Annotated in this window: 46 protein-coding genes and 1 pseudogene (2 of these 47 only partly in view); 21 read left to right on the top strand and 26 right to left on the bottom strand. The window is 73.7% G+C overall.

The annotated features are described in order from the left end of the window. On the top strand, positions 1-1,227 hold the 3' portion of the coding sequence (locus EV190_RS08030; RefSeq protein WP_243742430.1) for a sensor histidine kinase. It extends 417 nt beyond the left edge of the window; 1,227 of the gene's 1,644 nt are visible here — the last part of the coding sequence; its start codon lies beyond the left edge, outside the window; the stop codon is at positions 1,225-1,227. Then, positions 1,224-1,946 (top strand): response regulator, encoded by a 723-nt coding sequence (locus EV190_RS08025; protein WP_133740846.1) that lies wholly within the window; start codon positions 1,224-1,226, stop codon positions 1,944-1,946. The genes EV190_RS08030 and EV190_RS08025 overlap by 4 nt, the downstream gene beginning before the upstream one ends. Positions 1,947-2,083: 137 nt before the next feature. On the opposite strand, the gene yczR is transcribed toward EV190_RS08025, so the two are convergent. After that, the gene (gene yczR / locus EV190_RS08020; RefSeq protein ID WP_133740845.1) at positions 2,084-3,511 is read right to left on the bottom strand and encodes a MocR-like transcription factor YczR; all 1,428 of its coding nucleotides are present in this window, start codon (positions 3,509-3,511) and stop codon (positions 2,084-2,086) included. Between the two features lie 132 nt (positions 3,512-3,643). Here yczR and yczE point away from each other — a divergent pair, with 132 nt between their 5' ends. The 3 genes from yczE (at position 3,644) to EV190_RS08005 (ending at position 7,225) form a co-directional block, all read left to right on the top strand. Further along, the gene (gene yczE, locus EV190_RS08015) at positions 3,644-4,258 is read left to right on the top strand and encodes a membrane protein YczE (RefSeq protein WP_133740991.1); all 615 of its coding nucleotides are present in this window, start codon (positions 3,644-3,646) and stop codon (positions 4,256-4,258) included. 371 nt (positions 4,259-4,629) lie between these two features. Continuing rightward, on the top strand, positions 4,630-6,441 hold the full coding sequence (locus tag EV190_RS08010; protein WP_243742451.1) for a glycoside hydrolase family 15 protein: 1,812 nt from the start codon (positions 4,630-4,632) through the stop codon (positions 6,439-6,441). Between the two features lie 34 nt (positions 6,442-6,475). Next, complete coding sequence (locus EV190_RS08005; protein WP_133740844.1) at positions 6,476-7,225, top strand: MgtC/SapB family protein; 750 nt, start codon at positions 6,476-6,478, stop codon at positions 7,223-7,225. Positions 7,226-7,236: 11 nt separating this feature from the next. On the opposite strand, the gene EV190_RS08000 is transcribed toward EV190_RS08005, so the two are convergent. Both EV190_RS08000 and EV190_RS07995 read right to left on the bottom strand, forming a co-directional pair. Continuing rightward, positions 7,237-8,310 (bottom strand): MFS transporter, encoded by a 1,074-nt coding sequence (locus EV190_RS08000; protein ID WP_133740843.1) that lies wholly within the window; start codon positions 8,308-8,310, stop codon positions 7,237-7,239. Between the two features lie 261 nt (positions 8,311-8,571). Continuing rightward, complete coding sequence (locus EV190_RS07995) at positions 8,572-10,620, bottom strand: protein kinase domain-containing protein (RefSeq protein ID WP_133740842.1); 2,049 nt, start codon at positions 10,618-10,620, stop codon at positions 8,572-8,574. A 319-nt stretch (positions 10,621-10,939) separates the two neighbouring features. Here EV190_RS07995 and EV190_RS07990 point away from each other — a divergent pair, with 319 nt between their 5' ends. Next, the gene (locus tag EV190_RS07990) at positions 10,940-12,547 is read left to right on the top strand and encodes a serine/threonine-protein kinase (protein ID WP_133740841.1); all 1,608 of its coding nucleotides are present in this window, start codon (positions 10,940-10,942) and stop codon (positions 12,545-12,547) included. Between the two features lie 201 nt (positions 12,548-12,748). After that, on the top strand, positions 12,749-13,420 hold the full coding sequence (locus EV190_RS07985; protein WP_133740840.1) for a uracil-DNA glycosylase: 672 nt from the start codon (positions 12,749-12,751) through the stop codon (positions 13,418-13,420). A 43-nt stretch (positions 13,421-13,463) separates the two neighbouring features. On the opposite strand, the gene EV190_RS07980 is transcribed toward EV190_RS07985, so the two are convergent. Next, positions 13,464-13,847, bottom strand: a complete 384-nt coding sequence (locus EV190_RS07980) for a VOC family protein (RefSeq protein ID WP_133740839.1) — start codon at positions 13,845-13,847, stop codon at positions 13,464-13,466. A 136-nt stretch (positions 13,848-13,983) separates the two neighbouring features. Here EV190_RS07980 and EV190_RS07975 point away from each other — a divergent pair, with 136 nt between their 5' ends. Then, on the top strand, positions 13,984-17,328 hold the full coding sequence (locus EV190_RS07975) for an NACHT domain-containing protein (RefSeq protein ID WP_208113098.1): 3,345 nt from the start codon (positions 13,984-13,986) through the stop codon (positions 17,326-17,328). Between the two features lie 127 nt (positions 17,329-17,455). After that, complete coding sequence (locus EV190_RS07970; protein WP_133740838.1) at positions 17,456-20,389, top strand: ATP-binding protein; 2,934 nt, start codon at positions 17,456-17,458, stop codon at positions 20,387-20,389. Between the two features lie 57 nt (positions 20,390-20,446). Here EV190_RS07970 and EV190_RS07965 read toward each other — a convergent pair whose 3' ends face one another. Then, positions 20,447-21,217: an SIR2 family NAD-dependent protein deacylase gene (locus tag EV190_RS07965; RefSeq protein WP_133740837.1), complete on the bottom strand. Its 771-nt coding sequence runs from the start codon at positions 21,215-21,217 to the stop codon at positions 20,447-20,449. 197 nt (positions 21,218-21,414) lie between these two features. On the opposite strand from EV190_RS07965, the gene EV190_RS07960 reads away from it, so the two are divergent. Both EV190_RS07960 and EV190_RS23335 read left to right on the top strand, forming a co-directional pair. Further along, a complete protein-coding gene (locus tag EV190_RS07960) occupies positions 21,415-22,293 on the top strand; it encodes a sulfotransferase (RefSeq protein ID WP_133740836.1) in 879 nt (292 codons plus the stop codon). A gap of 127 nt (positions 22,294-22,420) precedes the next feature. Continuing rightward, positions 22,421-22,579 (top strand): hypothetical protein, encoded by a 159-nt coding sequence (locus EV190_RS23335; RefSeq protein ID WP_166655410.1) that lies wholly within the window; start codon positions 22,421-22,423, stop codon positions 22,577-22,579. A gap of 202 nt (positions 22,580-22,781) precedes the next feature. On the opposite strand, the gene EV190_RS07955 is transcribed toward EV190_RS23335, so the two are convergent. The 9 genes from EV190_RS07955 to EV190_RS07915 form a co-directional block, all read right to left on the bottom strand. Next, the gene (locus tag EV190_RS07955; protein WP_133740835.1) at positions 22,782-23,606 is read right to left on the bottom strand and encodes an aldo/keto reductase; all 825 of its coding nucleotides are present in this window, start codon (positions 23,604-23,606) and stop codon (positions 22,782-22,784) included. A gap of 112 nt (positions 23,607-23,718) precedes the next feature. After that, positions 23,719-24,552: an RNA polymerase sigma factor SigF gene (locus EV190_RS07950; protein WP_166655409.1), complete on the bottom strand. Its 834-nt coding sequence runs from the start codon at positions 24,550-24,552 to the stop codon at positions 23,719-23,721. A gap of 258 nt (positions 24,553-24,810) precedes the next feature. After that, entirely contained in the window at positions 24,811-25,566 is a 756-nt protein-coding gene (locus EV190_RS07945) for a polyphosphate polymerase domain-containing protein (protein ID WP_133740834.1), read from the bottom strand. Further along, positions 25,563-26,141, bottom strand: coding sequence for a DUF4956 domain-containing protein (locus EV190_RS07940; protein ID WP_133740833.1), 579 nt, complete (start codon positions 26,139-26,141; stop codon positions 25,563-25,565). Before EV190_RS07940 ends, EV190_RS07945 begins: the two co-directional genes overlap by 4 nt. A 140-nt stretch (positions 26,142-26,281) precedes the next feature. Beyond that, the gene (locus EV190_RS07935; protein WP_133740832.1) at positions 26,282-26,941 is read right to left on the bottom strand and encodes a response regulator transcription factor; all 660 of its coding nucleotides are present in this window, start codon (positions 26,939-26,941) and stop codon (positions 26,282-26,284) included. Beyond that, the gene (locus tag EV190_RS07930; RefSeq protein ID WP_243742429.1) at positions 26,938-28,449 is read right to left on the bottom strand and encodes a sensor histidine kinase; all 1,512 of its coding nucleotides are present in this window, start codon (positions 28,447-28,449) and stop codon (positions 26,938-26,940) included. Before EV190_RS07930 ends, EV190_RS07935 begins: the two co-directional genes overlap by 4 nt. Further along, positions 28,439-28,810 (bottom strand): hypothetical protein, encoded by a 372-nt coding sequence (locus tag EV190_RS07925; protein ID WP_133740831.1) that lies wholly within the window; start codon positions 28,808-28,810, stop codon positions 28,439-28,441. Before EV190_RS07925 ends, EV190_RS07930 begins: the two co-directional genes overlap by 11 nt. Before the next feature lie 257 nt (positions 28,811-29,067). Beyond that, on the bottom strand, positions 29,068-30,525 hold the full coding sequence (gndA, locus tag EV190_RS07920; RefSeq protein WP_133740830.1) for an NADP-dependent phosphogluconate dehydrogenase: 1,458 nt from the start codon (positions 30,523-30,525) through the stop codon (positions 29,068-29,070). A gap of 220 nt (positions 30,526-30,745) precedes the next feature. Continuing rightward, positions 30,746-31,357: a DUF5753 domain-containing protein gene (locus EV190_RS07915; protein ID WP_133740829.1), complete on the bottom strand. Its 612-nt coding sequence runs from the start codon at positions 31,355-31,357 to the stop codon at positions 30,746-30,748. A gap of 414 nt (positions 31,358-31,771) precedes the next feature. Between EV190_RS07915 and EV190_RS07910 the strand changes: the two genes are divergently transcribed. Both EV190_RS07910 and EV190_RS07905 read left to right on the top strand, forming a co-directional pair. Continuing rightward, complete coding sequence (locus EV190_RS07910; protein ID WP_133740828.1) at positions 31,772-31,993, top strand: hypothetical protein; 222 nt, start codon at positions 31,772-31,774, stop codon at positions 31,991-31,993. A 49-nt stretch (positions 31,994-32,042) separates the two neighbouring features. Beyond that, positions 32,043-32,585, top strand: a complete 543-nt coding sequence (locus EV190_RS07905) for a class IV adenylate cyclase (protein WP_133740827.1) — start codon at positions 32,043-32,045, stop codon at positions 32,583-32,585. A gap of 272 nt (positions 32,586-32,857) precedes the next feature. On the opposite strand, the gene uxaC is transcribed toward EV190_RS07905, so the two are convergent. Next, positions 32,858-34,279, bottom strand: a complete 1,422-nt coding sequence (gene uxaC / locus EV190_RS07900; protein ID WP_133740826.1) for a glucuronate isomerase — start codon at positions 34,277-34,279, stop codon at positions 32,858-32,860. Positions 34,280-34,453: 174 nt separating this feature from the next. On the opposite strand from uxaC, the gene EV190_RS07895 reads away from it, so the two are divergent. Beyond that, a complete protein-coding gene (locus EV190_RS07895) occupies positions 34,454-38,605 on the top strand; it encodes a DUF4132 domain-containing protein (RefSeq protein ID WP_133740825.1) in 4,152 nt (1,383 codons plus the stop codon). A 118-nt stretch (positions 38,606-38,723) separates the two neighbouring features. Here EV190_RS07895 and EV190_RS07890 read toward each other — a convergent pair whose 3' ends face one another. Together EV190_RS07890 and EV190_RS07885 are read right to left on the bottom strand one after the other, a co-directional pair. Continuing rightward, positions 38,724-39,746, bottom strand: a complete 1,023-nt coding sequence (locus EV190_RS07890; RefSeq protein ID WP_133740824.1) for a fatty acid desaturase family protein — start codon at positions 39,744-39,746, stop codon at positions 38,724-38,726. Between the two features lie 255 nt (positions 39,747-40,001). Then, positions 40,002-41,027 carry a VIT1/CCC1 transporter family protein gene (locus EV190_RS07885; RefSeq protein ID WP_133740823.1) on the bottom strand — a complete coding sequence of 342 codons (1,026 nt, stop codon included), beginning with the start codon at positions 41,025-41,027 and terminating at the stop codon, positions 40,002-40,004. 197 nt (positions 41,028-41,224) lie between these two features. Here EV190_RS07885 and EV190_RS07880 point away from each other — a divergent pair, with 197 nt between their 5' ends. Then, entirely contained in the window at positions 41,225-41,500 is a 276-nt protein-coding gene (locus EV190_RS07880) for a hypothetical protein (RefSeq protein ID WP_133740822.1), read from the top strand. Beyond that, positions 41,475-42,344: a hypothetical protein gene (locus EV190_RS07875; protein WP_133740821.1), complete on the top strand. Its 870-nt coding sequence runs from the start codon at positions 41,475-41,477 to the stop codon at positions 42,342-42,344. Before EV190_RS07880 ends, EV190_RS07875 begins: the two co-directional genes overlap by 26 nt. 181 nt (positions 42,345-42,525) lie before the next feature. Here EV190_RS07875 and EV190_RS07870 read toward each other — a convergent pair whose 3' ends face one another. From EV190_RS07870 to EV190_RS07855, 5 genes are all read right to left on the bottom strand, one after another. Then, positions 42,526-43,749 carry an MFS transporter gene (locus EV190_RS07870; RefSeq protein WP_133740820.1) on the bottom strand — a complete coding sequence of 408 codons (1,224 nt, stop codon included), beginning with the start codon at positions 43,747-43,749 and terminating at the stop codon, positions 42,526-42,528. Between the two features lie 68 nt (positions 43,750-43,817). Beyond that, positions 43,818-44,942 carry an acyl-CoA dehydrogenase family protein gene (locus EV190_RS07865; RefSeq protein WP_133740819.1) on the bottom strand — a complete coding sequence of 375 codons (1,125 nt, stop codon included), beginning with the start codon at positions 44,940-44,942 and terminating at the stop codon, positions 43,818-43,820. Beyond that, on the bottom strand, positions 44,927-45,958 hold the full coding sequence (locus EV190_RS23675; protein ID WP_208113096.1) for a hypothetical protein: 1,032 nt from the start codon (positions 45,956-45,958) through the stop codon (positions 44,927-44,929). Before EV190_RS23675 ends, EV190_RS07865 begins: the two co-directional genes overlap by 16 nt. Next, the gene (locus tag EV190_RS23670) at positions 45,955-47,517 is read right to left on the bottom strand and encodes a class I adenylate-forming enzyme family protein (RefSeq protein ID WP_208113095.1); all 1,563 of its coding nucleotides are present in this window, start codon (positions 47,515-47,517) and stop codon (positions 45,955-45,957) included. The genes EV190_RS23675 and EV190_RS23670 overlap by 4 nt, the downstream gene beginning before the upstream one ends. Positions 47,518-47,535: 18 nt before the next feature. After that, positions 47,536-47,922, bottom strand: a complete 387-nt coding sequence (locus tag EV190_RS07855; RefSeq protein WP_133740818.1) for an ectoine synthase — start codon at positions 47,920-47,922, stop codon at positions 47,536-47,538. A gap of 474 nt (positions 47,923-48,396) precedes the next feature. Between EV190_RS07855 and EV190_RS23665 the strand changes: the two genes are divergently transcribed. After that, complete coding sequence (locus EV190_RS23665; RefSeq protein WP_208113094.1) at positions 48,397-48,600, top strand: hypothetical protein; 204 nt, start codon at positions 48,397-48,399, stop codon at positions 48,598-48,600. A gap of 95 nt (positions 48,601-48,695) precedes the next feature. Beyond that, positions 48,696-50,675: an amino acid transporter gene (locus tag EV190_RS07845; RefSeq protein WP_133740817.1), complete on the top strand. Its 1,980-nt coding sequence runs from the start codon at positions 48,696-48,698 to the stop codon at positions 50,673-50,675. 32 nt (positions 50,676-50,707) lie between these two features. On the opposite strand, the gene EV190_RS07840 is transcribed toward EV190_RS07845, so the two are convergent. Continuing rightward, on the bottom strand, positions 50,708-51,649 hold the full coding sequence (locus EV190_RS07840; protein ID WP_133740816.1) for a hypothetical protein: 942 nt from the start codon (positions 51,647-51,649) through the stop codon (positions 50,708-50,710). Positions 51,650-52,390: 741 nt separating this feature from the next. Further along, positions 52,391-52,953, bottom strand: a pseudogene (locus EV190_RS24020) (aldo/keto reductase). A gap of 434 nt (positions 52,954-53,387) precedes the next feature. Between EV190_RS24020 and EV190_RS07830 the strand changes: the two are divergent. Next, positions 53,388-54,128, top strand: coding sequence for an SDR family oxidoreductase (locus EV190_RS07830; RefSeq protein WP_133740815.1), 741 nt, complete (start codon positions 53,388-53,390; stop codon positions 54,126-54,128). Between the two features lie 59 nt (positions 54,129-54,187). Here the strand turns inward: EV190_RS07830 and EV190_RS07825 are convergent, their stop codons facing one another. Next, positions 54,188-55,069 carry an RNA polymerase sigma-70 factor gene (locus tag EV190_RS07825; protein WP_133740814.1) on the bottom strand — a complete coding sequence of 294 codons (882 nt, stop codon included), beginning with the start codon at positions 55,067-55,069 and terminating at the stop codon, positions 54,188-54,190. A 126-nt stretch (positions 55,070-55,195) separates the two neighbouring features. On the opposite strand from EV190_RS07825, the gene EV190_RS07820 reads away from it, so the two are divergent. Next, a complete protein-coding gene (locus EV190_RS07820; protein ID WP_133740813.1) occupies positions 55,196-55,921 on the top strand; it encodes a Mut7-C RNAse domain-containing protein in 726 nt (241 codons plus the stop codon). Between the two features lie 190 nt (positions 55,922-56,111). Here the strand turns inward: EV190_RS07820 and EV190_RS07815 are convergent, their stop codons facing one another. Next, positions 56,112-56,879 (bottom strand): class I SAM-dependent methyltransferase, encoded by a 768-nt coding sequence (locus EV190_RS07815; RefSeq protein WP_166655407.1) that lies wholly within the window; start codon positions 56,877-56,879, stop codon positions 56,112-56,114. A gap of 227 nt (positions 56,880-57,106) precedes the next feature. On the opposite strand from EV190_RS07815, the gene EV190_RS07810 reads away from it, so the two are divergent. Further along, a protein-coding gene (locus EV190_RS07810) for a histidine phosphatase family protein (RefSeq protein ID WP_133740811.1) crosses the window boundary here: on the top strand, positions 57,107-57,671 show its 5' portion. 23 nt of this gene lie beyond the right edge of the window; only the first 565 of its 588 coding nucleotides appear in the window; the start codon lies at positions 57,107-57,109; its stop codon lies beyond the right edge, outside the window.

The raw sequence follows: 57,671 nt of genomic DNA, 5'->3' as shown, positions 1-57,671 counted from the left end.
TCGCCCGCGCTGGCCGCGCACGTGCCGGTGTTCAGCGACCAGGGCGAGCTGATCGGCGTGGTCTCGGCCGCGCGCGACTTCCCGCCGTGGTGGCGGCACTTCGACCTGGCCACCCCGTACCTCGTGATCTACCTGGGCGCGGCGGGCGGGCTCGGCGCCCTGGGCTCGCTGCTGCTGGCCGCCCGGATCAAACGCCAGACCCTGGGCATGGAGCCGCGCCAGATCGCGGCGACCGTCGAGCAGCGCGAGGCGATGCTGCACGGGGTCAAGGAGGGCGTGCTGGGCCTGGACCTGGCGGACAGGATCACCCTGGCCAACGCCCAGGCCGTGGACCTGCTGGGCCTGCCGCCGGACTGCCTGGGCCGCCCGCTGGCCGAGGTGGTCACCGAGCCCTACCTGTACGGGGTGCTCTCGGGCGGCGGCGAGGGGTCCGAGCAGGTGGTCCTGCTCACCGACCGGGTGATCACGCTGAACCGGATGCCGATGACCTCGCGCGGGGAGCGGATCGGCTCGGTCACGACGCTGCGCGACCGCACCGAACTGCTGGAGCTGCGCCGCGAGCTCGACGTCACCCGGCACACCACCGAGGCGCTGCGCGCCCAGGCGCACGAGTTCTCCAACCGGATGCACACCGTGGGCGGGCTGATCGCGCTGGAGGAGTACGACGAGGCGGTCCGGTTCATCACGCGCGCCTCGCGCGCCCAGGAGCACACCGCCCAGGCGGTCACCGCCCGGGTGCGGGACATGTCGCTGGCCGCGCTGCTCATCGCCAAGTCCGCGATGGCCGCCGAGCGCGGCACGGACTTCACCGTCGACGGGCGGGGCCTGGGCGAGCTGGACGCCGACCTGTCCGGCGACCTGGTGACGGTGGTCGGGAACCTGGTCGACAACGCCCTCGACGCGATGCGCGGCCAGGGCGGCGGCGCGGTGCGCGTGACGGTGGACTCCGACGGCGGCGACGCGGTGGTCACAGTGGCCGACACCGGGCCGGGCGTGGCCGCGCACCTGTCCGAGGCGATCTTCGCGCAGGGCTTCAGCACCAAGCGGTCCGGCACGGACGACCCGCGCGGCCTCGGCCTGGCCATCATCCGGCTGATCTGCCGGCGGCGCGGCGGCTCGGTCCGGGTCCGCAACGACGGCGGCGCGGTGTTCACCGCCCGCCTGCCGCTGGACGAGCGGCCCGACCGCTCCCGACAAGACGAGACGACGGGGATGACGCTGACATGAACGACGTGGCGGTACTCGTCGTGGACGACGACTTCATGGTGGCGCGGGTGAACCGGGGCCTGGTCGAACGGGTGGCCGGGTTCACCGTGGTCGGCGAGGCGCACACCGGCGCGAACGCGCTGGCGGCGGCGGACCGGCTGCGCCCGGACCTGGTGCTGCTGGACGTCTACCTGCCGGACATGTCGGGCCTGGAGGTGCTGCGGCGGCTGCGCGAGCGCCCCGGCCCGGCCGTGGACGTGCTGGCGGTGACGGCGGCGCGGGACGTGGGCACGATCCGCGCGGCGATGCGCGGCGGCGTCGTGCACTACCTCATCAAGCCGTTCTCCCCGGAGGCGCTGTGGGAGCGGCTGGACCGCTACCGCCAGCTCGACCAGCGCCTGTCCACCTCCCCCGAGATCGGCCAGGCCGAGGTGGACCGCATGTTCGGCGGCGGCCGCGGCGGGCCGCTGCCCAAGGGCCTGACCGAGCAGACCCGGGACCTGGTGGCGAAGGCGCTCGGCGACTGCGGCGGCGACCTGTCCGCGACCGAGTGCGGCGAACTGGTGGGGCTGTCCCGGGTGAGCGCCCGGCGCTACCTGGAGCACCTGGTGGACTCGGGCAGCGCCCTGGTCCGCCTGCGCTACGGCGCGACCGGCCGTCCCGAGCGCCGCTACCGCCCGGCCGCCCCCCAGGCGTCGCCGACAGCCCGTCAGCCCCGGGCGGAGAAGCCGACCGGGTGATCCTCCCGGATCGCGCGGACCACAGGACCCCTGTCCGGTGATCTTGACCTTTTCGGGGTCTCAGAGACGGTTGAGACCCCGAAAAGGTCAAGATCACCGGGAGGCGGAGTCCGAAACACCCCCGCGCCGGGGACTCCCTAGACGTACAGGTCCCTGGGCTGCGGGGCGGGGCGGGTGACGGTGTCGGTGTAGGCGTCGGCGAGGCGGCGCACCGCGTCGCGCAGGATCTCGGGGGGCTGGGTGAAGGACAGGCGCACGTAGTGCTCCAGAGTGCCCTCGGTGCCGAAGACCGGCCCGGGGGCCGGGCGCACGCCGTAGCGCTCGGCGGCCGCGGCCAGGGCGGTGGCGACCGGGTGCGGCATCCTGGCCCACAGCACCAGGCCGCCGCCGGGGGTGGTGAAGCGCCAGTCGGGCAGGTGCTCGCGCAGGGCCGCGGTGAGGGTGTCGCGGTTGCGGCGCAGCTGGCGGCTGCGTTCGGCGCGCACCCGGGTGACGTCGGCGAGCAGGCGCGTGACGATGAGCTGCTCCACGACGGGGGAGGCCAGGTCGAGGCGCTGGCGCAGCAGGCGCAGCCGGGACACCATCGCGGGGGTGCTGCGGATCCAGCCGATCCGCAGGCCGCCCCACAGGAGTTTGGTGGCCGCGCCCACGGTGAAGACGCGGCCGTCGGTGTCGTGGACGGCCATGGGCGCGGGCTGGTCGCCCGCGTCGATGGCGAGTTCGGCGACGCTCTCGTCCACGACCAGACTGGTGCCGGTCCGGCGTGCCTCGGCCACCACGGCGGCGCGCTCGGCGTCGTCCATGAGCGCGCCGGTGGGGTTGTGGAAGTCCGGGATCAGGTAGGCCGCGCGAGGCCGCCACTGCCGGAAGGCGTCCAGCGCGTACTCCATCTCCCACCCGCCGGGCGCCACCCCGACGGTGCGCAGCCGCGCGCCCAGGCTCCGCGCCGTGGCCAGCGGGTGCGGGTAGGTGGGCGACTCCACCAGGACCGGGTCGCCGGGGTCGACCAGCATCTCCATGAGCATGGCCACGGCCTGCTGGGCGCCGTTGGTGACGAAGATCTGGTCGGGGCTGGTGGGCAGGCCCCGCTCGACGTAGCGGCGGGCCATGGCGTGCCGCAGTTCGGGCAGCCCCAGCGCGGCGTAGCCCTGGCCGCCCACGTGCGCGGAGAGCTGGCTCACGGCCAGGCGCGCGGCCTCGGCGAGGCCTTCGACGGCGGGCGGCGCGGCCAGGGCGAGGTCGATGTGCTCGGACTCGGGGGCGAACAGCGGGCTGCCCCCGCCGCTGTCGGGCAGCACCGTCCAGCTGCCCGCCCCCTGGCGGCTGTCGAGGTAGCCGTTCTCGCGCAGCCAGGTGTAGGCGGCGGTGACGGTGTTGCGGCTGACGCGCAGCGCCAGGGCGAGGTCCCGCTCGGCGGGCAGCCTCGTGTGGGTGGGCACGCGCCCGTCCAGGACCAGCCCGCTGACGGCCCGGCCGATTCCCAGGTAGTAGGGCCGTTCCCGCGCCCTCGCCCCGATCAGCTTGGCCAGCAGGTGCCCGTTGATCCGTCGCTCGCCGACCGCCATGGCGCCACTTTCCTCGATTGGCCCTGTCAAACCCCGTTCTATCACGCCAATATTGCCTCCATGGCCCAGTTCGATCCTCCCGAAAACACCGTTTCGCGCCAATCGTCCGATCCTGTCGGCCTGCTCTCGCGGATGTTCGTCTCCCCGCTCCTGCCCTCCCCCCGGCCGCGCCGGCTCATCCAGCTCCTCCTCGGGCTCCACCTGTTCGGTCTCGGCTCGGCCATGCAGGTGGCCGCGCACCTGGGGGCCAACCCGTGGGACGTGCTGCACCAGGGCCTGCACCTGCGGACGGGCTGGTCGATCGGCACCTGGAACATCGTCCTGGGCGCCGCGGTGGTCCTGCTGTGGATCCCGCTGCGCCAGCGGGTGGGACTGGGAACCGTCAGCAACGTGGTGGTCATCGGCCTGACCCTGGACGCCTCGCTGCTGTGGCTGCCCGAGCCCGGCTCCCTGCCGGCGCGGGCGCTCATGCTCGTCCTGGGCATCGTCGCCGTGGCCGTGGGCAGCGGCCTGTACATCGGCGCGCGCCTGGGCCCCGGGCCCCGCGACGGCCTCATGACGGGCCTGGCCGAGCGCGGCATGTCGATCCGGCTGGGCCGGACCCTCGTCGAGGCGACCGTCCTGGCCGCGGGCTTCCTGCTGGGTGGGACGGTGGGTGTGGGGACGCTGCTGTTCATGGTGGCGATCGGACCGCTGGCCCAGGTGTTCATCCCGATGTTCGACGTCGACCGGGCGGAACAGGGCTGAACAGGCTCTGCGGCCGTTCTCCAGAAAGCGGTTTCCCACCGCTCGGGCGCATTCGGATCACAGGGGGATGTTCTTGCTCCCAGCGCATATGCTTACCCAAAAGTACCGTTTGAGCAGCACCTTCGCGAAAACGACAACTGGCACGAAGGGGGCGTTGGGAATTTTTCTTATCTTTCCCCCCTGCGAAACCAGGACTTCACGGGCGTTGTGTTGGGAACGTGACCTACGCGGCGGCCCAGGTTGCAACAGACGGTCCCGGGCATGACTAACGTTGCCTGGAGCAGAGCCAACGGGGGCTCGGGTGTGGCCGTCACACCATCGCGCCCTCCGTATCCGGCTGCCTGTTCGCGTGCATACGATTCGGGATCTTGATGGGGGTGATCGGCGTGTCCGGATTGATCGAGGACTACGCGATGATCGGCGACATGCAGACCGCTGCCCTGGTCGGGCGGGACGGCTCCGTCGACTGGATGTGCATGCCGCACTTCGACTCCCCCGCCTGCTTCACCGCGCTGCTGGGCGACGAGCAGAACGGCAACTGGTGGATCCGCCCCGCCGAGGGCGAGCGCGACGCCACCCGCCGCCGGTACCGCCACGAGACCCTCATCCTCGAGACCGAGTGGGACACCCCCGACGGCACCGTGCGGATCATCGACTTCATGCCCCCGCGCGGCGGCCACCCGCACCTGGTGCGCATCGTCGAGGGCGTGAGCGGGACCGTGCGGATGAGCACCGAGGTCCGGCTGCGCTTCGACTACGGCAACGTCGTGCCGTGGATCCACCGGGTGGACAACGCGGTGGTGGCCGTGGCCGGGCCCGACTCCGCCTGGCTGACCACCCCGGTCCCCCTCGAAGGCCACAACTTCATGCACGACGCGGACTTCACCGTGACCGCGGGCCAGCGCGTGCCGTTCGTGCTGTCCTGGCAGCCCTCCCACGTGGAGGAGAGCGACCACCTGGACGCGGAGAAGGCCCTGTCCCAGACCGAGCGGTTCTGGCGCCAGTGGGTCGACAAGTGCACCTACGAGGGCCAGTACCGCGACGCCGTCGTGCGCTCGCTGATCACCCTCAAAGCGCTCACCTACCGGCCGACCGGCGGCATCGTGGCCGCGCCCACCACCTCGCTGCCCGAGGACCTCGGCGGCGTGCGCAACTGGGACTACCGCTACTGCTGGCTGCGCGACGCCACCATCACCCTGGAGGCGCTGATCCGCAGCGGCTACACCGACGAGGCGCACGCCTGGCGGAGCTGGCTGCTGCGCGCGGTCGCGGGGGAGCCCCAGCACATCCAGATCATGTACGGGGTGCGCGGCGAGCGGCGGCTCTCCGAGTGGGAGGCCGAGTGGCTGCCCGGCTACGAGGGCTCCCGCCCGGTCCGCATCGGCAACGCCGCGGTGGGCCAGTACCAGCTCGACGTGTACGGCGAGGTCATGGACGTGCTGCATCTCGCGACGCGGTCCGGGATGAGCGCCGACGAGCACGTGTGGGGCCTGCAGCGCTCCCTCGTCAACTACCTGGAGTGGTGCTGGGACGAGCCCGACGAGGGCCTGTGGGAGGTCCGCGGACCCCGCCAGCACTTCGTGCACTCCAAGGTCATGGCCTGGGTCGCCGCCGACCGCGCGGTGCGGATGATCGAGGAGCACGGCAAGGAGGGGCCGCTGGAGCGCTGGCGGGCCCTGCGTGACACCATCCACGCCGAGGTGTGCGAGTACGGCTACGACTCCGAGCGCAACACCTTCACCCAGTACTACGGCAGCCACGAACTGGACGCCTCGCTGCTGCTCATCCCCGAGGTGGGCTTCCTGCCCTACGACGACCCGCGCGTGATCGGCACCGTCGAGGCGATCCGCGAGGACCTGATGGTGGACGGCTTCGTGCTGCGCTACCGCACCGACCGCGAGGGCACGGCCGACAAGCTCCCCGGCGACGAGGGCGCGTTCCTGGCGTGCAGCTTCTGGATGGCCAACGCGCTGCTGTCGATCGGCCGGGAGAAGGAGGCCCGCGAGCTGTTCGACCGGCTGCTCGCCCTGCGCAACGACGTCGGGCTGCTGGCCGAGGAGTACGACCCCCGCATCAAGCGCCAGGTCGGCAACTTCCCCCAGGCGTTCAGCCACTTCCCCCTGGTGACCACCGCCCTGAACCTGTCCCACCACGACGGCCACCGGCGCGGCGAAACCGACTGATTCCACGCGGCCGCGCGCGGGTAGCCGGAGAGCCATGCGCGTGACAACGGATATACCGGTCGTCTTCTCCACCAACCTCACAGACCTCGCGGTCCAGGGCTGGCCGCAGGCGCTGGCCCTGTTCAGCGCACTGGTCCTGTGCTCGCTGATCGGGTTGGAGCGGGAGTACCGCAACAAGAGCGCGGGGCTGCGCACGCACACCCTGGTCGGGTTGGGCGCCGCCCTGTTCATGGTGGTCGGCAAGTACGGTTTCGGCGACGTCCTCGACGAGGGGGCCGTGATGCTGGACCCCTCCCGGGTCGCCGGGCAGATCGTCTCGGGGATCGGCTTCATCGGGGCCGGGCTGATCTTCGTGCGCCGCGACATGGTGCGCGGTCTCACCACCGCCGCGGTCGTGTGGATATCGGCCGCCGTCGGCACCGCGTGCGGCGCGGGCCTCTGGCTGGTCGGGGCGTACGTGACGGCCGCTCACTTCCTCGTCGTGTTCGGCTACCCGCCGCTGCTGCGGCTGCTCACCCGCGCCGCGCCCGGGCCCTCGCTCCTCCAGGTCAACTACGAGGACGGCCGGGGGGCGCTGCGGTCCATCCTGTCGACGGCCACCGACCAGGGGTTCGTGGTGTACGAGGTGAACACCCAGCGCCGGGACGAGCGCGAGCGCCTGGCGACCATCGACCTGGCCCTGCGGGTGCGCGGCAAACCCGACGTCAACCGGCTCGCCGCGTCACTCTCCGAGACCGAGGGGGTGCGCCGGGTGCGCGTGGCCGAACCCGACGGGGGCGAGTAGGCGGCCGGGGGTCAGGACCGTCCGGGCCGCCTTCCCCGCAGGAGCAGCGCCATGACCAGGTACGGCACCGCGGCCACCGCGAAGAGCGGCCCCGGGGACGTCCAGACCGACCCCAGCGCGTAGGCGGCGTAGGTCAGCACGGCCACCACCTCCGAGCCGAAGCCCGCCATCGAGGTGACCGTCGCCCGCGCCCGGTCCGCCACGCGCGCCTGCAGGCGCGCGTCGGCGGCCGCGCCCGACCACTCGAAGACCCCGAAGGCCACGGCCACGAGCACCATGCCCGCCGGGTGGCCGGACCCCGCTCCGACCGCCAGGCAGAGCGCCGCCGCGGCCAGCGCGGGGGCTGTCCAGCGCGTGCCGCGTCCGGCGAGCCAGCCGCCCGCCACGTTCCCCACCGCCACCAGCAGGACCAGCAGCGGCACGGTCGCGGCGCCCACCCCGGTGGCCCGCGCGAGCAGGGGGAGGTACTCGTCCAGCGCGCCCCACACCCCCGTGAGCACCGCCACGAGGACCAGCGCGCCGCGCACCCCGGGGCTTTCCCGCACCTCGGCCAGGCCGTCGCGGAACACCTCCGAGTAGCTCCCGGCCCGCTCGGAACCGCCCCGCGACTCGGGCAGCGCCCATCCCGCCAGCGCCCCGGCCAGGGTCGCCGCGATGCTCGCGATCCCCACCGCCGGGTAGCCGCCCGCGGCCAGGACGGGGGCGGCCAGGGCTGTCGCCAGCAGGACCGCCGTCGTGCCGACCGCCTGGGAGCGGCCGATGAGACGCGCGTACCCGTCGGACGCGCCCGCCCGGGCCAGCTCCTCGTAGACGAGCGCCTGCAGCGTGCCCGAGCGCAGCGCGCCGCCCGCGCCCCACAGCACGAAGCCCAGCGCGAAGGCGGGGTAGGAGGGGAGGAAGGTCCACAGCGCGTATCCCGCCCCGGTCAGAAGGGGCGCGACCGTCAGCAGACGCCTGCGCGAGAAGGTGTCGGCCCACAGGCCCGACGGCACCTCGAGCACGAACGAGGTGACCGACCAGACGACGAACAGCGAGGAGATCTGCGCGGCGGAGAGCCCGGTGTCGGCGAACAGCAGCGCGTACACCGGGTAGAGGAGGACGAGGTCCTCGAGGAACGCGTAGGCGTAGAGCCCGCGCGCGAGTCCGGACTCGGGGGAGGGTCAATGTCGCCAGGTCATACCCGGCATCCTAAGGCCCCGGGCTGCGGGAAGGCGTCCGTTTCCTGGCGCTCTCTCCGGTGATCTTGACCTTTCCGGGGTCTCAGAAACGGTTGAGACCCCGGAAAGGTCAAGATCACCGGGAGGAACGGACACCGTGGCGGGGCCAACCCCAGCGCCGGAGCTTCCCTACTTGGTGAGCCTGGGGTCGCCCCACACCGCGGTCATGTCGGCGTCCTCGCAGTCGGCGCCCGGCTCGACCTGGAGGCGCATCCGCAGCCCCCCGGTGACGTCGACGTCCACCTCCAGCTCGGTGCCGAGCTTGGCGGTCTCGCTGTACAGCTCCTCGCCGTCCACGATCACGCTGAAGGTGATCGAGGCGTCGGCGTCGGAGGTGTCGCTCAACCCGACGACCGAGTCGAAGCCCGTCCAGGAGCGGTCCAGGTTGTACTCGCTCCACTGCTGGTCGGAGTAGCAGTCCAGGTCGTCGACCAGCGCCCGCGTGTACGTCTCGGTGTTGACGTTCACGTTGCCCCTCTCCAGCTCGCCCCCGTAGGAGGAGTCGACGCCGTCCATCGTGGCCAGGTACCGCTCGTCGCTCTCGGGCCGCACCGGCGCCTCGGAGGCCGGGGCTCCCGGGGACGGGTCGGAGGTCCCGGGCTGCGAGGCCGCGGACTGCTCCTCCCCCGCCTGCTCCGCCCCCGGGCTCGATTCCGGTACGACGGCGGCCGCGTTGGTCCGCTCCCACCAGTCCATGACGTAGACGGTCCCGACCGAGGCCCCGGCCATCGCCAGCACGACGACGACCGCCGTTCCGATGATCAGCGGCTTCCTGGACTTCTTCCGGACCGGACGCCCCCCGCCGCCGATCTCGTGCGTGGACGCCCACGCCTGCTGCGGGCCGCTGGGCGGACCGGGCACCGGGGGCACCGGGGGCATCGGGGCCGTGGGCATCGAACCGGAGTGCTGCTGCTGGGGCTGCGGCGGAGGAGGCGGCGCCGGGACGCCGCGCAGCCCGCCGACCGGACGCTGCGGTCCCGGGCCGCCAAACTGCGTGTTCTGCGGCGGCACGCCCGACGGCGGCCCCGCGGGGGCTCCCTGGCCGGGACCGCTCGGCAGCCCGCCGGACGCGCTCTGGGCCGGCTGGGCGGGCCTGCTCTGCGGCGGCGGCCCGCTCACCCGGGGCCCCGCGGGGGGCTGGACGGGCGCCTCGGCGGACCGCGCCTCCTGGTCAAGGACGCCTCCGGGCGCCTCGGCGGGTCGCCCCCCGGTCGGTTCCGCGGGGCCGCTCCACGGGGCCGACCCCGCCGCGGTCGACGCCGTCCCCGGGTCGGACACCGGCCCGCTCCACGGGGCGGAGGTGCTGACCGAGCGGACCGCCTTGATCCAGTCCAGCGCGGCGGGGCGCGCGGCGGCCTCGGCGGAGAACATGGCCATGACGCGCTCGCGCTGGTCGGGACCTGCCGTGGCCATGACCGGCAACTCTCCGAAGGCCGCGCGCAGCTGCTCGGGCGAGGGCGGCGGCTCGATCCCGGACAGCGCGAAGTAGACGATCGCGCCGAAGGCGTACCGGTCGCCGGCCGGGGAGTACTCCCCGTTGAAGATCTCGGGAGCCGCGTAGCCGGGGGTGAACCACGGCCGCGCGGTGAGGTGCCGGGCGGCGATCCTGCTGAGGCCGAAGTCCACCAGGATGGCCTGGCCGTCCTCGTTGATCATGACGTTGCCGGGCGAGAGGTCCCCGTGCACGACCGGGCGCTTGGACGGGGTGGCCCTGCCCGAGTGCAGCACGTCCAGGACCTCGGCGACCTGCTCCAGGTAGCCCAGCGCCACGCGCTGGCCCCTGGGCCCGTCCACGGCGTGCTCGGCCCGCCAGTCGCGCAGGTCCACACCCTCCACGTAGTTCATGACGAGGTAGAGCGCGCGGTCGGCCAGCTCCCCCGACGTGCCCTCCCGGTGCTCGGGCGCCCCCTCGAAGTGCTCGCGCACGCCGACCACACCGAGGCGGGTGATGAAGCGCAGCAGTTCGGCCTGCTCGCTCCACCGGCCGCTGAGCTCCGCGAACTGCTCGGGGGTGGCGGCGACGTCCGCGTTGAGGACCTTCACCACGACCGGCTCGGTCTGGCCGGCCAGGGTCACCTCGGCGAGGTAGAGCGTGGCCTCACCGCCCCGTCCCACCGACCGGACCAGGCGGTACTTGTCCGGCTGGGAGTCCGGACCGACATAAAGCGCAGAGCTCACGGGACTATCCACTTCCGCTTCGGGGGCCGACTGCGCGCGGTGGCCGCGGGCCCCGTCCGGGAAGGGACCCCTTCGGGCGCCCCCGCGCGGCCCGCAAGGCGGCGCTCGCGGGCCGGTCCGCGAGGACCGCCCGGTTCACCGCGAGCATCACTCTGGGGGCCGCGAGCCCGGAACGGATTCCCGAACACACCCGCGCGCGGAGATCACGATAGACCGCGCGCATAACGATCCGAGCCTCTTCCCCGTCTGACAACCCGATTCGGCCCGATCCGGCCACCGCCCGATACGGTGGCGCTCCGGGGTTCTACTGGAGGGTGACGTGGCGCGACGCGTACTGGACGGCCGGTACCGGTTGACCGAGAGACTGGGCATCGGCGGCATGGGCGAGGTCTGGCGGGGGGTCGACGAGCGGCTGGACCGACCCGTCGCGGTGAAACTGGTCCGCCCCGAACTCGTCGAGACCGACGACACCGTCGCGCGCTTCCGGCGGGAGGCCCGGGTGACCGCCCGGCTCGCCGGGCATCCCAACATCGTCATCCTCTACGACTACGGCACCGACTCCGACACGGTGTACGCGGTCATGGAGCTGGTCGAGGGCCTCCCCCTGAACAGGGTCCTGCGCGACCGGGGCCCGCTTCCGGTCCCGCTGGCCGCCCGCTGGGGCGCGCAGGTGTGCGCGGGGCTGTCCGCCGCGCACACCTCGGGGATCGTGCACCGCGACATCAAGCCGGGCAACCTCATGGCGGTCGGCTCCGACGCCCCGGACGGCGGAACCGTCAAGGTGCTGGACTTCGGCATCGCGGGCTTCCACGAGGCCGCCCTCCAGAGCAGGCGACTCACCCGGACCGGGGACCTGATCGGCACCCCGCTGTACATGTCGCCCGAGCAGATCCAGGCGCTGCCCGTGGGGGCGCCGGGCGACCTGTACTCCTTCGGGGCGGTGCTGTTCCAGATGCTGACCGGCCGGCCGCCCTTCGAGGGCCGCGACCCGATGCCGGTGCTGCGGATGCACCTGATGGAGCCGCCGCCCCCGCCCTCGGCGCTGCGCCCGGACCTGCCCCCCGAGCTCGCCGGACTCGTGCTGGCGCTCCTGGCCAAGGCCCCCGGGCAGCGGCCGGGCAGCGCCGACGAGGTGCGCGCGCGGCTGCTGTCCTTCGCGGCCGCCGAGGCGCCCGCCGCGCGGGAGGCCGCTCCGGCGAGGAGGCCGACCGAGCCGGTCCCGCCGGTGGACCCCGCGCGGCGCCGGAGGCTGGACGCGGCCCTGGAGGAGGCGCGGGGCGCCGCCGCCGACGGAGACCTCGACGAGGCCGTGCGGCGCGTCGGCGCGCTGCTGGACGAGCTGGACGCGGTGTACGGCGCGGAGCATCCGGAGTCCCTCAAGGCGCGCCGCCGCCACGCGTACCTGACCGGCAAGGCGGGGTATCCGGACCGCGCCGCCGCGCTGCTCGGGGAGCTGCTGCCCGTCCTGGACCGGGTCTACGGCCGCGGCCACCCCGAGACCCAGACCGTCCGCCACTACCAGGCCGTCAACACCGGCCGGGCGGGCAGGCGCGCCGAGGCCGCCGCCCAGCGCGAGGACCTGCTGGTCGACCTGGTCGCCGCGCACGGGCCGGACTCCTCCAGGGTGCTGACCAACCGCCTGTACCTGGCCTTCGACGTCGGCGAGTCCGGCGACCACCCGCACGCCGTGGCCCTGCTGGAGGCGCTCGTCCCGGACATGGCCCGCGTTCTGGGCCCCGACGCCTCCGACACCCTCACCGCCCGCCACTACCTGGCCGCCTACACCGGTTTCGCGGGCCGCCCGCACGAGGCGGCCCGCCACTACCACGAGCTCCTCGCCGACCACATCCGCCTGTACGGCGCCGCCGACCCCCGCACCGCCAGGACCAGGTCCCGCCTGACCCGCTGGCAGGACCGGACGCGCTAGGGAGTCTCCGGCGCGGGATGATTCGCGTGCCGGTGCTTCGGGTGGGTCCTTCGGCCCCACGCCACGCGGATCGTGGCCTTTCCGGGGTCTCGGAGGCGGTTGAGGCCCCGGAAAGGCCACGATCGGCGGGAGAACGGACAGCGGGAGCGGATGCGGTGGAACCGCCGCCGCTGTCCCCGTCCGCCGCTAGGGTTCTGAGCCATGTCGAGACCGTTGAACGAGATCATGGAGAGCGGCTGGGCCGAGGCTCTGGAGCCGGTGGCCGACCGCGTCGCCCGGATGGGCGACTTCCTGCGCAAGGAGGTCGCCGAGGGCCGCACCTACCTGCCCGCCGGGGAGAACGTGCTGCGCGCGTTCCAGCAGCCCTTCGACGACGTGCGGGTGCTCTTGGTGGGCCAGGACCCCTACCCCACGCCCGGCAACGCCGTGGGGCTGAGCTTCTCCGTGTCTCCCGACGCCAAGCTGCCCGGCAGCCTGCGCAACATCTTCACCGAGTACACCCAGGACCTCGGCCTGCCGATGCCGTCGAACGGGGACCTGACCCCCTGGACCGAGCGCGGGGTGCTGCTGCTCAACAGGGTTCTGACGGTCGCGCCGCGCAAGTCCGGCGCGCACCGGGGCAAGGGCTGGGAGGAGGTCACCGACCAGGCGATCCGGGCGCTGGCCGCGCGCGACAAGCCGATGGTGGCCATCCTGTGGGGGCGCGACGCCCGCAACCTTCGTCCGCTCATGCCGAACGTGCCGTGCGTGGAGTCCACCCACCCGAGCCCGATGTCGGCGCACAACGGCTTCTTCGGCTCGCGCCCGTTCAGCAAGGCCAACGCCCTGCTGGAGAAGCAGGGAGTCGAACCGATGGACTGGCGCCTGCCGTAGCCGCCGGCCGCACGGCCTCGGCGTGGAGCGCCGGGGCCGCCCGTCAGCGTTCGAGTTCGGCGTCCCCCAGCTCGACGCAGAACTCGTTGTTCTCGGGGTCGGCGAGCACCACCCAGCCCCGGCCATCGGGGGTCCGGTGGTCGGACAGGAACGCGGCGCCGAGCCCGATCAGCCGCTCCACCTCCCCGTCCCGGGTGGCCTCCCCGCCGGGCCCGAGGTCCAGGTGCAGGCGGTTCTTGGCCGCCTTTCCCTCGGGGACGCGCAGGAACAGGAGCCCCGGCTCGCCGTCGGCGGCGCTGATGGACGCCTCGTCGCCCCCGGGCCCGGAGTCGGGGTCGATGGAGCGCCCGAGGGCCCTGGACCAGAACTCCGCGAGCGCGTAGGGGTCGGCGCAGTCGAAGGTGACGGCACGGATCAGCGACGGCATCATCGCCTCCTTGGGGGTGATCTGGGGGGAAACGTCGACCGCATTGGCTAGTGCCCGGTGACGAGTTTGGGCAATCGTCACGTTCTGGACACAATGAGATCCCGCACCCGCAGCCGTCGGAAGGCGACCCCCCGTGGTGAAGAAGACCCTTTCCTACACCGATGCCCTGCGCGTCCTCGGCAAGGACGACTCGGCGCTCCTGGACTTCGCCGAGAGGCTGGCCGACGGCACGCTGGGGATGCTGGGGGTCCCCGACCTGTTCGGCCTGCGTGAACAGGTGCTGCGGCACGGCCGCGAGGCTATCACCGGGATGCGGGAGAAGATCACCGGGGTGAGCCGGTGGGACCGCACCGAGCGGATCGAGGCGGCCAACCAGATCCTGCGGATCACGGCGTTCTTCGAGGCCCTGGGCGAGGTCCTGGACCAGCCGGGGTCGCCCCTGAAGCCGGCAGACCTGGAGTTCACCAGGGACGAGCAGTACGCGCTGCTCACGGACGCGGTGAACGGGTACGGCCTCGCCCCCGCCCCCCTGCCGCCCGCCGCGCACGGGGACGGGTCCGCGCTCGCCGTGTGGTCCCCCGAGGCCTCCGTGCTCCCCTTCGTCCGCGGCCTTGCGGTGTGGGAGGGGCTCAGCGACACCGCCCGGGGGCGGGTCGAGGACTCCCTGGCCCCTCTGCCCGCCCTCGCCCAGCGCCGCTACGCCGAGTCGTACCGAAAACTCGCCGCCGACGTACCGGAATTCGGCGTCTGGGCGAACCTGGCCGAGCACGACGAAACCCGGAAGCACGTCGACGAGATGCGCGTCGGGCTCGCGGGGATGGAGGAGCTGCTGCGGGGCACGCTCGCCGCCCCGGGCACCCGGCGCAGGCTCACCGAGCTCGAACGGTACTACCAGGCGGTCCTGGACAAGCCGATGCTGCCCTCGGTCGAGGCCCCCGAGGGCGCGGTGCTGCCCCCGGTCCGCCACGCCTACCTGAACCTGGGCGGACGGCTGCGGTTCACCGGGCCCAACGCGCAGCCGTCCGCCGACGACTGGTGGGAGAAGGCGCACCGCTACGACGACCTCCAGCCGCTGCTGGTCTCGCTGCTGACCCAGCGCGACTGCCACCTCCGGCCGATCGTGCTGCTGGGCCATCCCGGGGCGGGCAAGTCCCAGCTCACCCGGATGCTCGCCGCCCGGCTGCCCTCCGGCGACTTCCTGCCGCTGCGGGTGAAGCTGCGCTCGGTGCAGGCCGACGCGCCGATCCGCGTCCAGGTCGAGGAGGGGGTCTCGGCCACCCTGAACACCCGCGTCTCCTGGCGCGAGCTGTGCGACTCCGCGCCCGGAGCGCTGCCCGTGGTGATCCTGGACGGCTTCGACGAGCTGCTCCAGGCCACCGGGGTGAACCGGTCGGACTACCTGGAGCAGGTCCAGCAGTTCCAGGAGCGGCAGGCCGACATGGGCAGCCCGGTCGCGGTGATCGTCACCAGCCGCACCGTGGTCGCCGAGCGCGCCCGCTTCCCCGCGCGCACGCCGGTCATCAGGCTGGCCCCTTTCGACGAGGACCGGATCAGGCGGCTGCTGGGGGTCTGGAACAGGGCCAACACCGCCCAGCTCACCGCGCGCGGCCTGCGCCCGCTGCCACTGGAGACGGCGCTGCGCTACCGGGAGCTCGCCGAGCAGCCGCTGCTGCTGCTCATGCTGCTGGTCTTCGACACCGACGCCAACGCGCTCCAGCAGGGCGGGGCCGCGTTCGGGCGCGGCGAGCTGTACGAGCGGCTGCTCACCGCGTTCGCCGAGCGCGAGGTGCGCAAGCACCACTCCCACCTGGACGCGGACGGCCTGAGCCGGGCGGTCGAGGACGAGTTGCGCCGCCTGGAGGTCGTGGCCATGGCGATGTTCGTCCGGCACCGGCAGTCGGTGACCTCCGACGAGCTCGGCGGGGACCTCTCGGCGCTGTTCCCCGAGACCGCCGTGCACGTGGCCGACCCCGGTCTGGGCGGCCGGATCGCCCCCGCCGACCAGGTGCTGGGCCGCTTCTTCTTCGTGCACGAGGCCGGCGCCGTCCAACGGGACGGGCGCCGCAGCGTGTACGAGTTCCTGCACGCCACCTTCGGCGAGTACCTGGTGGCCCGCACCCTCGTCAACGAGCTCTCCGACCTGGTGGCCGACCGCGAGCACGCCGCGCGCAGGCGCTCCCCCGCCCCGCTGGACACCAGCCGGTTCTACGCGCTGTCCTCGTTCGCCGCGATCGCGGGGCGCGCCGCCGTCGTGGAGTTCGCCGCCGACCTGCTCGAGCGGCGCGTCGGCGGGGACCGGGCCGCGTACCGCGCCCTCCTGGTGGAGCTGTTCCAGGCCGCGCCGTACCCGCGCACCGGGCAGTCCGTGCTCGACTACCAGCCGTACCGGGCGACCGTCGTGCAGCGCCTGGCCGCCCACACCGCCAACCTGGTGACCCTGCTGGTACTGGTCGCCGACGAGGTGGACCTGGCCGAGCTGTACCCGGGCTCGGCCCGCCCGTGGCAGGACTGGCGGGACGTCTCGGGCGTCTGGCGCGCCATGCCCGGCGACCAGTGGCACGGCTTCCTGGACACCGTGCGCGTTCGGCATCTGGGCTTCTGGGAGAACATCGGGGCCAGGACCGTGCTGTGCCGCGAGCCCGAGGACCCGGTGAACGTGGGCGAGTGCGTGGGCTTCGAGCTGCGCTCCGACGTCGCCGAGGCGCTGGACGTCACCAACCCCTACGACATCACCGTCCCCTACGACGGGATCACCTCGCGGCTGCTGCGGTCGATGGCGACGCGCGCGCACGGCTCGGTGAGCCGCGCCGTGCTGATGCTGGGGCCCTACCTGAAGCACGTGGGAACGGACCTGGGGAGCTGGCTGCTCGACGATCCCGACCCGGCCTCGGCGGACCCGGCGGCCGTGGACCTGGACGCGTCGATCCCCCCGCACGGCTCCCTCCGGACGGGAAAGGTCGCGTGGACGGAGGTCAACGACGTGCTCGAACTGCGTCTGGCACCGGTCGGCTCCGCGGGCAGCCTCTTCTCCGACCGCAGGAGGAACCTCCGGTACATGCGGCTGCTGTTCGGAAACGACCGGCTGGGACGCCTGGAGCTGACCGTGCTGCGCCAGGCCGCGGAGGACTTCGGCTACTTCGCGCGCTTTCTCTCGTCCTCCGGCGGGGAGGACTACAGCCCTCCGGCGGAGATCTCCCTCGGCCTCCTGCGCGAGACGGTCTCGGGGTACCTGCGCAGGGTCACCTCCGTCGTCAGCGGCCCCCTGCTCTCCAGCAGGCACGTCAGGCCTGTTCTGGATGCGCTCCGGCCCCATTTGCAGGCGTCCGAAGACCTCGACCGCGTCTGCGGCCTCGCCGCCGCCAACGACCTCCTCGATGACTCCGACGTCACCCGTGAACTCCCCTCCGGCCAGTGGAGGAGCACCGGCGGACCTTCTCAGGGAGAGAACGGCGGCCCCTCCCGCTCCTCCGGATCCGCCTGAGAAAAATCCCCAAAGCACGCCAAACCAGCGCGACACCAGTCATGATGGTCCCGGCAAGCTCGGCAGACCCCCGCCGAGGGGCCGTTCCTCGACAACCCCGGGCCTCCGGTTACCTCTCGGTGGTGGCATGCGCGAACCCGTCCGGTACTGCGACGCGATCCGTCTCCTCGGCGCGGACGACGCGCGCGTGGTCGGTCTCGTCGACCGGCTGACCGGTGACGAGGGCACGGACCTGCTCGACGCGCGCACCCACCTCGTGGGGTTCGCGCACCGGGTGCTGAACCGGTTGGACCGGGAGGCGCACCTGCTCAGCCGGGTGGAGCGCACCCGGCGGATCGCGGCGGCGCACAGCGTCATCGTGGTGACGGCGTTCTTCGAGGCGCTGGACGACACCGAGCTCCCGTTCCGCCTCGGCGGCGGCCTGGACGAGACCGCGGCCTCGGGGGTCGCCGACCACAAGCGGCTCGGCGGGTTCGTGGCGCTGCTCGTGGTGTCCGCCCCGCCGCTGCCGCGCCCCCAGCGCGCGACCGCCGACGGGCGCGCCCGCGTTCGCCGCTTCTACCTGCGGCGCTGCAAGCAGCTGCCCTCGGTGCTGCGCGACATGCCGCTGTGGGAGGAGCTGGACGAGGCGCACCGCGACGCGATCGCGGACCGCCTCGGCTCCGCGCTCGCGGACCGCTGCGTGCGCCGCTACGAGGAGCTGCGGGACAAGCTCGCCGCGAGCTTCCCCGAGTTCGGCGCGTGGGCCTCGCTGCACACCGCGCGGCCCCGGCACGCGACGCTGCCCGAGACCCCGATCGGACTGACCCGGTTGCAGCACCGGCTCCAGTCGATCAGCACCGGCCGGGTGCCCAGCGCCGTCCGGGGCGCGCTGGCCCGCTCGCACCAGGAGCGGTTGAACGCCCCCGTCCCCTCGCAGGCGGGCGGCACGCACGTGCCTCCGCTGGCCGTCTCCTACGTGAACCCGTGCTTCCGCGCCGCCGAGGTCACCCCCGCGGCGCTGCCGCACGACGAGTCCTGGTGGCACGGGCACTCGGCGCCCCGCGATGACCTGGCCGAGTTCCTGATCGGCCACGTCACCTCGCCGCGCGCGCTCACCCACCCGCTGGTGGTGCTGGGGCCCGCCGGGTCGGGCAAGTCGACGCTGACCGCGCTCCTGGCCGCGCGGCTGCCCGAGAGCGACTTCACGGCGGTGCGCGTCAGCTGCCGCGACCTGCCCGAGGACGCGGGGCCGCACGCCCTGGCCGACCGGCTCGACCACGCCCTGGCCGCCGCGGGCGGCGGGAACTGCGACGCGCTGCCGGTGCTGGTCCTGGACGGGCTGGAGGAGCTGACCACCTGTTCGAGCGCCTCGCGCAGCGGCCTGCTGGAGGGGATGGCACGGTTCCAGCGCGAGCGCGCCGCCGGACCCGACCCGGTGGCGGTCGTGCTGACCTGCCGGGACTCCACCGCCGCCCGGGTGCGGTTCCCCGCGGACAGCGTCGCGGTGCGGCTGGAGGACTTCACCGACGCCCAGCTCGCGACGTGGCTGGACCTGTGGAACCGGGTCAACGCCAGCCACTTCCACCACAACGGGGTGCTGCCGCTGGACCGGGGGGTGCTGGACCCGCACCTTCCCCTGGCGCGGCGTCCGCTGCCCCTGCTGCTGCTCGCGGTGTACGACGGCGTGGGCAACGCGCTGCGCCGCCTGAGCGCCCCGCTGCGCGAGACCGCGCTGTACGAGCGCTGGCTGCGCATGCTCGCCGACATCGCGGACCGCGCCGACCCGGCGGCCACCGGGCGTCCGGTCGCCGCCGTGAGCGACCCGGCGGTGCGCTCGGGGCGGATCGAGCTGGCCCTGCTGACCGCGTCGCTGATGGCCGTGTCCCTGTTCAACCGGCCGGGCCGGGGGGTGGGCGAGGAGACCGTGGCCGCGGACCGGGCCGAGCTCGTGCGCTGGCCGTCGAACTACGCGCGGCCGCTGGACCCCCTGCGACTGGGCTGCGTGACGCGCGACGCCGGCGGCCCCCCGGGCGGACCGCCCGGTGTGGCGTTCACCGACCCGGTGCTGGGCGACTACCTGGTGGCGCGGCTGGTCGCCGAGGAGCTGGCGGAGCTGGCCGAGGCGCGCGTGCGCGAGCTGCGCTCGGTCCGCCCCGCTCCCCTGGACGACTCGTTCCTGTACGCGCTGCTGTCCTTCACCCCGCTGTCGGTGTCGGGCGAGGTGCCGCGCTTCCTCTCCGAGCGGCTGCGGCTGCTCGCCCCCGGGGTGCGCGACGAGCTGCGGCTGGCACTGGCCGAACTGCTGCGCGACGCGGGGCGGCACCGGCGCGAGGCGCACTACGGCGGCTACCGGCCCGCGGAGCCGGGCGACGCGGCGCGCGACGCGGTGTACACGGCGAATCTGATGCTGGCGCTGGTGGCGGTGCACGGCGGCGGGGTTCCGCTGCGGGCGCTCTTCGGCCGGGACGCCCCGGTGCGGTGGCGGTCGCTGGCGCACCTGTGGAAGTCGCAGCTGCCGCCCGAGCAGTGGACGGGCCTGACGCACGCGCTGGAGGTCCGCTGGGAGGGCGGCGCGCTCGTGGTGCACCCGGACGGCGGCGCGCCACTGGAGGCCGACCCGGGCACGCAGACCGACCTGGGGCCCGTGGCGCGCGACGCGGCGCTGCTCGCCGACACCGGGACGCAGCGGCTGCTGCACGCGCTGGAGCCGCTGACCCGGCTGTTCGGCGGGGACGTGACGGCGCGGCCGCCCGGCGGGGTGTCCGGCGCGGGCGCGCTGCTGACGCTGGCGTTCGGTTCGGCCGAGACCGGTGACGAGGAGCTGGTCGCCTGCTACGGGCAGGCGTTCGCCATGGCCGACGGCCTGGCCTCGGACGACCGGCTGCGGTTCACCGTGTTCCTGCTGCGCCAGCTGCGCGGCCACGTCCACCGGCTCGGCGCGCGCCTGGTCCCGGTCGCCACCCGCCACGTCCGCCCGATCGGCGTCGCCAGGAGCGCCCGCGCCTCGGTGCGCCGCCTGGCCGACGAGCACAACGACCACGTGGAGGCGATCCGCGGCGTCCTGGCGGGCCGTTGGTAGCCGATGGTCCCGACCCCGGGGTCGGGATCGTCGTGAGCCGCCGGGCCGCTTCGCGGGTCAGCGCGCGGCCAGCGCCATTCCCGCCAGTTCGGGCAGCACCGTCTCGGCGGGGTCGCGCAGGACCGCGTCGGCGACCGCGTCGTAGGGGGTGGGCTCGGCGTTGACGACCACCAGGGTCGCGCCCCGGTCCACGGCCACGTCGCACAGGCCCGCCGCGGGGTGCACCGACAGGGAGGTCCCGGCCGCCACGAACACCTCGCACTCCTCGGCGGCGGCCACGGCGGCCCGCAGGACGCCGGGGTCCAGCCGCTGGCCGAACGAGATGGTGTCGGTCTTCTGGATGCCCCCGCAGGCGAGGCAGCGCGGGTCGGACTCCTCCTCCAGCCGCTCCAGCACCTCGGGGCTGGGGGTGCGCAGGCCGCAGGACAGGCACACCACCCAGTGGACGGTGCCGTGCACCTCGATGACGCGGGCCGGGTCCGTTCCCGCCTTCTGGTGCAGGCCGTCGATGTTCTGGGTGATGACGGCGCACAGCCGCCCGGCCCGGTCCAGGTCGGTCAGTGCCAGGTGGGCGGCGTTGGGCCGGGCCGTCAGCGCGGGGTTGGTCCGGCGCATCTGCCAGACCCTGCGCCGCGCGTCCGCGTCGAAGCGGTAGACGTCGAAGTCGAACAGCGCGGCGGCGCCCGGATCGCGGGTCCACACGCCCTGGGGCCCCCGGAAGTCGGGGATGCCGGACCCGGTGGAGACCCCGGCTCCGGTCAGAACCGTCACCCGGTCGCTGTCGGCCAGCCAGGCTCCGACGTCGGCTGTGCTCGCGGTGGCAGCCATCACGGTCTCCTTCTCCGAGTGGGGCACCCGGACATTGTCTCAGCGATGTGCTCCGTCCGCACACCAGATCGCTGATGTGGCAGCGCCCGGACCAGGGGGAAAGACCGGCCGGGCGGCGTCTTCGCGCCTGCGGTCCGGGGGCTCCGCACTCCCCCCGCCCCGCGAAGTCTCCCAAACATGCCAAAATCAGACCACTGATGAAACAGCCGCCATACATACTCGTGGTCAACGGGACGAAGGTCGACCGTCCCGTCTTCGTGCTGGGCGCGCCGCACTCGGGTGTGGGCCTCGTCGCCCGGGCGCTGCGCCGTGCCCCCGGTTTCCATGTGAGCGCCGGGCACCCCAGCGTCCTCAAGGCGGTGTACGCGTTCGCGCGGCGGCCGTCGATCGCGCACGCCAACGGTTCGGGGAGCGCGACCCTGCTGCGCGACGCCCTCGCCGAGTCCTGGCAGCTCACCCCGCGCACCTGTCCGCGCTGCCCGGGCGGCCCCGTCCCGGCCCGCCTGGCCGCGGAGCCCTGCGAGCACGCCGCGCGGACCACCCGTTACGGCGACGCCGGACCGGATCTGCTCTACAGCACCGCGGCGCTGGCCCGGGCGTTCGACGACGCCGCGTTCGTCCAGATCATCCGGGACGGCCGGGACGCGGTCGCGGACATGCTCGACGACGAGCAGTCGCTGACCTGGTTCAAGCCGGGGCTGGCCAACCTGGAGGAGGAGTTCCCCAACCCGTTCTTCGGGGTGGAGACCGAGGAGGAGCGCGAGGACTACCCGCGCCTGTCGCTGGCCGCCAAGTGCGCGCTGCGCTGGCGCAGCGCCGTGCGGCTGTCGGCGAAGCTGCGCGGGGAGCTGCCCGGCGACCGGCTGCTGACGCTGCGGTACGAGGAGGTCCCGGGCAAGGAGGTCGAGACCGCCGAACGCCTCTCGGACTTCACCGGCGCGCGCGTGTCCTCGGTGGAGCTGGTGCGCGCCGACCACGACGGGACCGGTTCCTGGCGCACCCGCCTGGACCCAGGGCAGCGCGCCGAGGTGCAGTCCGTGGCCCGCCCGGAGCTGTCCCGGCTCGGATACCTGTAGCGCGGCGCGCGGTCCCGGCGAATACGCTGCCCGTATGGACCTCGGCACGAGCCCTCCCCGCGGGCTCCCGGGCCTCCGGACCCCGGGCCGCGGTGACTCCGGCCCCGCCTGTCCCTAGGATGGGCGCATGGGAGCACTCGGAATTCCTGAACTGATCGCGCTCGTCGCGATCCTCGCGATCCCGGTCAGCATCGTCGCGGGCGGCGTCGTGTACACCGTCCGCGTCGCCCGCCGGGGCATCGACGCCACTCTCGCGGGGGCCACCCGCCGCCGCGAGCTGGCCTGACCCACACGGGAAGGGGCCGGGGTCCGCGGACCCCGGCCCCTTCCCGTGCCCCTGGGACACGGCGGCCCCGCCGGACGGTCCCGCCCCGGGGCCCGGCGGGGCCGCGCGGACGCCGCGCGGCCCCGGACCACCGCCGACGCCCGGGGGAGGATCATCCCGCCACCCCGCCGATCGGGGCCGGGCGGGTCCTCGCACGAACGTCCTAGTTCATGTCGTCGGGGTTCGAACCGAAGCGGCGGCCGCTGTCGAGGCCGGAGATCTCGGCCATCTCCTGCCCGGTCAGCTCGAAGCCGAACACGTCGAAGTTGGCGCGGATGCGCTCGGGGGTCACCGACTTGGGGATGACCACGTTCCCGAGCTGGATGTGCCAGCGCAGGATCGCCTGGGCCGGGCTCACCCCGTGCGCCCGCGCGACGGCGGCGACCACCGGGTCCTGGAGGAGCTTGCCCTGGCCGAGCGGGCTCCACGCCTCGGTGGCGATGCCGTGCTCGGCGTGGAAGCGCCGCAGCGGCTCCTGGACGAGCGCCGGGTGCAGCTCGACCTGGTTGACCGCCGGGACGATCCCGGTCTCCTCGAAGAGCCTGCTCAGGTGCGGCTCGTGGAAGTTGGACACGCCGATCGCGCGCACCCGGCCCTCCGCGTACAGCCGCTCGAAGGCCTTCCAGGTCTCGACGTACTGGTTGCGGCGGGGCTGGACCCAGTGGATCAGGTACAGGTCCAGCCGGTCCAGCTTGAGCCTGTCCATGGTGGCGTCGAACGCGCGCAGCGTGCTGTCGTAGCCGTGGTCGGAGTTGGCCAGCTTGGAGGTGACGAACACCTCGTCGCGGGGGAGCCCCGAGTCGCGCACGGCCTGCCCGACGCCCTCCTCGTTGCCGTACAGCGCCGCGGTGTCGATGCTGCGGTACCCCGCCTCAAGGGCGGTGCCCACCGCGGTGACGGCCTCGGAGTTGCCCACCTGCCACACCCCGAACCCCAGCTGCGGAATGCGCACGCCGTTGTTCAGAGTGATCTCGGGGACGGTAGTCATACGTGCTCCATGTCGTCAGTTCATGATCGTTTCCGTCTCCACAACCCCGCCGGGCCCCGCGCGTATTCCGCGCCCGGCTCCCCGTGGCGCGGGGCGCGCGGTCGGATCCGCCTCATACGAGCAGTTCACGGCGCAGTTGGCGCAGGGTCTGGGACAGCAGGCGCGACACGTGCATCTGGGACAGGCCCACGGCGGCCGCGATCTCGCTCTGCGTCTTGTTCCCGAAGAAGCGCAGCAGCACCACGCGCCGCTCGCGCTCGGGCAGGCGGTCCAGGGCGTCCTTGAGCGACTCGCGGTCCACGACGTTCTCCAGGTCACCGTCGACGCCGCCGAGCGTGTCGCCGAGCGCCGACTCGTCGTCGGCCTCGCCGAAGGGCATGTCGAGCGAGAGGGCGCTGTACGCCGAGGAGGCGTCGATCAGCTCGATCATGGCCTCCACCTCCATGTCCATCGCCTTGGCGAGCTCCTTGGTGGTGGGCGTCCGGCCGTGCCGCTGGGTGAACTCGGCGATCACCCTGTTCAGTTCGCCCCGCTTCTCCTGGTGGACCCTCGGCACCCGGACCGCCCAGGTGGTGTCGCGGAAGTGCCGCTTGAGCTCGCCGGTGACCATCGGCAGCAGGTAGGCGACGAACGGCTTGCCGTAGGAGGGGTCGAACCCCCTGATGGCCTTCATCAGGCCGAGCATCCCGACCTGGTAGAGGTCGTCCATCGGCTCGCCGCGGTTGCGGTACCGGCGCGCCTCGCGCCGCACCAGCGGCGTGTACAGCTCCACGAGCTCGCCGCGGATCCTCTCCCTGGCCTCCTCGTTCTTGCGGTTCGCCGCCAACGCCGCCAGCAGCTTCTCGGCCTGCCCGGTACCGGCGGGCTGGCGGGCGGGCGGACGGTTGTCCCCGCCGCGGCGCTGGGCTGGGATACGAGGGCGTACCGCTGTGTTCCTGGTGTTCATCTCGGGCTCCTCTTCGCAGGCTTTCTCCGACGGGGGTCCGCCGTCCGCGCTCCGGACTGCGAGCGACCCGCGCCCAGGGGGCACGGAAGACGGTGGGGACCGCTGGAGTGTTCAAGGCCGCGCTTTCGGACCTGATCCTCGCATGCCCCCTCATTTGGGTCACAAACACATCACTCCGAGAAGTCTGGGAATCCTGGGAGTGACGCCGGGTTCACTCCGGCCGCCGGCCGGGCGGCCGGGCGGGGGCCTCCGGGCCGCTCACAGGCGGTCGAAGCACAGCCGCAGCGGGCGCCTCCAACGATTGGCCCCCGCACCGGGGTTCATGACGGCCACCGCGGCCCCGTACTTGCTGAAGCTCACCGGGCGCAGGCCGAGCCGGTGCAGCAGCCGCTCGGTGTCCGTCGTCCCCTCCAGGGTCTTGACCTCCAGCAGCACCAGGTCCGGGCGCATGGCGGCCGAGTGGCCGCCGTAGGAGCACACCAGCCCGGAGTCGCAGGTGATCCGCTCCCGTCCCGAGAACGCCACCACCGTGCTGCGCCGGTAGTCCGTCGTGGCCACCGGCAGCAGCGCCCCGGGCACGTCCGCGCCGTAGTCGCGCAGCGTCCGGCCCAGGAACGCGCGCGCCTCGGCGGTCAGCTCGCCGGGGCGGCCGTCGTGCGGGACGCGCTGCTTGTCCGTGGCGCCCCGGCCGCCCTTGAGCTTGACCTCGAACATGGTCAGCGCCGAGTCCAGGTAGGTCCGCGTGCGGATCTTGAACCTGCGCCGCCGCTCCTGCCTGTGGTGCCGGAAGGTCAGCAGGTCGGGCGTGTCCAGGTAGGTGGAGGAGTAGCGGAACGACGTGCGCTCCCCGTCGGACAGGACGCCGAAGTCCGGTTCGAGGCGCTCGACGAGTCCGGTCAGGAGGTCCGCGGGGGCGATGTACTTGCGGCACGCGCGCATGGTCAGCGACGCCAGGGAGTTGACCTGCTCCAGGCTCATGGGGCGCAGCGCCCCCAGTCCGGCGGGCGCCGTCACCGCTCCCCCGCCCGGACGGGGGTCCGCCGCGCGGCTCCCTCGCGGAACCGCACGTCGACCACCATGAGGTCGCGGACGTAGTCCACGTCGGTGACGAGCGCGTGGTGGACGGTGCCGCCGAGCCGCGCCTCGAGGTCGGCGCGCAGGGTGTCGGGGTTGCGGTGCACCACGTCCAGGGTGACGACGCGCCTGCTGGTGCGGGGAAGCACCCGGGGGTGGTCCGCGGCGAACAGCACGCCGAGCAGCACCACGTTGAGCGCGGCCAGCACCACGGGCGTGCTCGCGGCGACCGCGTTGATCAGTCCCAGGGCGATCGCCACGAAGTAGTAGCCGATCTCCCCCTGGGTGATCTGGTCCGAGCGCAGCCGGATGATCGACAGCACGCCGAACAACCCGAAGCCCACCGCCAGCTCGATGCTCGCCACGAGCATCACCGCGGTGACCGCGAAGACCCCGACGTTGAGCGCCGCGTAGGCGAGCAGCAGGTCGCGGCGCCCGTGCCGGCGGAAGTAGAGGAGATAGCCGAGAACGACGACCGACGCGAGGTCGGCGAGGAGTGCGTACCAAATGCTCATGACCACAGGCTGTCCCCCCTCGGTGAGCCGCCGATGAGCGGCGGATGAGGAGATCCTCATCCGGGGGTCCCGGTCCGGCGGCCCCGGCCGGCCCCGGCCGGCCCCCGCGGCTTCCGCGGGGCCCGGTGGAACCTCGGGGCTCAGTTCACGAGGCGGTACCCCATTCCGCGTACGGTCTCGATCCGCTCCCCGCCGATCTTCTTGCGCAGCGCGCGGACGAAGACGTCGACCACGTTGGAGCCCGGGTCGTAGTCGTAGCCCCACACGTGGGAGAGGATCTGCTGGCGCGACAGCACCTGGCCGTGGTTGCGCAGGAACAGCTCCAGGAGCGCGAACTCGCGGGCCGTCAGGTCGATCGTGTCGGTTCCGGTGGAGGCCCTGCGGGTGCGCAGGTCCAGCGCGAGCCCCCCGGCGCGCAGCACCGTCGTCTCGACGCCGCGCTCGGCGCGCATCCGCAGCCTGATCCGGGCCAGCAGCTCCTCGAAGCGGAACGGCTTGGTCATGTAGTCGTCGGCGCCCATCTCCAGGCCGCTGACGGTGTCGCGCACCCCGTCGCGCGCGGTGAGGATGAGGATGGGCAGCGCCGACCCCGCCTCCCGCAGCCGCCGCAGCACGGTGAAGCCGTCCGCGTCGGGCAGCCCGATGTCGAGCACCATCAGGTCGAAGTCGCCGGTGAGGGCGTAGTCCACGGCATCGCCCGCGGTGCCGACCACGACGCTGGTGAAGCCGTTGGCGCTCAGCCCCTTGCGCACGAACGACGCGATGCGGTCCTCGTCCTCCGCGATCAGGATCCGGGTCACGGCCGGGTGCTCCTCTCGTCCACGGGGAAGGTCAGGATGAACGCCGCCCCGGCGCCGGGGGCCGACCGCACCCGGACGTCGCCGTGGTGGGCGTCGGCGATGGCCCGGACGATGGCCAGGCCCAGCCCGGCGCCCGGCCGGTCGCCGCGGGCCGCGGCGGTGCCGCCCCGGGAGAACCGGTCGAAGATCACCGCCTGGTCCTGCGGCGCGATCCCGGTCCCCGAGTCCCGTACCCAGAACGACACCACCGGGCCCTGCCCGGCCGCCGGCTCCGAGAGCGCCGATCCGACGCTGATGGTGTCCTCGGGCCCCGTGTACTTCACGGCGTTGCTCGCCAGCTGCACCATGGCCTGGGTGACGCGCTGGGGGTCCAGGTGGACGGTGCCCTCCCCCACCTCGTCGAGCCGCCAGTCCCGGTCGCCGAGCGCGCGCACCTTGGCGTCGATGTCGCTGGTCAGCTCCGCCAGCGACACCTCGGAGCAGTGCAGGAAGTCCGGTCGCTGCGCCTTCGCCAGCAGCAGCAGCTCCTCGACGATGCGCGCCATGCGGTCCAGTTCGTCGGTGACCAGGCGCAGCACCTCCGCGCGCTCCTGCGGGTCGTCGCCCATCAGCTCCAGGTGGCCGCGCACGATGGTGATGGGGGTGCGCAGCTCGTGGCTGGCGTCGTCGACGAAGCGGCGCTGCGTGGAGAACGCCTCCTCCAACCGGTCGAGCATGGCGTTGAACTGCTCGGCGAGCGCGGACACGTCGTCGTTGCCCGGCACGTCGATGCGGCGGGTCAGGTCCTCCTCGGTGATCTGCGCGGCGGTCTGGCGCACCAGCCGGATGGGGGCCAGGATCCTTCCCGCCACCCACCAGGCGGCCGTCCCGGCGAGCAGCAGACCGCCGAGGCTGACCAGGGCCAGCGTGCGCAGGGTCCGGTTCGTCTCGACCCGGTCGGCGTCGGTGAAGTAGCCGATGACGAACCAGCCCGCCGGGGCGGTGGACCCTTCGGGCGGGGACACCCTGAGCTTCTCCCACGACAGCGCCCCTTCGGGGGTGTCGAGGCGGCCCCGGGCCCCGGGCGCGCCGAGGATGTCCTCAAGGGCCCCGGGGTCGGCGGACACGTCGAACAGCGGCTCCTGCCCCTGGCGGATCCGACCGGTGGGCGTGGTCGCGCCGGGGTCCTCGTCGACGTGGCCGAAGATGACCTCGTACCGGTCGGGGTACTGGCGGCTCAGGTGCACCCGGAACAGGCTGTCCAGGTCGGTGAACCGCTCCCCGGTCCGGGGGTCCACCCCGACCGCGGCGAACTCCTGGAACTCGCTGATCTCCTGGCTGACGGCGCGGTCCACCCGGTCGGTGGCCGCGGTGTCCAGCGCCCGCCAGACGACGACGTTCACCAGCACCAGGACCGCCGCCATGAGCAGCACGACCCACGCCATGATCCTGATCCGGGCGGGCACGGGGCGGCGCCCGGCCGCCGGGGCCTCCTCCGGAGGGCCGGTCCGGGGACGGTCAGTCGTCATCGTGGTCCCCGTCGTCGTCATCGTCGTCGTCATCCAGGTCGTCGTCCAAACCGTCGTCGTCCGGACCGTCGTCCGAACCGCCACTCGGGCCGCCGCTCGGGCCGCCGCTCGGGCCGTCGTCGTCCGAGTCGTCGTCCGGACCGCCGTCGGTGACGACCGGCGGAGGGGACACGACGCCGTTGTCGGCCGGGCCCGGGGAGGGGTCCGCGGACGGTGATCCCCCCAGGGCGGGGGACTCCCCCACGACGACCTCCCCGGGCGTCTGCGGCCCCTCGGCACCCGCCAGCCAGAGCACGGCCGCGACCACGAGCGCGGCGCCGGCCAGCACACCGATCAGAACGGCGCGGTGCAGGGATCTCATGAGAGCGAGCATCCCCCACCAGGAAAAGGGCCACATGAAACGAGGATGAAGATCTCCTCATCCGCGCAGGTCCCCTCCGGTGCCCCCGCGAAGTTTTCCTTCGGTGATCTTGACCTTTTCGGGGTCTCAACCGTGGTTGAGACCCCGAAAAGGTCAAGATCACCGAAGGAAACGCACGGGCGTCCGGCCGGCCCGCCTCCCCCGGTCCGAGGCGGGCCGCCGGACCGCCCGCTCGTCCGCCTCCGACAGCGGTCCCGCTACCGCTTCTCCTCCGCGCGGTCCCCCGACCACTCCGTGTGGAAGACCCCGTCGCGGTCGACCCTGCGGTAGGTGTGCGCGCCGAAGAAGTCGCGCTGGGCCTGGATGAGCGCGGCGGGCAGCCGCTCGGCGCGCACGCCGTCGTAGTACGCCAGGGAGGACGCGAACGCCGGGACCGGCACGCCGTGCAACGCGGCCTCGGACACCACGCGCCGCCACGCGGCGACGCCGTTGCCGACCGCGCCGGTGAAGTACTCGTCGGCCAGCAGCAGCGGAAGGTCCGCGTCGCGCTGGTAGGCCTCGGTGATCCGGTTGAGGAACCGCGCGCGGATGATGCACCCGCCCCGCCAGATCCGCGCGACCTCGCCTCGGTCGATGTCCCAGCCGAACTCCTCGGACGCCGCCGCGATCTGGTCGAAGCCCTGCGAGTACGCCACGACCTTGGAGGCGTACAGGGCCAGGCGCACGTCCTCGACGAAGGCGTCGCGGTCCCCGGCGGGGACCGCCCACTCCTCGGTGCTGGCGGGCAGCACGCCCGCGGCGGCGGCGCGCTGGGGCACCGACCCCGACAGGGCGCGGGCGAACGTCGCCTCGGCGATGCCGGTGATCGGCACGCCCAGGTCCAGGCCGTTCTGCACGGTCCAGCGACCGGTGCCCTTCTGTTCGGCCTGGTCCAGGACCACGTCCACGAACGCCGCGCCGGTCTCGGCGTCGGTGTGCGCCAGGACCTGGGCGGTGATCTCGATCAGGTACGACTCCAGGTCGCCGGTGTTCCACTCCGCGAAGATCCCGGCGATCTCGGCGGCGGACGCGCCCAGGCCCTGCCTGAGCAGGTCGTACGCCTCGGCGATGAGCTGCATGTCGGCGTACTCGATGCCGTTGTGCACCATCTTCACGAAGTGGCCCGCGCCGTCGGGGCCGACGTGCGCGCAGCACGGCTCCCCGTCGACCTGGGCCGCGATGTCCTCCAGAATCGGCCCGAGCGCGGCGTAGGACTCCTTCGACCCTCCGGGCATGATCGAGGGGCCGTTGAGCGCGCCCTCCTCGCCGCCGGACACTCCCGTTCCCACGAAGTGCAGGCCGTGCTTCTTGAGCTCGGCCTCCCGGCGCCGGGTGTCGGGGAAGTGCGCGTTGCCCGCGTCGACCACGATGTCGCCCGGCTCCAGCAGCGGGATCAGCTCGTCGATCACCGCGTCGGTCGGGCCGCCCGCCTTGACCATGACCACGACCTTGCGCGGCCGCTCGAGGGCCGCCACGAAGTCCGCCATGGACTCGGCGGGCACGAACACGCCCTCGCCGCCGTGCTCGTCCACCAGCGACCGGGTGCGGGCGTGGGACCGGTTGTGCACCGCGACGGCGTACCCGTGCCGGGCGAGGTTCCGGGCCAGGTTCCGGCCCATGACGGCCAGGCCGGTGACGCCGATCTGCGCGGTCGAGGGGGGCGGTGTGATGGTCATAGGACTCGGTCCTCCTGTAGTGCGGCGCGCCGGTTCCGGGGCGCCGGTCGGTGTGGTTTCCCGGTTCCCACAGCCTCTCATTGAGGCGCGGCCCCGCTCGCGGTGGCAAGCGGTTTCCATGATCTGTCCTCCGCCGCGGCGTGCGCGCGTGGACGGCCTCCTCGCCGATCTTGACCTTTCCGGGGTCTCGACCGCGGTCGAGACCCCGGAAAGGTCAAGATCACCGGGAAGCCCCCGTCGGGCCGGCAGCGAACTCGTGGCGGACCCGCGCCACGATCCGCAGCGCTTCGGAACCGCGCACCGCCGCCCCTGACAGCTCGGCGAACACCTTGCGGTAGGGGGTGATCGCGTCGTCGTCGGTGAGGCACAGCTCCGCACCGATGGTCTCGACGAGAACCCGGTCGTCGTCGAAGATCCAGAAGCCGTGTGAGGGGACGACGGAGACCCGCGCTTCGGTGGGCAGGATAGCGATGCCGACGGTACCGCGCCTGATGACGTCGGCGATGTGGTCCATCTGTCCCACCATGACGCCTGGCGGGCTCAGGCTCATCCGCAGTGCGGGTTCCCAGATGAGCATGTCGAACACCCGGTCCGGCTCGTCCAGGATTCGGCGGCGCTCCATTCGGACACGGACTCCGGCCTCCAGATCATTGGGGGCGCTGTGCAGATGGATACCCCGGCGGATCATGTACCAGGCGTAGTCGGGGGTCTGGAGCAGGCCGGGTACGCACGCGGACTCGAAGATACGGAATCGGTGGGTCCGCCCCTCCAGGTCCCTGGCCGCCGTTTGGCGGGCGCGGGTGCCCCCGGCGAGCTGGCGCCACCAACTCATGTAGTGCGTTTCCAGCGCCCTGCGCTGGGCGACCAGCGCGCGATCGGGTCGTCTTGACGTGCGCGGTTTCGCGGATTCCCGCCCCTTGGATCGGCCAGACCCGCGACGACGGTCTGGTGGTGTGCCCGTGGGCGCCCTCCTCCGGCATGCCGGGCGGTCTGCTGACCCGTCTCACCGTGCGCGACGGCACCGCCGAGGGCCCGTTCACCCGCCCCCTGTCGTTCATGTGGTTGCGCGGCCAGCGCGGTGACCACGGCCGCCCGCACGACCTGGGAGCCGAGGCGGCGACCGCGCGCCGCGTCGATCAGGACCCGCGGCGCCTGGTCCTCGACGGCGCGCGGGCGCTCCCGCTGGCGCTCATGGTCCCGGCCTGGCGATTCGGCATGCGGGGCGCCCCCCGGCGGACCGCCGCTGGTGTGGCTCTCGGCACTCGACGGCCCGTCATGGGCCAGACTGCGCCCGAACCGGGGCGAGCAGGGCGGCCCGCGCCGCCTCTGGGACGAGTTCGAGGCCGTCCACCGGTGGTGGCGGGAGCACGGCGGGCCGCCCGCCACCGAGTTCGGCCTCACGGTCGACGCGGACGAACACCGCGTCTGGCTTGGCGACCCGAAGGGCCCGTCCTGGCATCACCCGTAGAATCCGTCCCCGGCCGCGCGCACCCACGTCGACACGGAGGTTTCCACCAGTGACCGAGATCGAGTACGAGGCCAAGGTCCTCGACGTCGACCCCGAATCCACCGCCCGACGCATCCTGGACAAGGGCGGGAGTACCGTCGGCGAGGCGCTGCAGCGCCGCTACGTCTACGACATCGACCCCGCCGACCCGTCCCGGTGGATCAGGCTGCGGGACAACGGCGAGGAGGTCACGCTGACGGTCAAGGAGATCGACTCCGACGACATCGGCGGCACCCGCGAGACCGAGACCTCCGTCGGGGACTTCGACACCGCCGACGCCCTGCTGGGCAAGCTCGGCTACCGGCCCAAGGCGTACCAGGAGAACCGGCGCCGCAGCTTCCTGTTGGACGGCGCGCGGCTGGAGATCGACTTCTGGCCGCGCATCCCGCCCTACCTGGAGATCGAGGCCGCCGACCGGGCGGAGGTCGTGCGCGTGGCGGCCCTGCTCGGCTACGGCGAGGACGACCTGACCGGCGAGAACACCACGAGGGTCTACGCCCGTTACGGCATCGACCTGGCCGCGATCCCCGACCTGAGGTTCGACGGGCGCTGAGGCGCTCGGAGCGCGGCCGCCCCGGCCGGACCCGGGCTGGAGCCGCCGCTTGGAGCCGTCGGAACAGCACGGGGGGAGAAACGGACCCGAGACACTCCGAAGGCGGCCGCCCCCGGGAGCGGTCCGGCCGCCCGGCCGCCCGGGTCGTCGGCGTGCGGGTCGGTGACCGGGGAGCCGCCACGCAGGTGGTGCGCCCAGGCGGCCAGGCGGCCAGCGCGCGGACCGCCCCGCGCGGCATCCGCCCGGCGGCGCCCCGTCCCCGCGGAGCCCGCTCACAGCCGGAAAACCTCCCGGGGGCGGTCCCCGACGAGGTCGACGAGTGTTTCGAGAGCCTCGTCCTCGTCGAGCCGGTGCTCGGCGACGAGCTGCGCGAGGTGCCCGCTGTCCAGGCGGCGGGACATGTCGTGGCGGGCCGGGATGGAGCAGAACGCCCGGGTGTCGTCGATGAAGCCGGAGGTCCGCGAGAACCCGACGGTCTCGGTGACCGCGGCGCGGTAGCGGCGGATCGCCTCGGGCGCGTCGAGGAACCACCACGGCGCGCCGACGTAGACCGACGGGTAGAACCCGGCCAGCGGCGCCAGCTCCCGGGAGAAGGCCGTTTCGTCGACGGTGAACAGCACCAGGCGCAGGCCGGGGTGGGTGCCGTACCGCTCCAGCAGCGGCCGCAGCGCGTCGGTGAACTCGGTGCGCAGGGGGATGTCGTGGCCGGTGTCGGGTCCGTAGCGCGCGTCCGTGGGCCGGTGGTGGCCGCGCCGCACCCCCGGGTGCAGCGTCATGACCAGGCCGTCCTCGCACGACATGCGGGCCATCTCCAGCAGCATGTGCCGCCGCAGCGCCACGGCCTCGCCGGGCGCGGCGGCGCCCGCCAGCGCGGCGCGGTAGATCCGGTCGGCCTCGGCGGCGTCCAGCGGGTCGGTGCGCGCGTCCTCGTGGGCGTGGTCCGCCGAGGTCGCGCCGTGCTCGGCGAAGTACCGGCGGCGCGCCTCCATGGCGGCGACCCAGCCCGGGTAGGTCCCGGTGTCGGTGTCGGCGGCCTCGCCCAGGCGGGCCACGTCCCCGGCCCACTCGGGGCGGGCGGCCTCCAGGTAGCGGTCGGGGCGGAAGGTGGGGACGACCCGGCCGGTCCAGGCGGGGTCGGCGGCGAGCGCGGCGTGCGCGGACAGGTCGTCGCACGGGTCGTCGGTCGTGGCCAGGACCGAGATCCCGAAGCGGTCGAACAGCGCGCGCGGCCGGTAGGCGTCCCGGGTCAGCCGCTCGGCGACGTGGTCGTAGACGGCGTCGGCGGTGTCCTCCGAGGGGCGGACCCGCACGTCGAAGATCTCGGCGAGCTCGGACTCCAGCCAGTACCGCACCGGCGTGCCCCGGAAGAGGTGCCAGCGCGCGCACAGCCGGTGCCACGCCCGGCGCGCGTCGGCCTCGGGCAGCGGCCCCCGCCCGACCCCGAGCTCCTCCAGCGGGACCCCGGAGGCGTGCAGCAGCCGGGTCACGTAGTGGTCGGGGGTCACGAGCAGCGACGCCGGGTCGCCGAACGGCGCGTCGTCGAGCAGCAGCCGCGGGTCGACGTGCCCGTGCGGGGAGACGATCGGGGCCGCGCGCACCTCCTCGTAGAGTCGGCGGGCGATCGCGCGGACCCCCGGGTCCGCGGGCAGCAACCGGTCGGGGTGCGGTGCGAGTGGGGCGTGGCGGATCGGCATGGCCCCGATTCTGCCCCCGGGAAGGGCTCCCTGACCAGCGGTTGCCGCGCGTCGCCGCCTACCGGTGCCCCCCTCGCCGATCTTGACCTTTCCGGGGGCTCGGAGACGGTTGAGACCCCGGAAAGGTCAAGATCGGCGAGGGGGCGTCGTACGGGGTGTGCATACTGTTCCGCCATGACCTCGACGAACCCCCTGGACACGACCGAGAACGACGACGCCGTCTGGCTTCCGGGCCCCGACGGGTACGAGCTGGCGCTGGGCGACGGCGGGCTGCGGTGCCGCAACGCGCGGGGACGCGTGCTGAAGCGGCTGCCCAAGCAGGTCGCCGACTCCGAGCCCGCCCGGCGGCTGGGCGCGCTCCAGACCTGGCTGGACGAGCACGCGGCCGCCTGCCTGCGCCAGGCGCGGGCGTGGACGCGCGGCTCGTGGCCGGTCCCGGTCCCGCTGCTGCGCCGGGTGTGGGCCGACCCCGCCTGGCGGGGCGTGCTGCGGGACTCGGCCGTGGGCACCCGGGCGGGGGACGCGCCCGGCGCCCCGCTCACGACCGTCGGCCTGCTGCGCGGGATCGACGCCGGAGGCCGGATCGGCGTGCTCACCCTGGACGCGGAGACCGCCTGGCTGGAGACCGACCACCTCGTCTTCCCGCACCCGCAGCACATCCCCGAACTCGAGGACGTCCGCGACCTCGTCCTGGAACTGGGCTCCGAGCCCGGCACCGACCAGCTCCTGCGCTCCGACCGGCCGCTGGAGTCCCGCTCCGGCATGCCGCGCGGCCTCCTCCTGGACGCGCTGGCCGCGCCGGTCCACGAGCGGACCGCGCTGTCGGTGGACGCCCCCGGCCATCCGGACGAGCAGGCCGTGCGCGCCCGCGTCTACCGGCACCCCTCCCTGGGCGACCGCCCCGTGGTCCGCCTGGCCTCCGACACCGACGGCCTGGTCCTGGACGTCGTGGCCCGGCGCCTGGGCTGCGCCGCGCCCGAGCCGGGCCCGGCGGTGGCCGCCACCCGCCGGTCGGCGCTGCTGGGCTACCCCGCCTGGGCGCTGGTCCGCGACCCCGAGCACGCCGACACCGCCCTCACGTCCCCGGGCGTCTTCGCCAGAGCCCTGGAGGAGGCGGGCGACAAGCCCGGGCGGAGCTTCGACACCCTGCGCTACTTCGCCCGCCGCCTGCCCTTCTCCCACCTCCCCGCCTTCTGGGCCCAGGCGCAGAACGTGTTCCGGGAGGCGGGCAACTGGCACTGGACGGCGCGGTGCCGCGCCGCCGCCAAGGAGGCGCTCGCCGAAGCGGGGATGACCGGCGACCTGGAGCTGCGGCGGGCGCTGCTGGCCGAGGGCCTCGACGACCTGGGGCCGCTGTGCGACGCGGTGGCCGAGCGGGAGGGCCCCGCCGCCGCCTACGCGGAGTACCGGTCGCGGGTGCGGTGGGCGTCCGACAGCGAGACCACCGCGTTCCGGGACCTGCGCCGCCTCGCGCGGGCCGCCGGCCTGGACACCGCCGAGGAGGACGTGCGCAACCTCGGTGACTTCTTCGCCGACGGGGGGCACTCCGGATCGGTCTCCTTCTGGCGCTCCCACGCCCCCGCGATGACCCGGCTGGCCCGCGCCGACGACGCGTTCCTGCGCCGCCTGCTGTGCCGGGGCGGCGGCGGACTGTGGTTCCTGGACTCCAAGGTCCACGGCAGCGGCCTCCTGAAGAGGCTGCTCGCCGACCCGGTCGTGGCCCGGCGGCTGCGCGAGGGGGTCCTGAGCCCGGGGGTCCCGATCGCCGACTGGCTCGGCGACGACTGGCTCGTCCCGCTGCGCTCGACCCCGTCGCACGCGTCGGCCGCCGTGCTGGAGCTGGTGGCGTTCCTCGCCCCCGCGCTCGTCGCCGGGGGGCGGGGGCTGCGGCTGGCCGCCGCCGAGGACGACCCGGTGGACGCCAACGTCCTGGACGTCGTCCTGGAGCACGGGATCCCGCTGGCCCACCCCGTGCGGAACCTCTCGCTGACCGAGTGGCACCGCTCCGGCGAGGCCCGCCGCCCCCTGGCCCACCTCGCCGCGGACCCCCGGTTCGGCGCGCTCCTGGAGCGCGAGGTCGCCGCCTTCGAGGGCGCGCCCGAGCCTCCCACCGGGCGCGGCGGCCACCGGCGCGGGAAGCCCGCGCCCTTCACCCGCGCCCAGCTGCTGGAGTTCCCCGCGCTGGCGCCCGTCGTCGCCCGCGTCCACCCCGACCTCGCGCCCCCGGCCCCGCCGAAGGCCGGGGAGACCGGGGAGGCCGGCGGCGGCCCGGCCGTGAGCACGCCCCCGCCCGGGACCGACGCCCAGCTCGACAGCGCGCTGGAGGGCCTGCTCCTTCGCCTCCCCTACAGCAAGCGCTCCCCGAAGGACCGCTACTCCACGCTGGCCTCGCTGCGCGGCGCGGCCGCGCTGCTGAGCGGCGGGGAAGCGGAGGAGGCCGCCCCGGAGGAACCGCGCCTGGAGGTGCCCTGGGGGCCGCTTCTCGCGTACGTCGGCGCCGTGGCGCTGCGCGCCGCGTCCGCGGCCGCGTCCCCCGAGGAGCGGGCCGCCCTGGCGGCGTTCCTGCGCGCCTGGGCGGAACTGCCCCCCGTCGCGGACCCGGGCCGGGGGTGGCAGTACGGCGCCCTCGTGGGCGAACCGCCCGAGGGCGACGGGACCGCCGTGCTGCACCGGGTCGACTACGCGAACCATTCGAGCGCGTTCGGCCCCGACCCCGTCGAGGTCAGCGGGTACCCGGGGGACGGCGTCCGCTGGTTCCTGCGCCGCTCACCCGCGCCCGGCGCCCCCGATCCGCTGAGCGGCCGCACCGCCTTCGTCCGCGACGTCGATCCCGGGTGGGCGACGGCCGAGGGGATCACCGCCTTCCTCGGCGAGCTCGACCGGCGCGGCCCCCTCCCCTGGGGCAAGCCCGCCCGGACCGCCGCCGAGCGGCTCGGCGAGCGGATCGGCGTCACCCCCGCGGCGGCCGCGCTCGTCCTCAACGGCTTCCCGTTGGGCGGCGACTCCAAGAAGCCGCTGACCGACCTCCGGCGCCGCGCGCTGAAGCTGACCGTGCGCGACACCAAGGCCGCCCTCGCGCGCCTGGGGCGCCTGGACGGCGCCCAGCGGCTGCGGCTCGCCGCGGCCGTCGTGCCGCCCGGCGGCCCCGCCCCGCTGTGGGACAAGGGCGGCCTGGACGACGCGGTCGACCGGGTCGCCGCGGCCTGGCACGGGGAGGGCGATCCCCATGACCTCGTCGACGCCGCGACGGCGGCCGCCGCCCCCCGCTACGCGGGCCCGGCCGTCCTCTCCAGGCTCCAGGCGCCGGGACGCGCGGCCGCCCTCACCCGCGCCCCCGACTCCACCGTGGAACTGGCGCCCTACCGCCAGCCCGGCCTCCCCTCGGCGTGGCTGCGGTCGAACCTGAAGGAGACGGCCCAGCTCGTCTCCTGGGCGGCGGTCCGGCTCCCCGCCGGCCACCGCGCCCGGCGCGAGCTGCCGACCGTGCTCGCGCTGGCCCGCGAGCGGCTGAGCGACCCGGGCCTGGTCGTCAGGTGCGGCTGGGTGCACCTGGCGCGCACCCAGGCCGAGCAGAACCGGGTCGCGCGGGAGGTCTTCGGGCCGCGCACCCTGCGGGACGGCACCCACGCGGTCTACGACGACGGGGTGTTCATCGTCGGCGTCCACCCCCGCTACCCCACCGAACTGCTCTTCCGCCCCGCGCTCCTGGAGCAGCGGTGGGACGAGCCGGAGGTCGCGACCAAGCGCCGCCTCCTCGCCGACTCCTACGGTGACTTCGCGCTGCTGTGCGCCTACCGGGAGCTGCTGTTCGGCGACGGGTACACCCGGCTGGCCGAGCGGGCCGCCGCCACACCGGTGCCCGAGGGCGGCTACGAGCTGAACCCGCTGCACAGCGCGCCGGGCCTGGTCGCCGAGGTCGGCGCCGGGATCGGCGTGGGAGAGGACGCCGCCGCGCTGTACCTGCAGCTCGCCGCGCTGGCCGTGCCGACCGACGACCACGTGCGGACCTGGAACGGCTGGTCCCCCGAGCGCCACGGGCGCGCCCAGCGCGAACTCCTCGGCTCCGGCGCCGTCGTGCCCCGCCCCGAGCGCGAGACCGAGGCGGACCTGGTGGTCGAGGGGCGGTCGGTCGTCCTGCCCGGCCCGCTGGCCCGGGTGTACTCCCCCTTCCACACCGGCTTCGTCACGGAGGAGCGCAAGCGGGCGCTCCTGCCGCTCCTCCCGGGCGCCACGCACCGGGACCGGTCCCTGCTGGAGCCCGGCCTGGCGCACCGACCGCCCCACGAGCTGTTCGAGGAGGCCTGGAACGCGGCGCGCTCCGCCTGACGGCCGGGAGGGCCGGGGCCGCCCCCGCCCGAAATGATCTTGGGCTTTCCGCCCTTCCGGGCTCCGGAACGGGCAGAAAGCCCAAGACCGCCAACGAAACCCCCGCGCCGGAGGTCTCCTAGGAGCCGCTCCGGAGGGGGGCGCCCACCGCGTGCAGGTGGCTGAAGACCTCCCGGAAGGAACCGAGGAAGGTGGTCGACGTGTAGGCGATTCCGTGCTCCTCGCAGTGCTCCTGGACGATCCGCTGGGCCCTGCGCAGGCTCCGCCTGGGCATGCTGGGGAACAGGTGGTGCTCGATCTGGTAGTTGAGCCCGCCCAGGACGGCGTCGGTCAGCCAGTGGCCGCGGATGTTGCGCGAGGTCGTGACCTGGCGCCGCAGGAAGTCCATCCTGGTGCCCGAGGGCAGGACCGGCATGCCCTTGTGGTTGGGCGCGAAGGAGCACCCCATGTAGAGGCCGAAGACCCCCTGGTGCACGAGGACGAACAGGGCGGCCTTGCCGGGCGGGAGCACCAGGAGCACCGCCGCCAGGTAGGCCGCGCCGTGGCCCAGCAGCAGGGCCCGCTCCAGGACGGGACGGCGGCCCTCGCCCCGCCACGCCGCCTTGGCGCTCTCCCAGTGCAGGCTCCACCCTTCGAGCAGCAGCAGCGGCAGGAACAGGAACGCCTGGTACTTCACCGTGAAGCGGGTGAGGCCGCGCTTGTCCGGCACCTGGTGGTCGTCGAAGGCGAGCACGCCGATGGCGAGGTCGGGGTCGTGGCCGAGTTCGTTGGGGTGGCTGTGGTGCCGGTTGTGCTTGCCGACCCACCACCCGTAGGCGATGCCGATCATGGCGTTGCCGTGCAGCAGGCCGACGGCGTCGTTGACCCGCCGGGAGGCCGACACCTGGCGGTGCCCCGCGTCGTGGCCGAGGAAGCCCGACTGGGTGAAGGCGACGCCGAGGAGGACGGCCGTCGCCATCTGCCACCAGGAGTCGCCGATCAGCGCGAACGCGGTCCAGCAGCCCGCGTAGAACGCGGCGTTGACGGCGATCCTGACCGCGTAGTGGCCCGCTCTCCTCTCGAGCAGTCCCGCCCGTTTCATCTGCCGGGACAGCTCCGCGTAGGAGCTGCCGCGCACGGCGCCCTCTGGTCCTGAGGCCATTAGGATCCCTCTTTGTCCGCCGGAACGGAAATCAGCAGAACAGAATCCCGAACCGATAATCGATTCGAGATTTAATTCAATGGCCGGCTTCCCGGTAATCCCAACGTATCCCCCGGAAAGAGCACTGTCCACGACAGGCCGACGGACCCGCCCCGACTTTGTGATTCTTTCTGGAATTCCTTGGGAGAGTGTTTGGAAAAGCGATCCCCCGGCGGTGTTGACGCCGGCGCCGCGCCGTGCCCGCCCCGGTCGGCGTCACCGGCCCGCGGCGTCGACGGCCGCGCCGAACGCCAGTCCCAGCAGGTAGGTCGCCGCCGCGGCGGCGGCGCCGATCGCGAGCTGGCGCAGCGCGCGGCGCAGCGGCGGCGCTCCCGAGAGCACCCCCACCGCCCCGCCGACGAGCATCAGCGCGGCGCCGGTGAGCGTCCCGGCCGCCACCACCGCGACGGCCCCCTCCAGCCCGAGCAGGAACGGCAGCACCGGGACCGCGGCGCCCGCGCCGAAGAACAGGAAACTCGACAACGCCGCGCCGGCCCCGCTGCCGACGACGTCAAAGCCCTCGAAACCGGGGGCGGCCGCCGCCGGGACGGACCGGCGGCGCAGCACCGCGTCCGCGTGGCGCCGCGCCTCGTCGGCGGGCATCCCCCGGGCCCGGTATACCAGGGCGAGCTCGTTGGCGTCGACGTCCAGCTCGGAGACGAGGTCCCGCGCCGTCTCGTCCGACGCCGACGCCGCCAGCAGCTCACGCTGCGAGCTCACCGAGACGAACTCCCCGGCCGCCATCGACAGCGCCCCCGCCAGCAGCCCGGACAGCCCGGTGAGCAGCACGGCCCGGGTGCCCGCGCCGCCGCCGATCACCCCGAGGACCAGCGCGATGTTGCTCACCAGCCCGTCGTTGACCCCGAAGACCGCGGCCCGCAGCGTCCCCGACAACCGCGTCCGCCCCCGCGCGGCCAGGCCCCGCACCACCTCGGCGTGGACGCGCTCGTCGGCGGCCATCGCGGGCGGCACGTCGGCGTCGCGGCGCGCACGGCTCTCGGCCTGCTGCATGAGCGCCAGCACGAACACCCAGCCGAGCCACCGGGCCAGGAAGGCCAGCAGCCGCATCCGCGGGGTGCCGCGCCGCGGCCTGCCCGCGTCCCCGCCCAGCAGCCCCTCCCAGTGCGCGACGTGGCGCTCCTCCGCGTCGGCCAGCCCGAGCAGGATCTCCCGCTCCTCCCCGTCGCGCCGGGAGGCCAGCGTCCGGTAGACCCGGACCTCCTCCCGTTCCTCGGCCAGCATGCGGCGCCACCTCCGCAGCCTCGCGGGCGTCGGACCGCCCCGGGACGGGGTCCCTTCGTCTCCCATGTCCGGCCCTCTTCCCGATCGGGCCCCCGGGAACCGGTTTCGGAACCTTTGCGGATTCCAGACGCGCAGGCGGCTGACACGGCGCGGCGGACCGCGAAGCATGGCCATCAGGGGGAGCCGAGGGGTGTGGAGTGAGCGACGAGGACCGCGGAGAGGTCTGGCGGACACCCGAGGGGCGACTCCTGGACGGGCACCCGGGGATCCGCGGACTCGTGGAGACGATCCCGGAGTTCGTCGAGTGGCGCGGCGCCCTCCCCGTCGTCGAGGTCGACGGCGAGAGGTTCTGGGTCGCGCGGGGCGACCAGCTCATGGAGCACGACCAGGTCGTGGTGGAGTGGGTTCGCATGCACCGCCCCGACCTCCTGGAGAAGGGACAGGGAAATGGTGGAGAGGGCAACGGAACGTGAGACCCCGGTCGTCCCCGGCGCGAGGACCGCGGACGGCGCCCCGTCGCCGGAGCTCCGGCGGACGGGCGTCTCCGTCGACGACGAGGTCCTGCACCCCGTCGAAGGCGACCTGCTCCTGGACGCCGACGAGTTCGACCTCTACCAGGAGGCCCAGAGGGCGCTGCGCGAGACCGCCCGGCTGGTGGAGAGGGCCAGGTTCGCCCAGACCGCGATCGGCGGGTCCGTCGGCCAGCCCAGCGCGCTCATCGGCATCGTCGAGGGCGGGAAGCTCGTCCGCTGGGCGCCCGGAACCGTTCTCAGCTACTGCGTGCTCCGGCGGACGTTCCCCAGGAGCGAGTGGTACGAGGAGGTGGTGGAGAACATGCTGCTGGCCACCGGCGACTGGTCCATGACCTGCGGGGTGGAGTTCCGGTACGTCGACTCGGCCGACGGCAGCGAGTCCCTGCGCCCGCCCGAGGTCCTGTTCCCCGTTCGGCACATCAACGCCAACGGGGCGTTCATCGCCTCGGCGTTCTTCCCCAACGACCCCGCCCACCGGCGCCGGGTGCTCATCGACCCGTCGTACCACGACACCGACTTCGACCACGTGGGGGTGCTCCGGCACGAGCTCGGACACTCCCTGGGATTCCGGCACGAGCACATCAGCTCGGGCGCGCCCGCGGTGTGCCCCGACGAGGACGCCACGGGGACCCTGGACCTGACGGCCTACGACCCCAAGTCGGTCATGCACTACTTCTGCGGCGGCGTGGGGGCGCGCGACCTCGCGATCACCGACGTCGACCGCGCCGGTTCGCAACTCGTCTACGGCCCTCCGCTGGCCAGCTTCCAGGCCGTGTCCGCCTAGGGAAGCTCCGGCGCGGGGGTCGTTCGGTATCCGGAGGAGGTGCCGCGAACCGGCCCCCGGCCCCACGTCCGTCCGGACGCCCCTGTGATCCCCTCGACCGGACAAGCCCGGGGTCCGGTCCGTCCACCCGCGCGCCGGCCCCGTGCCGGAGGCCGCACGGGAGTTCGGCAGGCCCTCCCCGTCAGCGCGGACGGGAGCCGCTCCCCCGACGGGCGCGGGTGGCGGCGGCCGCGGCGAGGGACGCGGCCAGGCAGTAGGCGCCCAGCGCCGCGACCTGGGGCGGATAGGCGACCCCGGCGTCGATCAGAAGACCGGTGACGCCCGGGCCCGCGGCCGACGCGAACACCAGGACCGCCACCACCACCGAGCGGATCGCCCCCAGGTGCGCCGTCCCGTACATCTCCGGCCACACCGCGCCGAACAGGCCCAGCGAGAGCCCGTTGGTGACGCCGTACAGCGCCATGAAGGCGAAGGCGCCCCACGGCTCGTCCACCGCGGCGAGCACGAGCAGCCCGCAGCCGAGCGGCAGCAGGTAGAACGGCACCGTCCGCAGCGCGGTGAACCGGTCCACCAGGTGGCCGCCCGCCAGGTTCGCGACGACCGTCACCGCCGCGTAGGCGGTGAAGGCCGACGCCAGGACCTCCGGCGGCCAACCCCGCAGCTCCCCCAGGTGGGCCTGGTGGAAGAAGACGGTGTTGCCGACCAGGGCCGGGGCCGCCATCGCCGCGACGAGGAGGTGGAAGCCCGGGTCGCGCAGCGCCTCCCGGCGGGTCCGGTCGCGGGCGCCGCGCGCGGGCCGCTCCCCGGGACGGCCGCCGGGCCCGCGCCCCCCTCCCAGCAGTGCGACCAGCGGCCAGAGCGAGAGGAGCACCGCGGCGGCCGCCAGCCACCACACCTCGCGCCACCGCGCGGCGGCGGCCACCGCGACGACCGCCAGGGGCAGCAGCGCCTCCCCCGCGTTCAGGCCCAGCGCGGCCACCGACGTGGCGCGCCCCCGCCCCCGGTCGAACCACCGGCCCATCAGGGTGAAGGACGTGTGCGTCATCATCCCCTGCCCGAACAGGCGCAGGACGAACAGGGCGAGGAAGAGCGTCAGCACGTGCGTCGCGAGCGCCATCGCCGCCGCGCCCAGCGCGAGCGCCGGGACCGAGACCAGCACCACCGTGCGCGCGCTCCACCGGTCGACGACCCCGCCGACCCTCGTCAGGGCCAGCGCCCCGGCAAGGGTCGCCAGCATGAAGAGCGAGCCGAACCCGCCGTGGGAGAGGCCGTGGTCGGCGCGGATGTCGTCGGAGAAGAGCGAGACGAAGAACGTCTGCCCGAAGGAGGAGAGGAGGAAGAGCAGGAACCCGCCGGCGAGCCGCCCCCTCGCGGCGCGCGGGAGGCCGGCGTGGCGGGTCGGCATCGTCCGTAGGCCTTCTCTCGTGCGGTCACCGGCCCTTCCCCGCCGGTCGCGACCGGCGGGGAAGGGGGTCAGGCGTCCACCGCCGCGAAGGCCGGGTAGTTGGCCGCCCAGCTCACGTCGCGGTGCGCCGCCATCATCTGCAGGTCCCGCCAGTGGCGGGAGAGCACCGCGTCCTCGGAGTGCGCGGCCGTGCCCGCCAGCGCCACCAGCCGCTGGACCGCGTCGACGCACAGGCGGGCGAGGTAGGCGCGGTCGCGCCTGACCGTCCCGGCCTCCTTCGGCGAGAGCGCGCGGCGCTCCGTCCCGGCGGCGTGCAGCGTGGCCGCCACCGCGTCGTACAGGTGCCCGGCGCAGGCCAGCTCCGCCGCGCTCTCCGCCAGCCCCATCTGGACGGCGGGCTGGTCGGCCCGGCCCGAGGCCCGCGCCGAGGCCGCGTACTCGCGGTAGGCGCCCTCGGCACAGCCGAGGATCGGGCCGATGACCACGCTGTTCACGTAGTCGGTGAACGGGACCTCCAGGAGGTAGCCGTCCTCCCCCGCCCGTCCCGTCCAGCGCTCCCCGAAGCACGCGCCGAGAGGGGCGACCGACTTCTCCGGAACAAGAACGTCGTCCAGGACGGCGCTCCTGGACCCCGTCCCCGACATCCCCGTCACGTGCCAGGTGTCCGAGACGCGCACCCGGTCGGCCGGGACCGGGAGGAGGAGCCGTCCCTCCTCCGGGGCGTTCGCGCAGGCGCCGTTGACGATCACCCAGGAGGCGTGGTCGATCCCCGAGCAGAACCGCCACTCCCCGTCGATCCGGAAGCCGCCCTCCACCCGTTCGACCACGCCGTTCGCGGTGACGGAGGCGGTCGCGAACAGCTGCCGGGGCCCGTCCGCGAAGAGCGCCCCGGCCGCGGCGTCGGGGAACCGGCTCGCCACGCCGGCGTGCGCGCCGACGACGCCGACCGTCCACCCGGTCGACGGGCAGGCGCGCGCCGCGCGCCGCGCCGCGTCGGCCAGGACCGGCCAGGCCGCGCCGAGGCCGCCGTACCGCTCGGCGGCGGCCAACTGGAGGAGGCCCGCGTCGAACAGCTCCTCCAGCGTCTCCGCGGGCAGCGTCCCGGTCCGCGCGGTGCGGGCGGCCCGCTCCCGCCACCTCCCGGCCAGCGCGTCGATCCGCTCCCCCGCCTGCGGGGTCACGTCGTCTGCCACGGTTCCTCCTCCTGTTGGCGCCCTCCGATGCGGCGGACGACCGGTGTCTCACAGCAGAACTGGTCGGGGATGACGGGCTGCCCCGAGACCTCGAGGAACTCGCGCAGTCTCCCGGCGCTGTTGGAGGCCGCGACCTCGTAGAAGTTCGTCCCGTTCCAGATCAGGAAGACGTGGTCGAAGAACCGGCCCAGCACGCCGGCCAGCTCCTCCAGGGTCACCTGGCCGTCGCTCATCCGGGACAGCATCCGCCCGCGCTTCCACTCGATCTCCTCGGGCGAGAAGTACAGCGCCTTGTGGACGCCGTCCTTGACGTCCTCCCTGCGCTCGTACTCGGCCGGGTCCGGGTGGTCGAGCTTCTCCAGGAAGAAGGCGATCCCGTCGGGCCGCAGGAAGTCGGCGACGTGCGCGACCTGCCGGTCGCGGTCCCTTCCGTAGAACTGGAACGCGGCCGTCTCGTAGAAGAAGTCGACGCCGTCGCGGAACGGCCGGTACTCCTCGCTCCCGCGCAGCACGTCGGTGGTCAGCTCGAAGAGCGACCCGGGGAAGTACCGCGAGACGGCGGGGTCCGCGAAGGTGCGGAACCAGGGCTCGTTCGCGCGGTTGGGCGAGGACGTCAGCGTCGTGATCCGCCCCCGCGACACGGCCGCCAGCGTGCGCCCGTTGGTCCCGTCGAAGGCGTCGCCCTCGTAGAAGGTCAGGCCGCGGCCCTCCTGCTCGGACCAGCGCTCGGCCAGGCGCGACAGCACCGTGCCCACGCGCGACATCTCCTCCAGGATGCCCGGGACGCTCGCCAGGAAGTGCCGGAAGAGCGGCCCGGAGCGCTCGGTCATCATGTCCTGGTAGTCGAGCAGCGCCCGGTCGTGGACCCGGTCCCTGACGGTGGAGCGGACCGGCCGGGCGGGGATCTGGTTGCGGCCGGTCGCCAGGGAGTCGAACTCCTCCACCAGGGCGGTCATGGCGGAGCCCTCGACGTAGTCCCGCAGGGGGCTCCCCTGCTCCAGCGCTTCCTCGCTCACCGCGCCCCTCCCTTCGCCCCGTCCCGTCCGGACTCCTCCAGCGCGCGGGCCAGGGCCCGCCTGTCGGTCTTCCCCGACGCGGTCAGCGGCAGCCTCCGGTGGAAGACGACCCTCGCCGGGACCATGTGCCAGTCGAGCCGCTCCGCGCAGTGGTCGATGACCTCCCTCTCCCCCACCCCGGCGCGGTCGCGCGGGACGACGCAGGCCACCGGGACGCTCCCGGCGGAGTCGTCGGCGACCGGGACGACCGCGCAGTCCGCCACGCCGGGGAGTTCGCGGATCCGCGCCTCGACCTCGTGCGGGTCGACCTTGAACACCGAGCGCGCGAAGACCTCGTCCCGCCGGGCCACCCAGTACAGGAGGCCGTCCCGGTCCCTCCGGAAGAGGTCGCCGGTGAGGAGCAGCCTGGACTCGCCGAGGACGTCGCGCCGGATCACCCGGCGGGTCAGCTCGGGCCTCCTCCAGTAGCCCTGCATGACCAGGTCCCCGGCCACCGCGAGCTCCCCGACGGCGCCGGGTTCCGTGACGGGGCGGCCGTCGTCCCCCACGATGTGGGCGCGGACCCCGGGAAGCGGCCGCCCGACCGAGTCCGGGTGCCGGTCGATCTCGTCCGGCGGGAGGTAGGCGACCCTCTTGCACTCGGTCAGGCCGTACATCGAGTGGATCAGGACGCGGGGGAACGCGTCCCTGAGCCTCCTGATGTGCTCGACCGGCAGCCGCTGCCCGCTGCTCGAGACGTACCGGAGCGAGGGCACCTCGTACCGGTGCAGGTCGTCGAGGCCGCACAGGCGCGCCAGCACGGGGGGGAAGGCGTGTATGCCGGTGACCCTCTCGCGGTCGACCAGGTCGATCAGCGCGCGCGGGTCCTCGGGCAGGGCCCGGCACGCCACGACGCGGCCGCCGAAGGCCAGCGGCATCATGACGTTGTGGAAACCGAAGTCCGAGCCGATCGGCGTGAACGTCAGGACGACGTCGTCGGCCGTGTTGGCCTGGTACGACGTCACCGCCTCGAACGCGGCGACCATGTTGCCGTGGCTGACGGCCACCCCCTTGGGGGCCGAGCTGGAGCCGGACGTGTAGAAGAGCGCGGCCAGCTCTCCCTCCAGCGGGATTCCGGCGTCGTCGCTGCGGGGCACGGCCGGGGGCCGCCGCCGGAGCAGCGGCTCCGCCTCGGGTCCGCCGCCCAGGGGCAGGACCGCGTCGAGGGGCGTCTCGTCGAAGACCCCCTCGAAAACGTCCGGACGGTCGGTCACCAGGAACGCGGCGTCCGCCTCCCTGGCCTGGTGGACGAGTTTCCTCCGGTCGAACGACGGGTGGGTCGTGACCACGACGCACCCCGCCTTCAGAATCCCGATGACGGCGGCGACCGCCTCCGCCGAGAGCTCCGCGTACAGCACGACCCTGTCGCCCGGGCGGGCCCCGTGCCCCACCAGGGCGGCGCGGTGGCGCTCGGCCAGGGCGTCCAGTTCCCCGTAAACGACGCTTTTCCCGTCGAAGGTCGCCGCCGTTCTTTCCGGGAACGCGTCGGCGTTACTCTCGAAGTACTCGTGGAATTTCACGTTCGGCCGCCTTGGAGGTCAGTAGGAGGAGGCCTCGACCCGGTCGAGCAGGTGCCGCTCCGTTCCTTCGAGCGGAGGGTTGAAAACGCTCAGCAGGACCAGGTCCTCGCCCGGTTCCGCGCGCAGGTGATGGCGGTCGCCCTCGTCGAGGGCGTACAGGACCCCCGGGGTGATCCGGTGCTCGACGCCCTGGTCGTCCTCGATCGTCCCCGCGCCCGAGACGCAGAAGCACGCCTCCCGGTGCGCCCTGTACTGCAGGTACGACGAGGTTCCCGCGCGGACGACCGTGTGGCAGACGGTGAACCCCATCGCGTCGGCCGCCGTGAGCAGCCGCACACTGGTCCCGTTTCCCCAGTCGACATCGAATTTCGACCCCGCGACGTCGGCGAGCGAGCGAACGAGCATTATCGGACTCCACTGCGTGTTTCGGTCAGTTATCGGGTACCGTACCTCTGGATCGGCCGATTCCGATTAATTGGCGATAAGCGCCAACAGGGATATCCACGCACCCGGGGAAGCATACTGACTCGGCCCCGGACGGGCAATGAATGATCTCAGCACCTGAGAATCCGAAGGCCAGGCGATCGCGTTTTCCAGAACCGAGCGAAATTCGGACAGCCTTCTCCTGCGGCCCGCCGAAGGGGGCCGCAGTGGTCCCGCTTCGACGACCCGGCCGGGGGAGCGCCCGTGGACGGACAGCTCCGACCGCAGCGGCGCGGACGGCGGATCGCGATGGCCCCGGACGAGGTCGACGCCTTCCTCGCCGAGCGGCGCACCCAGGGAACCTGTTGTGTGGGGGTTTCGTTAGCGGTCTTGAGCTTTCTGCCCGTTTCGGGGCCTTGAAGGGCGGAAAGCCCATGATCATTCCGGCTGCGCGGAGTGCGGTTCAACGGCACCGTCGAGGTCGTCGGCGAGGAGCCGCGCACCGGCGGGCCGGTCGACGCCCTCGCGGACGTCGAGGCGCGGTTCGCCGCCAAGTACTCCGGCCCGGACGGGATGGCCCACGACGGCGGGCACGTCTGGCTGAGGGCCGCACCGGAGAAGACCACCAGCGGGGACTTCCGCGAGATCCCGACGGCCTGACCGGGGAACCCGGCCCCGCGGACCGCGAGCCGGGGGCCTCTGGGGGTAGGAGACCTCCGGCGGGGTGCCGTGCCCCGCGGTGAGGAGTCCCGCTCATGGACACGCGACCGGGTGAGATGCCACGGCGGTGGGAGAGCACGGTCCGCTCCCGCCCTCCTTCGGGGAAGGTGACGCGCTGGCTGCTCCGCAACCGGGTCGACCAGGTCCCCGGCCCCGCCGCCAAGGAGCACCCCGACCGGCAGCACCCCTGGTGGCAGGTCATGTGTCTGACCGGCGTGGACTACTTCTCCACTCTGGGCTACCTGCCCGGCATCGCCGTGCTCGTGGCGGGCGCGCTCTCCCCGCTCGCCGCACTGCTGATCGTGGCCACCACCCTGGCCGGGATGCTCCCCATGTACCGCAGGGTCGCGGCGGAGAGCCCCAACGGGCAGGGGTCGGTGGCGATGCTGGAGAGCCTGCTGCCGGTGTGGCGCGGCAAGCTGTTCGTGCTGTGCCTGCTCGGTTTCGTCGCGACGGCCTGGATCATCACGATCACGCTGTCCGCCGCGGACGCCACCGCCCACATCGTGGAGAACCCGTTCACCCCCGAGCCGGTGCGGGAGCGGCCCGTCCTCACCACACTGGTGCTGCTGGCGCTGCTCGGCTCGGTGTTCCTCACCGGTTTCACCGAGGCCATCCTGATCGCGGTTCCGGTGGTCGCGGCGTTCCTCGCCCTCAACGCCCTCGTGGTGGCGGCCGCGGTGCGGCACATCGCGGCCGTCCCCGGCTCCCTCGACGGCTGGTGGCGGGCGGTGCTCGCCACGGGCGGCGGTGATCCCGCGTCGATCGTGCTCAGCGTGGTGCTGGCGTTCCCACTTCTGGCCCTGGGCCTGTCCGGCTTCGAGACCGGGGTGAGCATGATGCCGCTCGTGCGCGCCGGGGGCGCCACCCCGCGGCTGCGGCTGCGCGAGCGCGTCGCCAACACCCGGCGGATGCTCACCGCGGCGGCGCTCGTCATGAGCGTCTTCCTCCTGGCCGGCACGTTCGTCACCGCGGTGCTGATCCCGCCGGAGGAGTTCGAGCGGGGCGGCCGGGCCGAGGGCCGCGCGCTGTCCTACCTCGCCCACGCGCTCCTGGGCGAGGGGTTCGGCACGGCCTACGACATCGCCTCGATCCTGATCCTGTGGTTCGCCGGAGCCTCCGCGATGGCCGGACTGGTCAACATCGTCCCCCGCTACCTGCCCCGCTACGGGATGGCGCCGGCCTGGGGGCAGGCCGTACGGCCGGTCGTCCTCGTCTACACGGCGGTGGCCCTCCTCATCACGGTCCTGTTCGACGCCGACGTCAACGCCCAGGCCGGCGCCTACGCCACCGGCGTCCTCGCGATGCTGGTGTCCGCGGCGGTCGCGGTGACCCTGACCGCGCGCCGCAGGAGGCGGCACGCGGCGACCGCCGGCTTCTCCGCCGTGACGCTCGTCTTCGGCTACGCCCTGGTCGACAACGCCGTCGCGCAACCGGACGGCATCGCGATCTCGCTCGCGTTCGTCACCGGGATCATCGTGATCTCCCTGGTCTCCCGGGTGATCCGCAGCACCGAGCTGCGCGCCGACGTCCTGGAGTTCGACGACGCCGCGCGCCGGTTCGTCACCGACGCGGCCCGGCACGGCCCACTGCACGTCATCGCGAACAAGCGCCAGGCGGGGGACTTCTGGGAGTACCACGGCAAGGAGCGGGAGCAGCGCCTCCTCAACCCGATCCCCCCGCACGTGCGGACGCTGTTCCTGGAGATCACGGTCCAGGACCCCTCGGAGTTCGCCAGCGTGCTGCGGGTCCGCGGCGCCGAGGTCGCCGGGTACCGGATCCTGCGCGCCGACAGCCCCGTGGTCCCCAACGCGCTCGCCGCGATCCTGCTGTGCCTGCGCGACGCGACCGGAAGGACCCCGCACTGCTACTTCCAGTGGTCCGAGGGCGGACCGGTGACCAACCTGGCCCGGTACGTGCTGCTCGGTGAGGGCGACACCGCTCCGGTGACCCGCGAGGTGCTCCGCGAGGCGGAGCCGGACCCTCTGCTCCGGCCCCACATCCACGTCGGCTGAGTCCCGGGCCAGCCGGCACCGCCGGAACCGCCCTACGGCACCGTTCCGAGCGGCCTCAGCGCGTGGACGCCGGTGTCCGCCGCCAGGAACAGCGTGCCGTCGGGCGCCATTGCCATGTCCCACACCCGCTCCAGCCAGGGGGCCTCCAGGGACAGGACCGGATCATCGGGGGCGTCGAGGAACCAGACGGAAAGGGCCTTCTTCCACCGGCAGAGCCCCGCGACCAGCGCCCCGTCGCCCACGTCGGCCGCCACCAGCACGTCCCATAAGCCCGTGTGCCCGATCAGGTCCCCACCGCCGGGAAGCGCGCGGACCCTGCCGCCTCCGAGGAGCACCGGCCGCCCTCCCAGCGCGGCCACACTCACCTCGCGGGGGCCGACGTCGGCGATCGACCCGCACACCCGCCCCTCGGGCAGCCGGTAGACGTCCACACGGTACTTGTCGACCGCGTCCTCCCCGGTGAACCCCAAGAACTGGGCGGGCACCGCCAGAAGGTCGTCCACGAGCCCGATACCGGCCTCGGCCATCCAGTAAGAGGGGTGGAAGTCCGGCTGCGCGGCCAGCAACGCCCCGCTGTCCAGGGCGCACGCCTCCCACCCCCACTCGGCCTCGGAGAAGCCGAACACGAAGACGGCCGCGCGACCGCGGATCATCCCGCACTCCACGGCGAGCGGCGTGTCGATCCCGCCGCCGTACGGGACCTCGGCCACCGGCTCCCCCGTGACCAGGTCCCACGTGCGCAAGACGTCGCGGCGCGCCTCGACCACCACCGGGCCCGGCAGGATGTCAACGTCGGCGAGTCCGCACATCCCGTCGAAGCCGAGCCTCATCTCCGGTCCCAGCGGCTCCAGGGTCCCGGTGTCGAACCCGCGCGCCGCGGCCTCGTCCTCCACCGCGAGAAGCACCCGCCCTCCGCGCCCCAGCCGAACCCGGTCCACCGGACGGTCCCACAGCACCACCGGTTCCACGCCCATCCCCTCCCCTCCGCCCACCGGCTTCGATCGAGCCGATCGACCTCCTGCTCCGTACCCGCGTTGAGTTCCCTCCCGTTTCCGGGCGGACGGGGAGCGAGGAACCCGTAGTCGGAAATCATTTTCTTTTATTGTGGGGACACGGAGAGCGAAAACGGCCTCTGTGCCATCGGAAAAACACGGCCGTCAGCCCCTCCCGAAACCGAACGGAGCCGCGCCCCTCACCCCATGTCGGCAAGCGGTTTCCAAATCTGTGACCACGTTAGAGGGCAAGCCATCCCTCTCTCCCCACCACCGCACCCCACTGACAAAACGGTATGAGCCGATGGAGCCGATCGGACACCAGACAGGCGTTGTCCTCCGCATCCGAACCGCGACGCCCCGCCCGGAAGGCAGCAGAGGCTTTCCGGGCGGTCCCGGCACCGCTCCGATCCGTTGTCTACCGGTCGGTCCCGTCGGGGACGGTGGTGAAGTCGCGCCCTCCGGTGATCTCCCGGTTCGGCAGGGTCGCGGCCGCGCCCACGATGTCCGTTGCGCGAGGGTTCCGCTGACGGTCTTGGGCTTTCTGCCCGTTTCAGGGCCTGGAAGGGCGGAAAGCCCATGATCGTTCCGGGAGGGCGGGACCGCCCCTCGAACCGCCGCGTCACGGACATCCGGCGGTTATGCGCGGGCCTCCGGCCCCGCCCGCCGTCGCCGCTCGTCGTAACAGGCCCTGAGGGGACCCCGCCCCGGCAGAGCCCCGAATCACCCCCGCACCGGAGATTCCCTACCGGGGATGAGGACGACTCCCTGTCCCAGCAGCCACGCCAGCGCCACCTGCGCGGCCGTGACGCCCTTCTCGGCGGCGATGGCACGCATCCGCTCGACGAGCCGCAGGTTCGCCGCGATCGCCTCTGGCCGGGGTCCAGGTCGTCGACGGTGCGGATGTCTCCGGTGAGAAAGCCCCGGCCGAGGGGGGAGAACGCGACGGACCCGATGCCGAGCTCGTCCATCGTCTCCTTCTCCCCGTGGCGCAGCACGCCGCGCAAGAACAGCGGGAACTCCGACTGCACGGCCGCGAGGGGATGCACCGCGTGCGCACGGCGGATCGTGGCCGCAGACGCCTTCGTCGCCGACACGACCTCGTCGCGCCGGTCGCCGATCGCGCGGGCGATGAGCCTCTCGTTCTCAAACGGTCCGTACGCCTCGGCGGTATCGATGAACGTGACCCCCAGTCCGACCACGGGAACGCGCAACCCGTCACCGGGGTTCTTCGAGCACCGCCAGGCGCGCCGACTCGGTTCCCTCGCGTCGGCTGAGACCGGCATGACCCGGATCTCGGCGATCGGCATTCCGGTCTCCCGCAGCATCACCAGGCAGGCGATCCGGGTCAGGTCCCGACGCCGGTCGCACCGGCGTCCGTCCGCGCGGCGCGGGGGCCGGGAGCAGTCCTTCGCGTTCGTCGTAGCGGAGCGCTTCGACACCGACCCCGGTGGCCTCGGCCGATCGGCAGGTCCTCGGAGGGTACGTCCACCGCGATGCCGGGAAGCAGCGGTTCGGTCATGTCCCTCGTCCCACGCGTCCTGTGAAGCTCTACAGGCCGAGCCGATCGCGGCGGGCAGGACGAGGAGAAGACGGGCACGGTGTCACGTTCGGCGCCGGTGCGCTGTCTTCACTTCGAGAGCAGGACGAAGGCGGCCCCGGAGGCCGGCCGCTCCCACGGGGCGGGCCGCTCCGGAGCCCTGGCGAAGGGTGGACACCCATGAGGTTCGTGGTCATCGGCGGCAGTGGTCTGATCGGCTCGCAGGTCGTGCGTGCGCTGGCCGGGGCCGGTCACGAGGCGGTGCCGGTCTCGAAGTCGACGGGGGTGGACGTGGTCAGCGGGGAGGGGCTGGCCGCGGCGCTGCGGGGCGCCGACGTGGTGGTAGACGTGACCAACTCGCCGTCCTTCGAGGACGACGCCGTGATGGAGTTCTTCCGCGCCTCGACCGGGAACCAGCTCGCCGCCGAGGCGGAGGCCGGGGTCGGGCACCACGTGGTCCTGTCGATCGTGGGCGTGGACCAGGTGCCCGGCGTCGGCTACTACCGCGCGAAGGCGGCTCAGGAGGACATCGTCCGCGGCGGGAGGGTCCCGTACTCGATCGTGCGCGCCACGCAGTTCTTCGAGTTCGTCGACGACATCCTGTCCTGGACGACGGACGGCGACGTGGTCCGCCTGCCGTCGACGCTCCTTCAGCCGGCCGCGAGCGCGGACGTCGCCGCGAACCTCGCGGAGGTCGCGGCGGGCGAGCCGTTGAACGGCGTCCGCGACATCGCGGGCCCGGACGTGTTCCGCCTGGACGAGCTCGGCCGGCTGGCCCTCGCGTCGAAGAACAGCGGCCTGTCCGTGGTGACGGACGAGAGCGCGGGCCTGCTCGGCGGTATCGGGGACGGGGTGCTCACGGCGGGCGAGGGCGCCGTCGTCCTGCCCACGCGCTACGAGGAGTGGCTCCGCCGCCGCTGATCCGCCCCGCCTCCCGGTCCGCCCGCCGCCCGGCGGGCGGCGGGCGGACCGGGACCGCTTCAGGAGGGCGGGCGGACCGCGCCCAGCTTGGCCGGGTTCCTGACGAAGTACACCCGGCGGACGCCGGACGGCGCCGCGTCGATCGCGCCCAGCACGAGCACGCTGTCGCCCCTGGCCAGGGTGAACGCCTCCCGGCCGTTCGCGTTGACCAGGTCGGAGGAGACCGGCTTCCCGAGCTTGCGCATGACGCCGGCCAGGAAGCGGGCGACCTGGTCGCGTCCGGTGACGGGGCGACGGGCCGCCGAGACGACGCCTCCACCGTCCGAGTAGAAGACGACGTCCTCGGACAGCAGCGCCTTGAGCCGGTCCAGGTCGCCGGTCCGCGCCGCTGCGAGGAAGGCCCGGAGCAGGCGGTCGTGCTCCGCCGCGGGCACCTGCCCCGCGCGTTCGCGGTCGACGTGCGCGCGGGCGCGCCGGGCCAGCTGCCGGGCGTTCGCCTCGGAGGTCCCGAGGATGTCCGCGATCTCTCCGTGCGGGTAGTCGAACGCCTCGCGGAGCAGGAACGCGGCGCGCTCGTTCGGGGTCAGGCGCTGGAGCAGCATCAGCAGGCCCAGTTCGACCGCCTCGGCGCGCTCGGCGCCCAACGCGGGGTCGTGGCCGGTCAGGACGGGCTCGGGAAGCCACGGGCCGACGTAGGACACGCGGCGCGCCCGCGCGGAGGTGGCGGCGTTCAGCGCCAGGCGGGTGGTGATCGTGGACAGGAACGCGGTCGGGTTCCGGACCGCCGTCCGGTCCGCTCCCTGCCAGTGGATCCACGTCTCCTGAAGGACGTCCTCGGCGTCGGTCGCGGACCCCAGAATCCGGTAGGCGATGCCGAACAGGCGCGGCCGCGCCGACTGGAATTCGGCGAGACCGCCGGTGGCGGTGCCGGTATCGATCATCCGGGGCTCCTCGCGGTACCGGCGGGGTCGCGGAGGACGCCGTCCGCTCCCCCCGTGTTCGCTGAACCGTTCACGGGACGACCCTAGTGCGGCTTCCCGGTCCGGCCGCCGTGGCATCCTTGAAGGATGGAACAGGCGGTCCTGGCCCTGCGCTTCGCTCCCGAGCTCCGGTTCTTCCTCCCGCCGCGCCACCGGCGGCCGCTGGTTCGCGTCGGCCACGACCGCACCTCGTCGCTGGGCCACGTGGTGGAGTCGCTGGGAGTGCCGCTGACCGAGGTCGGCCCGCTGCGCGTCGGCGGCCACGACGTCGCCCCCTCCTACCGGCCACGCCCCGGCGACGTCGTCGACGTCGTCCCCGTGCGGCGTCCGCAGCGGCCGCCGTTCACACCGGTGCGGTTCCTGCTCGACGTCCACCTGGGCACCCTGGCGCGGCGCCTGCGGCTGCTCGGCGTGGACACCGCCTACGACAACGACCGCGACGACGACGCGCTGGTCCGCCAGGCCAACGACGAGCACCGGGTGCTGCTGACCCGGGACCGCGGGCTGCTGCGCCGCAAGAGCCTGCGCGCGGGCGGCCACGTGCGCGGCGACCGGCCCGAACAGCAGCTGCGGGACGTGCTCGACCGGTTCGCCCCGCCGCTCCGCCCGTGGACCCGGTGCCTGGCGTGCAACGGGCCGCTGTCCCCGGCCGCCAAGGGCGACGTCGAGGACGAGCTCGCCGCGGGCACCCGCGCCGCCTACGACACGTTCGCGCGCTGCGGCGCGTGCGGCAGGGTGTACTGGCAGGGCGCCCACCACGGGCGGCTCGCCCGGATCGTGCGCGAGGCCCAGGAGCGCACGACGGCCGAGTGAGCCCTGAGGACCGTGGAACCGGCGGGGCCGGGGGCCCGCGCGTCCCCGCCGGGTGTCCGTGGCGCGACGGTCCGGAGACCGGTTCCGCCCCGCTCGGGACGATCATGGGCTTTCCGCCCTTCCGCTCCCCGGAACAGGCAGAAGGTTCAACACCGTCGGCCGGGCCGGGCCCCTTCCGGGGTGCCGGCCGTCAGGCGTCCGGTGCCAGTACGGCCGTGTAGTCGCGGCCCCCGGTCTCCACGTGCTCGATCCGCCACGGGGTCGGCTCGACGATCCCGGCCAGCTCCTGGCAGGACAGCAGCAGGTAGTCGAACCACGGGGTCGCCACGCCCCCGTCGCGCACCCGCATGCGCACCTGGCCGGGCATGCGGCCGCGTTCGCGGTTCCACGCGTGGTAGGCCGCGTGGTCGGCGTCCGCCCTCCCGGGTCCGGTGCCGTCGGCCCGCGGGTCGAAGCCCGATCCGATCAGCCGGCCGCCCGGCGCGACGAGCCCGGCCAGGCCCTCCAGCACGGTCCGGGCCTGCTCGCGCCCTCCCAGCAGGCCCAGGTTGTTGCCCAGCAGCAGCACCGTGTCGAACACGCCCAGGCCCGGCGGCGGTTCCTGGACCGTGCCGACCACCGCCTCCACGCCGCGCCCGCGCGCCACCCGCACCGCGCCCGGCGAGGCGTCCAGGCCCACCACCGCGCGCCCCATCCCCCGCAGCGCCAGCGCGTGCCGCCCCGCACCGCAGCCGACGTCCAGCACCCGCCCCCGCGCCCGCTCGCACGCCCACCGGTCCAACCCCGACAGCTCCTCCGCCGGGGTGAAGTAGCGGACGGCGTCCGCTGCGGCGACGTACCCGTCGTCGCGCTCGATCACCTCGAACGCCGCCCCCGGCACCGCCCCCGCGTCCCGGCAGCGCTCCAGAACCCGCCCGAACGCGTCCCCGGCCACCGGCTCACGCACACCAGATTCCATGCCCCGGAGCATGCCAGCCGCCCCCGGGCCGTGTCGCCTCTTTTCTGCGGGAGGGCCACAACAGCGTGACGTCCTCTCGGGGAACCGGCCGTACCGGATGCGCTGCTCGAACGGACGGCGAAGCCCGGACCCGCGTGGGCAGCGGGGCTGGACCACCCGCCTCCCAGTTAGGATGTCGCCGACATCCAAATATTCGCGGCATTTTAAAGAGCGCGGAGGGAGCGGCGATGGCGACCCGGCACCTGTACGCGGTCCGGCACGGCTCGGCGGACCCGTTCGGCGAGCTGACCGATGTGGGGCGGCGGCAGACGGAGCTCCTGGCGGAGCGGCTCGCGCGCCTGCCCGTCGACGCGGTGTGGCACTCGCCCCTGCCCCGCGCGGCGCGCTCCGCGGGGATCATCGGCGAGCGCCTGCCGGGCGTCCCCGTGCGGGAGGCGGCCGAGCTCGTCGACCACGTGCCTCACGTCCCCGACGACCCGCCCCCGGCGTGGGCCGGGTTCTTCGACGGCTACGACGCCGCCGAAGCGGACGCGGGCGCGCGTCTCGCGGACGCCCTGGTCGACCGGTTCGCGCGCCCCGCCGGGACCGAGACGCACGAGGTCCTGGTCACGCACGCCTATCAGGTGGCGTGGCTGGTGCGGAGCGCGCTCGACGCGCCGCCGGCGCGGTGGCTGGGGTTGGGCTGCGGGAACACCGCGTTGACGGCGATCGAGTACTACGACGGCGCGGCGCCGGCGGTGCTGGTGTACAACGACATGGGCCACCTTCCGGCCGATCTGCGCTGGACGGGGT

The organism is Actinorugispora endophytica (genome assembly GCF_004363075.1).
Classification (GTDB): Bacteria; Actinomycetota; Actinomycetes; order Streptosporangiales; family Streptosporangiaceae; genus Actinorugispora; species Actinorugispora endophytica.
The sequence above is the reverse complement of the archived record's forward strand: the minus strand, read 5'-3'. Positions and strand labels throughout refer to the sequence as shown.

Excerpts from the sequence above, each read along its gene's own strand:
- EV190_RS08025 (WP_133740846.1), top strand. The coding sequence starts at position 1,224 with ATGAACGACGTGGCGGTACTCGTCGTGGACGACGACTTCATGGTGGCG.
- yczR (WP_133740845.1), bottom strand. The coding sequence starts at position 3,511 with ATGGCGGTCGGCGAGCGACGGATCAACGGGCACCTGCTGGCCAAGCTG.
- yczE (WP_133740991.1), top strand. The coding sequence starts at position 3,644 with ATGTTCGTCTCCCCGCTCCTGCCCTCCCCCCGGCCGCGCCGGCTCATC.
- EV190_RS08010 (WP_243742451.1), top strand. The coding sequence starts at position 4,630 with ATGGGGGTGATCGGCGTGTCCGGATTGATCGAGGACTACGCGATGATC.
- EV190_RS08005 (WP_133740844.1), top strand. The coding sequence starts at position 6,476 with ATGCGCGTGACAACGGATATACCGGTCGTCTTCTCCACCAACCTCACA.
- EV190_RS07985 (WP_133740840.1), top strand. The coding sequence starts at position 12,749 with ATGTCGAGACCGTTGAACGAGATCATGGAGAGCGGCTGGGCCGAGGCT.
- EV190_RS07980 (WP_133740839.1), bottom strand. The coding sequence starts at position 13,847 with ATGCCGTCGCTGATCCGTGCCGTCACCTTCGACTGCGCCGACCCCTAC.
- EV190_RS07970 (WP_133740838.1), top strand. The coding sequence starts at position 17,456 with ATGCGCGAACCCGTCCGGTACTGCGACGCGATCCGTCTCCTCGGCGCG.
- EV190_RS07965 (WP_133740837.1), bottom strand. The coding sequence starts at position 21,217 with ATGGCTGCCACCGCGAGCACAGCCGACGTCGGAGCCTGGCTGGCCGAC.
- EV190_RS07960 (WP_133740836.1), top strand. The coding sequence starts at position 21,415 with ATGAAACAGCCGCCATACATACTCGTGGTCAACGGGACGAAGGTCGAC.
- EV190_RS23335 (WP_166655410.1), top strand. The coding sequence starts at position 22,421 with ATGGGAGCACTCGGAATTCCTGAACTGATCGCGCTCGTCGCGATCCTC.
- EV190_RS07955 (WP_133740835.1), bottom strand. The coding sequence starts at position 23,606 with ATGACTACCGTCCCCGAGATCACTCTGAACAACGGCGTGCGCATTCCG.
- EV190_RS07950 (WP_166655409.1), bottom strand. The coding sequence starts at position 24,552 with ATGAACACCAGGAACACAGCGGTACGCCCTCGTATCCCAGCCCAGCGC.
- EV190_RS07940 (WP_133740833.1), bottom strand. The coding sequence starts at position 26,141 with ATGAGCATTTGGTACGCACTCCTCGCCGACCTCGCGTCGGTCGTCGTT.
- EV190_RS07930 (WP_243742429.1), bottom strand. The coding sequence starts at position 28,449 with ATGACGACTGACCGTCCCCGGACCGGCCCTCCGGAGGAGGCCCCGGCG.
- EV190_RS07925 (WP_133740831.1), bottom strand. The coding sequence starts at position 28,810 with ATGAGATCCCTGCACCGCGCCGTTCTGATCGGTGTGCTGGCCGGCGCC.
- gndA (WP_133740830.1), bottom strand. The coding sequence starts at position 30,525 with ATGACCATCACACCGCCCCCCTCGACCGCGCAGATCGGCGTCACCGGC.
- EV190_RS07915 (WP_133740829.1), bottom strand. The coding sequence starts at position 31,357 with ATGAGTTGGTGGCGCCAGCTCGCCGGGGGCACCCGCGCCCGCCAAACG.
- uxaC (WP_133740826.1), bottom strand. The coding sequence starts at position 34,279 with ATGCCGATCCGCCACGCCCCACTCGCACCGCACCCCGACCGGTTGCTG.
- EV190_RS07895 (WP_133740825.1), top strand. The coding sequence starts at position 34,454 with ATGACCTCGACGAACCCCCTGGACACGACCGAGAACGACGACGCCGTC.
- EV190_RS07890 (WP_133740824.1), bottom strand. The coding sequence starts at position 39,746 with ATGGCCTCAGGACCAGAGGGCGCCGTGCGCGGCAGCTCCTACGCGGAG.
- EV190_RS07885 (WP_133740823.1), bottom strand. The coding sequence starts at position 41,027 with ATGCTGGCCGAGGAACGGGAGGAGGTCCGGGTCTACCGGACGCTGGCC.
- EV190_RS07875 (WP_133740821.1), top strand. The coding sequence starts at position 41,475 with ATGGTGGAGAGGGCAACGGAACGTGAGACCCCGGTCGTCCCCGGCGCG.
- EV190_RS07870 (WP_133740820.1), bottom strand. The coding sequence starts at position 43,749 with ATGCCGACCCGCCACGCCGGCCTCCCGCGCGCCGCGAGGGGGCGGCTC.
- EV190_RS07855 (WP_133740818.1), bottom strand. The coding sequence starts at position 47,922 with ATGCTCGTTCGCTCGCTCGCCGACGTCGCGGGGTCGAAATTCGATGTC.
- EV190_RS07845 (WP_133740817.1), top strand. The coding sequence starts at position 48,696 with ATGGACACGCGACCGGGTGAGATGCCACGGCGGTGGGAGAGCACGGTC.
- EV190_RS07840 (WP_133740816.1), bottom strand. The coding sequence starts at position 51,649 with ATGGGCGTGGAACCGGTGGTGCTGTGGGACCGTCCGGTGGACCGGGTT.
- EV190_RS07830 (WP_133740815.1), top strand. The coding sequence starts at position 53,388 with ATGAGGTTCGTGGTCATCGGCGGCAGTGGTCTGATCGGCTCGCAGGTC.
- EV190_RS07825 (WP_133740814.1), bottom strand. The coding sequence starts at position 55,069 with ATGATCGATACCGGCACCGCCACCGGCGGTCTCGCCGAATTCCAGTCG.
- EV190_RS07820 (WP_133740813.1), top strand. The coding sequence starts at position 55,196 with ATGGAACAGGCGGTCCTGGCCCTGCGCTTCGCTCCCGAGCTCCGGTTC.
- EV190_RS07815 (WP_166655407.1), bottom strand. The coding sequence starts at position 56,879 with ATGGAATCTGGTGTGCGTGAGCCGGTGGCCGGGGACGCGTTCGGGCGG.